We start from the raw sequence: 42,444 nt of genomic DNA, 5'->3' as shown, positions 1-42,444 counted from the left end.
GTAATGACTTAAGTCATCAATTATTCCTGACTCTTTAATATTCTTGTAACTTGCGTTACTTGTGTCGTTTTGTCTTCACCATTTCAATGAACTTTTTCTCTATTTATTAGAGAATGTTGAGGGCTTTTCCTCAAAAGCGAGTGCAAATATCGGATTTAATTTTTAAGAAGCAAAACTGAAAATGAAAAAAATATTTTTTTTTATTTTATCAACTTCTCTTTCTTTATCCTTGTCAATTTTTCGACCATCTTTCTGAAATCGGATTGCAAACTTATGCCACTTTGCTGTATTTACCAAACAACATTGATAAAAAAAGAAGAAATATTTTAACCACCAATTTTGAGATTATTTCACTGCTTTGTACAAGGGGACAGTACTGCAAGGTTCACCGTACATCACTGACTTAGCAACTGGCTGAATAAGAGATAAAACTCTTCCATATGCATAAAGAGGGACTGAAAACTTACTACAGCCCTTTATCACAATGGGCTTATCGACAAACCGTAAAGGATCTATTTTCGACAATTCTTGTTCAAATAGATATTGCTCTAAAGCCTCAAGGTCACCAATAATATATTCAGTCCCTGACTTTGTCAAGTAGGTACCTACAAGCATAAATGCCCAATTGGGAACAATAGCGTCTTCAGAACAGGTAACAGCTACAAGCTTACCTTTATATAATTCCCAATCAATAGACTTGAGAGACTCTCTGAAATCTTTTTCTTTTAACACCAAACCCTGAAAAAGATGGTCCTTTATATCAAAACACAACCTTTCCTCTTTCCTGTAAAAATCTTCAAGGTCTATGGTTATAATCGGGCTCTTTGCTACCCTGTTAACTATTTCGTTCATTGCAGCAATAGATTTTTCTTAGATTTAATCACTTTAAATTCTTTCAAGTAGTTAGGTTCAAAATACGCTAAATCTTCAAACTGAGATTTCTTATAGGCTCTAAAAGCTAAGGCGCCTACTCCCCTCGCAGAATTTAGAATTCCAGGAAATTTAGCATTCGGATGGTCAAGCAAATGTCGTAGCTTTTCAACTCCGTCCCCAACAAAAACAACCTTGCCCTTTTCAAGCTTATCTAAAAAGACATTTTGTTCAACTACTAAGGGGCGAAGCGAATCAATCAAATTCATTTCAGAATCAAATGAGGCTGTGTACACCTCCATCCTTCTGGCGTCCATCAATGGGATTATAACGCCATTATCTTCTACATATTGAAGCGCTTGAAAAGCCAGCGCTTTAATAGTACTAATACCAACCAGCGGAATTCCCAGCCCAAAACAAAGGCCTTTGGCAACTGAAACTCCAATCCTAAGTCCTGTATAAGAGCCAGGCCCTGCAGAAACCGCTATACCTTTCAAATCTGATTTCTTGTATTTTGAAGCTTCAATAATTTTATCAACCATACCCATAATCATTTCTCCATGGGTATTTTCAAGCATAACCTCTGAAAAATCGATCAGACTCCCATCATTATGCAAGGCCACGGAACATATAGGCGTTGCTGTTTCAATTGATAGAATTAAGGCCATTTTTACTTTTTGCTAACCGCTGATGCTACCAGAATACTTTTAACCTCATTCGGGTCAGACAGTACCTTTAATGATTTTTCAATTTCCGAATCATCATGAAGAGATGATTCAATTACCCCTTCTTGGTAATAATACCTAGAGATAATCTCCTCTTTCAATGCAGACTTGATTTCATCTTTATAAGTTATAAGGTCTTGCTCCTTATTGTGACTTACTTTCTTCTTCAACTCCTTTATGGTAGGCTGAATTTCTTCGAAATACTTTTCCTTTTCCGCATATTTCAATAAATCTTCCAAGGATTTCTCAACATAGGTAGTGTAATCGTATTCTTTATCTTCGAGCCAATCAATGAAATTTTGATAAACATCTTCTTCTATCCGGAATTCCGATGGTGCCGGAATCTCCTCATTTTCCCTAAAAAATTCATTCCCAAAATCAAAGATCAAACTTCTGGCTACAAGACTATAAGTAATCGGTGCGTATGACTTCGAATCAATTTTCAAATCAGGTTCAATACCGGCTCCGTCCAAAACAATTCTACCACTTTTGGTTCTAAACTCGTTCCTAAGGGAATCAGGAACTGAGTTCGAGTTTCCATTTTCATCCTTTTTGCTGTAATCAATTGCCTGAATACATCTTCCGCTTGGTATATAATATTTGGCTGTAGTGACCTTAACCTGAGAATTGTAAGACAAAGGCACCGTAGTCTGAACGAGGCCTTTGCCAAATGTTTTTCTTCCGATCAAAACCGCTCTATCATAATCCTGTAAAGCACCTGCTACAATTTCAGCAGCTGATGCACTTCTTTCATTGATCAAAACAACCAAAGGGATCTCCTTATCCAAAGGTGATTTTGTTGTCTTGTAGACTGCATTCACACTTTCGAGCTTGCCTTGTGTACGAACAACCTCTTTTCCTTTGGGAATAAACAAGTTAACAACTTCCACAGCTTCTTTCAGAATTCCCCCGGGATTATCGCGCACATCAAGAACCAGTCTAGTCACGCCTTGGGACTTAAGATCTACTAAAGCCTTTCTCACATCAGCCGCAGCATTGGTAGTAAAATCGGACAGTTTAATGTAGCCGGTTTGGTGATCAATTTTTCCGTAATAAGGCACATTACTAATGACAATTTTTCTCCTGGTAAGATTAACAGACAATGTATCTTCACCTCTCTTTACTTGAACAAAAACTTCAGTATTGGCAGGACCTTTCAATAGCTTCGAAATATCTGCTGTTGTCTTATCGACTACATTGACAGTATCAACCTTGAGAATTTCATCACCAATGCGAAGACCTCCTGCCTGTGCCGGAAAACCTTTATAAGGCATTAGGATCATGTTAGCACCTGTTCTGTTACCTATAAGTGCCCCTACACCTCCATATTCTCCTGTAGTCATTAGCCTGAAATCATCCGAGTTTTCCTCAGGAATGAATTCAGTGTAGGGATCAAGCTCCTCAAGCATAGCATTGATGCCTACTGTGACAAGGCTTTCCGCATCAATTTCATCCACATAATAGGAGTCTAATTCCCTTACAAGCGAAGCAAAAATATCTAGGTTCTTTGCTATGGCAAATAGCTTATCATTTCTGTTTACAAATGAAAAAAGTAATAATGCTGTCATTGCAGCACCCAAGATGAGATATATCCTGTTCTTATTTTTTGAAATCATTCCTTTGGTATTTGTGAATCTGATATTTCTTTGATTTTAGTTATCACTTTCACCATTCTTCCCTGAATGTACTGAAAACTGACAACTTCTGAAGAAACGTATATAAAACCTATAAGTTTTCTACGTTGAGGCCCTACGGATAGTAGATGTTTGTTTAGCCTGTAAGCCTCTTTTACACGTCTTTTTACGAAGTTTCTGAGTACGGCTTTTTTAATCTTCTTCTTAGGAACTGAAAAAAGCACCTGAACAGTTCCATCTTGATTGGAAGGTAAATCCAATAAAACTACCTTAAAGGGATATAAAAAAAAAGAGGAACCTTTATCAAAAAGTTCCTTTATTGACTTTTCAGAATGTAATCTTTCACTCTTTCCAAGTTTGAAATTCATTGCATTTTTATTTCGTATCAAGATACCGAAATTAAATGCCAGAAATTACTTCTTCAGTGTTTTTTCAGAAGAAACAGTAAGTTTGTGTCTTCCTTTAGCTCTTCTTGACTTCAAAACTCTTCTGCCATTAGCAGTTGACATCCTAAGTCTGAAACCGTGCTTGTTTCTTCTTTTTCTACGAGAAGGTTGAAATGTTCTTTTCATGACGCTATCTTTTTAATATTTTCTTTCCTAATCCTATCTTTCTGTGGGTTCTCCTACAAAAGGACTGCAAAGATAGATAGCTTTTTTTTATTTACAAATCAGGGGTTTACTTTTGTTTGAAGACAATCTATCAAATCAATGAAATATTTTATATCACGGGACTCAGTTTGCTCCCAGTTCATCCAAGTGACTTTGAGTATTTTTTGTGAAGAAAATGAGTGGATTAGCTTGCAAGTTGCTGCATGGAGACCTGGTCGTTATGAATTGGCAAATTTTGCCAAAAACATCAGAAAGGTCAAAGTCTACAAGGATAACGTTGATGTAGGATGTTATAAATCCTCCAAGGACTGCTGGAAATTTACAGCCAAGGAGAAAGGTTCCTATCAGGTGGAATATGAATATTACTGCGCTCAAATGGATGCAGGAGGGTGCTGGTCAGATGATCAACAGCTTTATCTTAATTTCAGTAATTTTATTTTTGAGGTCATTGGCAGAGATCGGGAAGAAATCCAGATTGAGGTAGATTTTCCCGAAAGTTATCAAGTGGCCACACCGTTAAAAAGTATACCTCCAAAAATATGGATAGCAAAGGGATATCAGGAAGCTATGGACTCACCTTGGATAGCTTCAAACAAAATGACACACACTCTTTATGATTGTCTTGGTTGTCGTTTTCAACTTTGGTTTATAGGTGACATTCATTTTTCTATTTCAGACCTTAAAAAGGTCTTTTATGAATTTACGAAAAAAATGATTACGGACTTTGGAAGCTTTCCAGCTGAGGATTATCATTTCATTTTTCAATTACTTCCCTACAGACATTACCACGGTGTCGAGCATAAATTTTCAACAGTGATTACGATAGGGCAAGCCATTAATTTGGCTTTTAAGAAAAATCTAGATGAATTGATAGGCGTAAGTTCCCATGAATTATACCATTTCTGGAATGTTTGCAGGATCAGGCCTCATGAATTACTTAAATATGATCTTTCAAAAGAAGTCTATCTAGACAGTGGCTTTATCCTTGAGGGTATCACTTCCTACATGGGAGATATTTACCTGTTGAGGTCAGGTTATTTCACTATCTTGGATTATTTGAGAGTATTGGAAAAACAAATTCAAAAGGAATCTGATAATTTAGGCTGGAAAAATGAAACAATTGTTGACTCTAGCCTCAACCTTTGGCTGGATGGATATATTAAAGGTATTCCTGAAGACAAAGTCAACATTTATAATAGAGGTTCATTGATTTCACTGTGCTTGGATTTGAAATTGATTCATGAAGGCTCGGGGCTACATTTGGTTATGAAGGCTCTTTGGGAAAAGTTCGGAATAAATTCACGTGGGTATTTGCTGAATGACTTTTTAGAAATAGTAAAATCAGAGTCGCAAGAAGCTTACAAATTGATCAATACTCTCCTTTTTAAAAAGTTAGATATGGTTCCAATTCTTGCTCAAATCTTGAAGGAATTTGGCATCAGCCTAACATTTGAAATGAAAGAAAATTCACTTCTTCACCGGTTTGGTATCCGTATTGATGAGGCAAATGTAGTTACCCAAATACACCCTGAATCCAAAGCATTTCATCATTTAATGATTGGAGATGTTGTCGAAATTGAACGCAGGAACGAAGCACTGTATAAAAATCACATAGCAGGGGCTATTTTAAAAATTAACAGATTCAACCGCAAGCTCCAGGTTTCGATTCCTGAAGAAACGGGACAATACTTTCCAAAAATCAAACTTAGTTTTGAAAACATTAGCCCTCAATTGGACAAATGGATTAAATAGCTGAATATCATTTATTTACTTTATTATGAAGTTGTTTTTTAGTAAATTCATATATCGTAAACAAAACCCCACAGCTATGAATTTAACAACGAAAATTGAAGATTGGGCGGATTCGCATCATCCTGCTTGGATTGATTATATCCGCATAGCGCTAGGTTTATTTATCCTTTACAAGGGTATCTTATTTATTTCTAATACGGAAGCCTTACTTCAGACAGCCAATAATGTCGATCTTGCTTTTTTCAATATGGCTCTTGCTCATTATGTGGCCTTTGCCCATTTGGTCGGTGGTATATTGATAGCATTTGGATTACTGACTAGGTTTGCTGTTTTGTTTCAATTACCAATACTCTTTTTTGCTGTATTTTTTGTCAACATCAATCAGGGTTTTCTTTCTGTAAGCAACAACCTTGAATTTGAAATTTCCATTTTAGTATTGGCATTGCTTATTACATTCCTGGTATATGGTTCAGGGAAATTTTCCGTTGACCACTGGATGAAAGAACATCCAAATGCATAAAAAAAAGGGAGCCTTTTGACTCCCTTTTTCAAAATTAAGCTTAAATGATCATTTAAAATCCTCTACAGATAGTTCTTGGTTGAATTTCAGAGAAGTGACCTTCGCCTCCATTTCAACTGGCATCATAGGACTCTTGATAGTCAGCTTCATTGGGAACCTAACCCCATCAACCTCCTCATAATCACTATAAGTTATGTCTCCTGTCGCCTCTGAACTGGTTCGGAGTTTCAAGCCTGAACTCAAGGAATAATACTCAACAGTTTTTTGATTATTCCCTGTTGTAATAATTAATTTATGGGCTTCTTCACCGTCTATTTCCTCGGTACCTTGAAGTTCCAAACTGTATCCCAATTCTTCATAGTGCTGCTCAGGAAAAACATAAATTTGGGCTTTCAACAGTTGCACCATTTCTTCCGAAAGATCTTCTTCCTGACCCATTCCCATTACTTTCCCTTTCCCGTCAATAAGAGTGGTTTTCTGCGCTACATTTCCCATAAAAGAAGTTTCCTGAACCATTCTTTCATTTTCACTGTCAGAAATCTGCTTCATTTCGATTTTAGCACCTTGAAACTCAGCTTCCATATTGACAACTGCATTTTTGATCTTACTGACTTTATCTTTACCTCCAATAGCATTGATATAGTTGGAGATAATGGTACTAGGATCATTTAATGAGGGGTTAATCTCCACCTCTGAAGAGCTAACATACGCAAAGCTTGAACTCATTGGAAAGCTCATCGCTAATGCTATTGCTAAAATTTTTATTTTTTTCATTGTATAGAATATTTTTGTTGAAGAAGGGGGAAGTTTCCTCCCCACTTTAAATAAAACCTATTTCATATCATCTTCTGATATTGGAACATTAAATTCCACTTTTTCCACTTTTGCTTCCAAAGGCATTGGAATCATAGGAGATTTAAGTACAGTCAGCATTGGATATTTGACCCCTTCGACCTCTTGGTATTCTGAAAAAAGCATTTCTCCTGTTTCAGCACTTTCTGATTTCAATTTCAAACCAGAGTCAACACTGTAGTAGTTAATAGTTTTCGCACCAGTCGGATTAGAAATCACCAATTTAAAGGCCTGCTCACCATCAACATCATGAATTCCATCAATATCCATGGTGTAGCCCATCAGGTCATAATGAAGTTCAGGGAAAATAAACATGCTCATTTTTGCCGCCTCATACTGCTCATCAGTCAACTCTTGGGATTGGCCCATTGCTGTAACTTTAGCTTTTCCATCCTTTATCACGGTATGCGAAGCAACATTTCCCATCATAGAGACCTTATTGGAAAATGCCTGATTTTCTTCGTCATATACATAAGACATTCCTAATTTCATCCCTTGGATTTCTGCTGAAGATTCTATTTTTGAGGTTTTTATACTTTTTGCTTTTTCTGCTCCACCAATAGCTGCCAAATAGGACTTGATTACAGCTTCAGGGGTTACACTTTCATCCACAGCTACGCTTACCTCTGGATCTCCTGTATTGGTAAACCTTTGAACTTCACCAAAAGCCAAAAGCCCTTCTTGTACTTCTGAGCCGTTGCCCACAACGGTTATGTACATGTTCTCAGGCTTCAGGACTCGTTTTGCAGCTGCGTTGACTTGATCTATTGTCAAAGCATTGAGACGCTGAAGGTAGGTGGTGTAGTAATCCTGAGGTAAATTATACCTTTCAATATTCAAAAAGAAGTTCGCAATCGTAGAGGGACTCTCTAGGGATCTTCCAAAGGATCCACTGAGATTGGCTTTAGCAGATGCCAACTCTTCCTCTGTGATACCATTATCTCTAAGATTTCGGATTTCATAAATAAATTCGTTTACCGCAGAATCCGTAGCAGAACCTCTTACACTTGAAAAAGCAGAAAAGGTGGCCACTAACTCATCTTGGCCTATTGAAGCATTTGCCCCATAAGTCCAGCTTTTGTCTTCCCTAAGGTTCATAAACAACCTGGAAGAAGCTCCTCCACCCAACACAAATCCTACAATTCTATTGGCCAGATAATCTTCTGATGCCAAACTGTTTTCTATAGGATATGTAACGTTGATAACAGACTGTTGGGAAGTTGACCTGTCCACCAAAGCAACTACATTTTCAGATGGAGGCTGAGGCATGTCATACTCAAAAGTAGGTACTTCAGCTTTTTCCCATTTGGAAAAATGCTTGTCTACCAAAGATTTAGCAGTTGCCAAATCTACATCTCCAACAATAGCTAAATAAGCGATATTAGGTCTGAAGAAAGTATTCACATATTGCTTGATATCCTCTACTGTAACATTATCTACTGTCTTTTCGGTACTCACCTCACCGTAAGGATGATCGGTTCCATAGGCCAATTTCGTAGTCAAAGTATTGGAAATTCCATTGGGATCGTTCTTTTGTAAAGCCAAAGATGACTTTACCATTGTCTTTAGTTTTTCCAATTCTTCCTCAGGAAAAACGGCATTGTAAAGTACATCAGCCATCAATTCCAATACCTTTTCCTGGTTTTTGGTCAAGGTAGATGCACTTAGAGAAGTAGAAGATCCTGATATTCTTGCACCAAGAAAATCTATTTCCTCATTGAATTCGTCCTTAGGCCTATTGGTAGTACCTGCAGTAAGCATATCGCCTACAAATCCAAGCATCCCTGCCTTGTCACCTTCCAAAACAGGATCTCTGTCAATAATAAGAGTATAAGAAACCCTAGGTAATTTTGAGTTTTGGACCACAAATACTTTCAAACCGTTGTCCAAAGTGAAGCTTTCAGCATTCCCTAGTTTGATTTCCGGTGCTGGGCCCGGTTCCGGCATTTTACTTCTATCTACCTGTGCTACTGCTGAAGTAGCGAACAGGGCCATTATAAAATATATGAATAACTTTTTCATTTCTCGTTTTGATTAAAGAGTGATCATTCTGTAGTCTGAGCCGATTTTGGAAGGTAGTTTAACACTACTCTGCTGTCCTTGGTAAGGTATTGATTGGCTACCCTCTTGATATCTTCGGGCTTTACAGCTCTATATTTTTCCAACTTTTTATTGATATAGTCAGCTTCTCCGTAGAAGACATGCGCCTGTGCCAATTCCATGGCTATGTTAGCTACTGACCCAAGGCTATTGACATATTGGGTCTCTTTAATATTCAATAGTTTGGTGAAATCATTTTCGCTGATACCGTTTTCTTTGACTTCTGTCAAAATCTCATCGACGGCGGTGTGGAGATCTTCTACTTCAATACCCATATTGGCAATGGCAAGGATAATAAACATGCCCCCATCTTCCAGGTTATTAGGGATGGCTGCCGCCTGAACAGCTTTCTGCGATTCATCTACCAGCTTTCTGTACATTAAGGAGCTCTTACCGGAAAGAAGGTAGGTACTCAACAGATCCAAAGCATAGTAGTCTTCGTGGTTTTTGGCCGGCATGATATACCCTTGAAAAACTGCTGGAAGCTGGATATTATCATAAACATTGTCTTTGATCTCCTCTGCCAACCTTTCAATTTCAACATTTGGCCTTCTCATTTCTTTGGTTCCCTTCGGAATCTCTGAGAAATATTTCTTGACCATTTCTTCTGCCTCATCGTATTCAAAATCACCAACCAAAGTCAAGGTGGCATTATTTGGCACATAAAATGTCTTATAGAAATCCACAAACTCCTCTAAAGAGGCTGCATCCAAATGTTCAGCAGCACCAATAATCGGCCATCTGTAAGGGTGGTTGGTGTACAATCTTATCGGCAATTCCCTCTGGAAGTTGCCATAAGGACGTTCTTCCATCACCTGCTTCATTTCCTGTTTGATCACTTCTCTTTGAGTGTCTACCCCGATCTGATCTACTTTGGCGTGAAGCATTCTTTCAGACTCCAAGTACAAGGCCAATTCTAATTGATTGGAAGGCAAAATTTCATAGTAAACAGTGTAATCCTGGCTTGTACCCGCATTGAGCGTACCACCAGCTGATTCCACTATTTCAAAATACTTGCCTCTAGGGATATTTTCTGTCCCTTCAAACATCAAGTGTTCAAAAAAATGGGCAAACCCAGTTCTTTCGGGATCCTCATTTTTTGAACCTACATGATAGAAAACAGTAGTAGCTACAATCGGAGTACTTCTGTCCTGGTGCAGGATTACATGCAATCCATTATCCAAGGTAAATTCCCTGAATTCAATTTTAGATTGGGCCAGTGCTGTAAGTGCCAAACATGCACTCAAAATCAGCGTAAAGCTTAACTTTCTCATACGAATTGGTTTAATTTTTCTTTAAGTACTTCTTATTGTCGAAACTTTACTCATTAATTTATTTAATAGCATAAATTCAATGATGATCGCAATGTTTTAAAAATTTGATGGGAAAATATAATTATATTTTTTCCTATGCAAATTAAATCTTAATTTTTTAGGCAGTACAAATGGTAAATTGATGATTTTAAGCTTCAAATAGCTGGATAAATGGGCTCAGCAGATCTGATTACGGATTAAGCTTATTTAATATTTCTTTTGCCTGATGCCATTTTAGCCTAGGTCCAAATTGGCTGACTATTTTAGAACTCGCCATAGAGGCCAACTTACCACTACTTGCATAACTATGTCCATTGGTAATTCCATAAAGAAATGCTCCTGCAAACATATCTCCTGCTCCATTACTATCTATTGCAGTAGTTTTGTAAGGCTCAATATCGATAAAGGTATCACCATCAAAGATCATGGCTCCGTTTTTCCCCTGAGTAATCACAAAATGCTTGGCAGCCTTTTTCATTTCTTCGCGGGCCTCTTCTAAACTGTCTTTCCCTGTGTAAAGCATGGCTTCTTCTTCGTTTGCAAAAAGCAAATCCACACTGGGTCCGATCACATCGTCAAACCCTTCTTTGAAGTATTTGACCATGGCAGGATCCGAGAAAGTAAGTGCCACCTTAGTTCCAGCTTCTTCAGCGGTTTTTTTTGCATGCATCATGGCTTCTTTTCCATTCGGTGAGGTTACAAGGTATCCCTCAATGAATAGGTATTTAGAATCCTTGATTGCAGATTCATTGATTTCTTTAACAGAAAAGTTTTGAGTGATCCCCAAAAAAGTATTCATAGTCCTCTCCGAGTCTTCGGTCACCATTACCAAACATTTTCCGGTAATTCCGTCTTCCAGCTTATCCGGGTCTAGGTTATTATCTACACCTGATTCTTTCATGTCTTCTACAAAAAAGCGACCCAATTCGTCATTGGCCACTTTACAACAATAATAGGATTTACCTCCAAACTGGCTTACGGCAATCACAGAGTTCGCTGCTGATCCACCACACTGCTTTTTGGCCTCTTCGGTATTGATGACTCCCATCAACTCATTTTGACGGTCTTCATCCACCAATGTCATCAGGCCCTTTTCTACCTGATTATTTTCAAAAAACTTATCTGTGACTTTAAATTCTATATCAACCAATGCATTTCCAATACCCGTAACGTCGTATTTTTTCATCATATTTTTTATAAATTTTCAACTTTTATAATTATTCAAATATTTTATGCCTTTCAAAAGGTTTTGATCTATCAAAAAGATACCTGTAGGTATGGTGTGTTTTATAAATGGTCGCATTGAGTTGCTCACATACGCGCATCATTTTCGGATTAAAGTCCCCGATCCAATTCATTTCTATGGTCTTGTATGGAAAAGAGTTCCTGCTGGCAAATTGTTCATTGTAACTCATAATCATTGCAGATTCCACACCCTTTCCCTGAAACTCTGGCACAACTCCAAACACCAACCCAAGCATTTTGTTGGGTGGGTTAAACTTTTGGTTCCAAAGAAACTTCAATTTTCCGATGAGATCCATTTTGCCATTGACATGCTTAAAAATCTGGTTGATTTCAGGGATATTGATAAAAAAAGAAATTGGCTCTCCATTATGGAACCCAAAATAAATCAGCCTCGGGTCCATAATGGGTTTCATTTTTTTGAACATCAGCTGGGTCTCTTTCAATGCAAGACTTTTGCCCATGTGTCTCGCCCAAGCCTTGTTGTAAACATCCATGAAATACTGAGGGGCTTTTTCCTGAAGTTCCTTGCCGAAAATATGCCGAAACTCAAATTCCGGATCACCCAGAATTTTATTTGCCCGATCAATCATTTTCTCATCGAAGCCAACTCCCTTTACAGGCCTCATATAGGTAAACTGCCTGAAGTACAACTGAAACCCATACTCCTCAAAAAAAGCCCTGTAATAATCAAAATTCCAAGGCATGTTGTAATTGGGCGGTGAAAACCCATCTACCAAAAGCCCCCACCATTTATCTCTTTCGCCAAAATTTACCGGACCGTCCATTGCTTCCATTCCCTCAGACTCCAGCCATTCTTTTGCGGTATCAAATAACAAAAAGGCTGCTTCCTTTTCAGGAATGCATTCAAAAAAGCCTACACCTCCAGTTGCTTGTTTTTCTTTCCACTTGGGATTAATAAACGCTGCTATACGCCCTAAGGTATCGCCATGCTCATTTTTCAACAGCCATCTTTTGGCCTTTCCGCCTAGCTTAAAAAGCTTGTTGGTCTCGGGATGAAAAAGGCCCTGAATATCTTTATCCAAAGGCCTGATCCAATTTGCTTCATTTTTATAGAGCCTAACAGCGAACTCCAAAAACTCCCTTTCCTCTTCTGGATTCTTGACTTCCAGTGCAATCATACATGATACTTTTTGTATAAGAATTGCTAAAAATAGACAGAAAGGAACTCTTGACAAAAAAAGAAGAACAATACCTATTTTTTAGGAGCTTTATCAGGGTAATCCGTGATAATTCCATCTACACCCATTTCCAAAAGTTGCTGCATTTGCTCAGTCGTATTTACTGTCCAGGGTATCACTTTCATACCTTTCCCGTGAAGGGCTTCTACAGTTTCTTTCTTGATGGCAATAAAATACGGGGAATAAATTTCAGGCTGAAAACCAAGATCGTCCAATTGCTCCTCATATTTGCTAGAATCCGTGACCAACATGGCCAATTGCACATCTGGATATTTTTCATGCATGTATTTCAAAACCCTAAAATCGAAAGACTGAATATTAACCCTTTCCCAATCCAGCTTTGAGTCCAAAAGGCCAAACACTAAGTCGGAAAACTCTGAAGGTGATGGGTGATACTCTCCATCTCCGTCAGGGAGACTTTTGATTTCAATGTTATAATTTGGTTTTTCCAGGCCAAAATCAGACACGTATTTTTCTACTACATCTATCAAATCGACCAACCTTGGTTTTGCCGAATGAAATAGCACCTGTTCAGGAAATGTAGACTGCGCTTTAGATCCACAATCATATCCCTGTACTTGCTCCCAAGTCATTTTGTAAATATTGTGTGACCTGTCTCCATTTGGAATTTCTTTCCTATCGGGAGTAAGACAGATAGCCGGATTCATCCATGGTTCATGGGAAACAATGACTTCACCATCTGCTGTGACGGCAAGGTCAAGTTCTAAAGTAGTAGCTCCAAGATCAAGAGCCTTGATCATGGCAGGAATGGTATTTTCAGGCATCAAGCCTCTACTTCCTCTGTGCCCTTGTAAATCATAGGAAAATTGAGCTTGTAATCCCATACTAATACAAATGAGAAGGGCAGTGAAAATCATCTTTACCATAAGTGTATATTTCCTCATAGAATTTATTGAACAATATTTTGTGGAAAAGTATACAGAATAGTAAAGCGATTCAATCTTTCTGTTTTAACAAATAGTTATGATTTGAGTTTTGAAATGGGTAGGTTATCTCAATCCCCGAGATGCACCATTGAACCTATGCCAAGCATCTGGCCTGAAAAGCTGCATACCATTTTGTCTCATTGCCGTATCAGAGTTTGCATTAGGAAAAAGATCCATAGGCCCCAGCATTCCTGAACTTCCTTCCAAAACATTATCATCGGACAGAGCCACTCCGTTCATGAAAGATTCCTCTCTGAGTAAGGAACCTTTGATAGTATAAAATTTCCAATCGCCCTCTTCCAGTCCTTGATCAAATCTACCCACTTTGGCGACCTGTTCTGAGTTTGGATGAAAATACTGCCAAACGCCCTGCTGAAGCCCATCCTGAAGCTGACCCCAAGCGATCTTATATCCAATCGGGTGATAATAGACACGTGAACCGCTGCCGTTCTCAAAATTTCCCGCTTCAAGTCTTTCTCCGTTCAATGCCCTAAATGGACTGAAGGCAACCAAACGTCCATTCTCATACATTTCTTCCTGTAATACGTCTCCTGCTTTGGTTATCAGCTTCCAGCTACCAGACTTAAGATTCTCATCATAATGTCCTCTCCTCAAAATTTCAGGATGAATCTCTGTGATTTCGGTCCAAGCTCCCACTTTTTCACCTTCCGAGTATGCTCCCATAGTCAATACTCTTCCTTCAGGATCATAAACCTCCCACATCCCTTCTTCCATTCCGTTTTCGAAATTCCCTATGGTAGCCAAATTCCCATTTTCAAAATACTCTTTCCATTCTCCTACCTGAACTCCATGCTCAAACTCCCCTTTTACTTTAACTTTTCCGTTGGGGAAAAAAAGTTTGTACTCACCATGTGGCTTGTGCTGGATGTATGTGATTAATTCCTGCAACTGACCGTTGAGATGATACTTTTTCCATTCTCCAATCCTAACTCCCATGAAGTAATTTTCCTCCGACTTCAACCTTCCATCCGGGTAGTAGTTTTTCCAATGACGGTGCATTTTCCCATCCAAAAACCTTCCGGTTTTTAAAGGCTTGCCAAATTCTGACAACTCCTGAAACTCTCCATCCAATACTCCTTCATTAAATATCGCGAATGATTCAAGTTTTCCAGTGAGGTAAAATGACTCAAATGGACCATGTGGCACATCGTTCTTAAAAGTAATAACCCTGATGGGTGGATGCGTAATAAAGTTTTTCAAAAAATCCTTTTCATGTGCCAATTCAAACGTTTCCTCCTCTTTGAAAAACGGACTGTCTAAGTTTTTGCGCAAGTAAATTTTCCACTTACCTTCCTTCTTTCCATCCATTAGAGTTCCCTCGCCGACCAACTTATTGGTACCATAATACATTCTTACGAATCCATCACCATGCTGCTGAGCAGCCAAAGAAAAGGAAATAAAAAAGGCAATTATCAGGAGTAGATTTTTCATAACAGTTATCACGTAAAAATTAAATAAAGGTTAAAATAAAAAAATCCATCGGTAATTCCGATGGATTAATGAAAATGTTTTATGAGGTGAAATCTAAACAACCATACCATAAAGATCAAATTCAGTGGCATCTGTAATTTCAGCTTGCACAAAGTCTCCAATCCTACAGTAGTGTTGGGAAGCATCTATCAGTACCTCATTGTCGACTTCTACAGAGTCGAATTCAGTACGGCCTACAAAGTATCCGTTTTCCTTTTTATCGATCAGGACTTTAAAAGTTTCCCCCACTTTCTCTTGGTTCAGATCAAAGCTGATTTGCTCCTGCACTTCCATCAGGGTATTGGCTCTTTGCTGTTTGACTTCTTCCGGAATATTATCTTCCATAGAATGTGCGTGTGTATTTTCCTCATGGGAATAAGTAAATACACCCAATCTTTCAAACTTCATCCTCTCTACAAAATCCACCATTTCCTCATATTCCTTTTCCCCTTCTCCTGGATGTCCGGTAATCAAAGTAGTCCTGATGGCAATTTCAGGAATCAGATCTCTTATTGAATGAATCAAGGCTTCCTGCTTTTCGCGGGTGGTACCCCTTCTCATGGTTTTCAAAACTGAAGTGGAGCCATGTTGTAAAGGAATATCCAGGTAATTGCAGATATTGTCTCTTTCCTTCATCACCTCAATCACATCCATAGGGAATCCAGTAGGATAAGCATAGTGCAGCCTTATCCAATCTATTCCTTCCACATCCGAAAGTCTTCTCATCAATTCTGCGAGATTCCTTTTCTTATACAGGTCAAGACCATAATATGTCGAGTCTTGTGCGATGAGAAGCAGTTCTTTGGTTCCATTAGCTGCTTTATGCTCGGCTTCCTTCACCAAATCTTCTATCGGTCTGGATACATGACCTCCTCTCATAAGCGGAATTGCGCAGAATGAACAAGGCCGGTCACAACCTTCGGAAATCTTCATATAAGCATAGTGGGCATTATGGGTAAGCAACCTTTCCCCTACCAGCTCATGTTTATAGTCTGCTTTGAATTTTTTCAATAGAGCAGGCAAATCCCTGGTTCCGAAATACGCATCTACCTGTGGAATTTCTTTTTCTAAGTCGTCCTTGTATCTCTGGGAAAGGCATCCTGTCACATATACTTTATCGACCAAGCCTTTATCCTTGGCCTCTACATATTGCAAAATGGTGTCAATAGACTCTTGCTTGGCATTGTCAATGAAACCACATGTATTGATAATGACGATATTATTGTCTTGGGATCCTGATTCATGGCTCGCTTCAATTCCATTCCCCTTGAGCTGGGTAAGTAATACTTCCGAATCAACAAGATTCTTGGAGCATCCCATCGTAATGATGTTGACTTTATCTTTTTTTAATGTTCTCGCTTTCACTATTTTCCTTCTTTGGCTGCAAAGGTAGACAAATTCAAAGAATAGAATATGCATCCTTCTTAAAATCCCATTTGCCAGCATTCAATGATGCCGCTTGAAAGGTTAGCGAGAAATAAAATTAGTGAAACCCTGAAATAATTTCCCGAAGTATTATTCAGCTTTGAAAACAAAAAAATCCAAATATTATTAAATCGTTAAAAAATTATCTCAATTCAACGTTTTATTTAAAACTTACTTAATGATTAATTTGCAAAGAGGGAAATGATAATTTCTACATTTGATGACGTACAGCAAACGAACATTTTTTCATAATCCTTGCAATTTTTAGGCGTCGATGTGAATCGACGCCTTTGCTGTTTTAAATAAAACCCATTCAACTCCTCCTACCTGTTTTTCTTAAAGAAATATCCGTGAGGTCTTTAATCTTGACTGGCTTTCCTGACTCAATGCTATTACGTGCAGCTACTCCAACCAGTATTGACATGGCACCATCTCTTGTTCCCGCAGATTGCCTGTATGGGTCATCCATTTGAGGATCTTTAAAGAGCTTGTCCTTCAATCTTTTATCTCCACCTCCGTGCCCACCGCCTCCATGAGGAATAACAGTTACTTCTGATTCACCAAAATTTTTTGTCACTCTGATTTCATCTTGACTAGGCTCTTCCCAAGGTTGGGATTCCTTGATCCAAGCATCCATCCTACCTTTTGTTCCATTGAAAGCAATTCGATAACCTTCATAAGGAGAATAGGTAGTGAGGGAGTAGCTTACTTGGACTCCATTCATATATCTGATCTGCACAGCCATTTTATCATAAATATCTATATCCTCTCTATATACACAACCATCTCTGAGGTAGCCATCATGCTCTTCATTCTCCACATATAAATTGACCAAGTGTTGGCTTTTGTTTATGTCCCAGTAAAAATCACAATTTCTTTTGTGTGGACAGGGCCGGCAATGTGTATGTCGAAATTTTCCGTTTTTACCATAAAACTCTAATGCTCCATAGGCAAAAACCTCCTCTGGGTCAGAATCCAACCACCAATTTAAAAGGTCAAAATGATGGGTTGATTTATGTACCAAAAGTGTACCCCCTTTTTCCTTGTAACCATGCCACCTCCTAAAATAATCTGCTCCATGAGAGGTATCCAAATACCAATGAAAATCAACGGAAGTAATGTCACCCAATTCACCACTTCTAAGGATTTCATACATCCTCTGCCTATGTGGAGAATAGCGATAATTAAATGTTACAATCACTTTTTTATCTGATTTCCGTTCGGCATTTAAAATTTCCTGACATTTAACCTCATCTGTAGTCATAGGCTTTTCTGTAATTACATGACATCCGAAATCAAGTGCCTTTACAATAAAAGTATGATGTGTATTATCTACAGTAGTTACAATCACAACATCTGGCTTTGTCTCTAAGAGCATTTTATCAAAATCCTCATACAAAGGACAATCAACTCCAATATATTGCTTGCCAAAGTCCAATCTACCTTTATTATTGTCACAAAGCCCTACAAATTCGATTTGACTACTGTAAGTGCTTTGAACATCTCTGCCAAACATATTCACACCACGAATTCCAAGACCAACAAGGGCCAACTTCATTTTCTCTCCCGGTCTGTCATGTAAGGCCAATGCTTGGGCTATTCCAGACAAAAACACCGAGCCCACCGACACCATAGCGGCCTTAGCAAAAAACTCCCTTCTCGAAGAATTAAAATTCAAATCTTTCATTTCCTTAGGTTTAATGGGTATGTTTAAAAGTATCAATTATTGATTGAAATTCAAGAACATAATCTTTCTAATTCAGGTAAAAGACTAAGCCTACAACTTAATTGAATGACCTGCAAGCCCCTAAAATCTGATTTTTAAATTTGTTTTCGTCTTTCAGAATATCAAAGAATCCTTCTAGAAACTTTCTAGAGTTATTTACTTCTTTGGGGTTTAGAAACTTAGTATTCTTATTGAAAATTTCCCAAACCTCTGGTTCCTTTTCCAGATAATCCTCTCTAACCATTTCAAAAATCCCTGAATCAAAGCATACCCCTCTATACAACCTTTGTCTAACCGTCGATATTGAGAGCTTCTCGCTGACAACTGAATAAGGCGCATCTACCAAGCCTGCCATATCGAAGTCGTAGGGAAGAGGAATATATTTCCTGTCAATCATCATTAATGTACTATTGTGCTGTGCTACGGTTGACCAGTCTGTATTTGCAATCATAAACTGAAAGAAATCATGTCGCACTGATGTGGTATCATGAAGCCTAAATGGATTGATCTGAACATCTTTAGCTAATTTACCCTCAAACCTTTCAGCTACATTTTTATCATCTTCGATAAAAATCCCTTTGACAAAAAATGATTTAGGCTGTCTCCCTGAAAGATCCGTTATTTCAAGGTCAACAAGCCGGGTTTTGAAATGGTAGGGATTTAAGGCTTCGTAAATTTTATAGGCTAGATATTCTTTAATCAGAAGATCATCTTTACCCTGGTAATCATTGCAAGGCAAAACTAGCTTGAGGTTTTTATGATTCTCAAAAATCCCACCTTTCCTGTTTTTTTTCATAATCCTGACTTTAAGTGGTGGGAAAAAGCATTTGTCTCTCCTGAAATTCCCCCTAGCTCTCAACTCTACGTCTAATGAGTCCCACGCTTCCGGTTCTTCACTGAAATACATCAAAGTCGGGGCACGCTCTTTTTTGTCTTTGGCTTTCTTCAATTCCTTAAAAGAAGTAGAAAACTTAATTTGCATCACCTCATCACTCCCAAAAAGATCAGCTACTTCACCCTTTTGGGCAACAGAAAATCCCACAAAAAAAAAGCAGAAAACAACCAAACTGACTAGCGACTTGGCATGCATGAAGAATAGAGCTGGTTTGAACTTATTTTGAAAAAGTGTCATCGGATAAAATCTAATAAAGAAATTACATTCCTCAATATACTGAAAATCAATAAAATGTAAGAGATATCTCAAAAAATCATAAACAAAACAAACGCAAGGGTTCCTAACCCAACACCTACAATAAAAAGAGTGTAAGCAAAACCCAGAAGCCTGTACTTCCGATCCAACACAACTCCTTGCTGATAAAGTGCAATCGCCATCTGATCGTTAATCTCAGTTTTAGAAGTGAGGATTTTTGTAATCTCTTTCAAGTATTTGTTGAGCGTTAGTCTGGCACTCTCTCCAAAAAAAATAATACTACCTTTTTCAGGTTGAAAAGGCTTTTCATCCCGCAAAATGATTTTTGGCTTTGCGGCTTGTACAGCTAGAGCAGTAGAGATAAGGCAAAAAACCAATATTAAACTAATTGGAAGTACTATTTTCAATCCCATTTGCTCAAACTGGTTGGCTATAGCACCATAACCCGAAATCGCAATAATTGCAGAAATCACCAAGGTATTGATACTGATCAGCATATTGGCTTTATTATCTGCTATGTGAAGAAGTCCAATATTATTTTTAAAGGTGACCCTGAAAAAAGTCTGGGCCTCTCTTGATGTTTTAGTTTCTTTAGATTTTTTATCTTCAATCATACTTTTAATAAAAGTCATTTCTAAGATAAAAATTTTATCCCTAAGTCTCAGGTGTAAGCCCAAATAAAATGTTTTGATTGGAAGGAACAGGGGCTTTTGTTACTTTAATATGCAGGCTCTCATAAGATCATTTTTATTTCTTCTTGAAAATCAGGGTGTATTGATAAAATTTGGATAGGTGAATATTATGTTTTTTCCCTCAGATTCGCAAGAGTTTCATTGACGCTGTAAAACTTGGTTACGGTAGGTATTCACCGACCTCCTCTTTTCAGCTTTTTGTTTCAAATTGGAAATAATTAACACATATTGTCTTAAAAAGAACTTTTACGGTACCAGCCACTTTCCCTCCCAAACACTGTTTACCCGTTCAAAATAAATCCTCAAATGTTCCAAACCATTGAGCTGTAAAGCTTCGATTTGCTCAGGGTGAATTTGGATGACACAAAAATTTTCCGAATCTGATAAATCCTCCTGCCAATAAAAGGCATCATGTGGATCGCTGATTTCAGCTCCGGGCGCCAATTTAGAATTGTAGGATTTCTGAGCTTCATTTTGGACTTTTCTCCAAAGATTTTTTGCAAGATCATTTTGATGATGGAGTAAGGCGTGCCCATTGATTCTGATTTGAGTTCTTTTCTGAGGGTGATAAAATAATAGGGATACGTTCGGGTTTTTTCTCAGCTGATTTATTTTAGTGCTTCTCACATCTGTGAAAAAGAAAAATTGCAAATCCTTTTCTACTTTTCTTACGACGACATACCTGCTATCAACACCAGCCCCAGCAGAAGAACTTAAAACAACAAAACGAAAAGGGTGCTTTCGGTCCAAGGCCCCTCTTTGTAACTCATGGCAAAGGTCAGCAAATATTTCTTTTTTGGAATTCTCAATTTCAAATAGCATTACTGTTCTATTGAATTAGCCTCAAAATAAAACAACTCACCCTCTTCGAATTCAAAATTGACTTCAATGGGATTACAACAGACTTCACAATCTTCAATATACTTTTGCTTATACACTGAAGAATCCAAGAGCATGGAAATCTCTTCAAAGCAAAGAGGACACTGAAAAAAATGCTCTATCATAAAATTTAAACTTTTTTTAGAAACCTTGGCAACTAGAATATGTTTTCCAAAAAATAAAAAAGCGCAGATTCACAACCTGCGCTTTTGAATAGAATTTGGTATTACGACACCTCTACTGCTTCTACATTTTTGAAATAAACCTGATTTTCAGCATCAAGGTCCACCAATACAGCAGAGTCGTTTTTGATATACCCTGATAGAATTTGTTTGGAGAGTTCATTGAGAATCAAACGTTGCATGGTTCTTTTCAATGGTCTCGCTCCAAATTGGGGATCAAAGCCCACCTCTCCCAAGTAATCTAATACCTCGGGAGTAGCTTCTATTTCTATATTGGACTCTTCAAGCCTTTTCTGAATCTCCTTCCATTGAATATCTACGATTTTTCTAATCACCTGCTTATTCAAAGGCTCAAACATGATCGTTTCATCTATTCTATTGAGAAATTCAGGTCTAACTGATTTTTTTAGAAGGTCAAATACCTGCTCCTTTGTCTGTTCCATTACTTGATCCTTATTCCACTCTTCCATATCGGCAAACCTTTCTTGAATAAGCTGCGAGCCAATATTGGTAGTCATTATAATAATGGTGTTTTTGAAATTGGCAATTCTACCTTTATTATCAGTTAATCTACCGTCGTCCAATACCTGTAAGAGAATATTGAACACATCAGGATGTGCTTTCTCAATTTCATCCAGTAAAACCACTGAGTAAGGTTTTCTTCTTACTGCTTCGGTGAGCTGCCCTCCTTCATCATATCCTACATATCCTGGAGGTGCTCCAACCAATCGGCTAACAGCATGCCTTTCCTGATATTCTGACATATCAATTCTGACCATGGCGTTTTCATCGTTGAAAAGATATTCAGCCAATGCCTTGGCTAACTCAGTCTTTCCAACACCCGTAGTTCCCATAAAGATAAATGAGCCGATGGGTCTTTTAGGGTCTTGTAACCCTGCTCTACTTCTTCGAACAGCATCTGACAGCGCTAATATAGCCTCTTTTTGACCTGCTACCCTTTGGCCTAGCTCATCCTCCAAATGCAAAAGCTTTTCGCGTTCGCTTTGGATCATTTTGGAAAGTGGAATTCCGGTCCACTTGGAGACTACAGAGGCAATGTCTTCACTATCTACTTCCTCCTTCAGCAAAGGGGAGCCCTGCTGCATTTCTTCGAGTTGATTTTTAAAACTGTCAAGTTTCTTTTCAGACTCTACAATTTTGCCATACCTGATTTCGGCCACTTTCCCAAATTCTCCAGCTCTTTCAGCCTGTTCGGCCTCCAACTTGAATTTATCTATATTTTCCTTCTCTCTTCTAATACCTAAAATGACTGCCTTTTCGGACTCCCATTTTGCCTTGACCGATTGCCTTTTTTCGGAAAGTTCTGCAATTTCTTTGCTCAGAACAGTTTCTTTATCTTTATTATTTTCCCTGCGAATCGCTTCCCTTTCAATCTCGAGCTGCATGATTCTCCTATTGAGTTCATCAAGCTCCTGTGGCAGAGAATCAATTTCCATTCTCAGTTTGGCCGCTGCCTCATCCATCAAATCGATTGCCTTATCAGGAAGGAATCTATCAGAAATATATCGCTGTGAAAGTTCCACAGCTGCAATTACAGCATCATCCTTCACTCTTACCCCGTGGTGCAGTTCATATTTATCCTTGATACCTCTAAGGATGGAAATAGCATCTGCGGCATCAGGCTCATCTACCATTACGGCTTGAAACCTTCTTTCAAGAGCCTTATCCTTTTCAATATATTTTTGATATTCTTTGAGTGTGGTAGCACCAATCGCATGCAATTCTCCCCTTGCCAACGCAGGTTTAAGTAAGTTAGCGGCATCCATAGCCCCTTCTCCACCACCTCCGGCACCGATCAGAGTATGAATTTCATCTATAAATAAGATAATTTCCCCGTCAGAGTCTGTCACTTCTTTGATTACAGCTTTCAGTCTTTCCTCAAATTCCCCTTTATATTTTGCTCCTGCTACCAATAAACCCATATCCAAAGAAATCAATGTTTTGGATTTCAGATTTTCAGGAACATCACCACTTACAATTCTTTGCGCAAGCCCTTCTACAATCGCTGTCTTGCCTACTCCAGGCTCCCCTAGAAGAATGGGATTGTTTTTGGTTCTTCTGGCCAAAATCTGTAAAACCCTTCTGATTTCTTCATCTCTACCGATTACTGGATCAATCTTACCTTTCTTGGCCAGCTCATTTAGATTTTTGGAATATTTTTCCAAAGCTCTGTATTTGGATTCTGCATTTTGGTCGGTCACTTTATTTCCTTTTCGTAATTCTTTGATAGACTCAATTAGTGTTTTCTCGTTCAGTCCCTGATCCTTTAATAGCTGGGCTGTTTTATCAGTACCTGAAAATATCCCTAGAAGCAAGTGTTCAATTGCTACGAATTCATCCCCAAAGGTCTTCAGATATTCCTTTGCCTTTGCTAAAGCCTGATTAGAAGCGTTAGATAGGTATGGTTGCTGTCCACTTACTTTTGGGAATCCATTGATGATTTCATCTGTTTTTTGAAGGATAAGACTTTTGTTTAAACCTGCCTTCTTAAAGAGAAAATCAATGACATTCTCATCTTCAGTCAGTATCCCTTTTAGCAAATGCGCAGGTTCAATGCCTTGATGCTGCGCAGCTACAGCTAATTCCGCTGCTTTTTGAATAGCTTCCTGGGACTTCAGTGTAAATTGTTTAAAATCCATGGTTATAGTCGGTTCTAGTAATGGGTTGTATTTTTTATTCGATGCTTTTTACCCATTTATCAAATTAATAACCAATTTATTTTTTGGAACAAAACCTGAAATTTTGTCTCAAAATTGATTAAAACCAAAGAGAAACAAGTCATTTTGACATAAAAAAGCCGTCAATTATCTATTAACGGCTTCCAATCCATAAGTAATGTGCCTTATTCAATTTTGATCTTCTGATTCTGATTCAAAATCCCGAGGACTATTAGAATAGCGAGAAATTTCTCTTTGATATTTGTCAATGTTTGCCTTTTCTTGCTGAACTTTGATCTCTGTTTTTTTCAATTTCAGTTCCATTTTAGCTATATCCGCATCAGTAGCCTTACCTTTCTGCTTAGCCTTTTCAATGGCCAAATTTTGCTTTGCAAATTTGATTTCTGCTTTCTGCATAGCATTTAAAGACTTATCATAATTCTTTTGGGCTTTTTGAAGATTTTTAATTCTTTTTTCTTCTGCTTTGACTGCCGCTTCAGATAGTCTTTGTTCCTTTTTGGCTGCTTTAAGTTCCGCTTTTTCCTGAGCCAAAGCCTTCTTGTCTTCTTTTAATCGCCTCTTCGCCTCAGCATGTTCTTCTTTGGTCAGTTCACCCTCTTGCTGGGCTAATAGATCACCAGACCCCAACAAAAACAAGAGAAAGATAGGGATCAACATTATTTTTTTCATAATCTGACTTTTAAACTAACATGAAAGTAACTAAATCATCAAAGAAGTCCTATTAATACGCTGGATTTGTTAAAAAAGAAATGTAAAACTGATAAACTAAAAATTTTACCGAAGTCAAAAGAAGATGTAAGAAAATATTTTGATAAATTAAGCTCCGATACAGCAACGACACCTATGAATTTAGAATTCACCCAAAATCTGTTAGCAATACCTGTTTTTATCACAAGCCTAATTTTTGTTATATTAATAGGTGCTTCCTACAGAAAAAAAAATGACTTAGGTGAAAAGTACTTTTCTGCTCTATTATTTTTTTGTTTTACTTACGCCTTTTTTTATGGTTTTGAATTGTTGGGCGCAGATACTTATACCATTACTTTCTTTTTCAAACTAGAGTATTTGGGTGGAGCCTATATTACCCCTTTCCTTCTCACGTTCGTTTTAAAATATTCGGGAAACAAAAAATTCATTACTGCACCATGGATGTTGTTGGTATTTGGGATCAGTACTTTTTTCTTGAGCATGCTGTATACCAATTCAATTCATGGCCTATTTTTCAGGAATATTGATAGCCATCATAATGGTATGTATAACGCTATTCTTTACGATAGAGGTATTTTTGATATTCTTTACGAGGTATACAATAATATCTTGATTCTGATTTCAGCACTTATTTTGGTGAAAATGTATCTCACTATACCAAAATCTTACCGCTCGCAAGTAGCTGTATTATTGGCCGGGGTGATTTTCCCTTGGATTGCCCACAGCGTCGCTTTATTAGGATTGAATTTTCATGAAATAGACCTTGTCCCATTCACACTTTTAGTTAGTGGAGCATTAATATACTGGTCCTTATTTAGGCATGGTTTATTCAAAAATAATCCAGTAGCATTTAAGACAATATTTGAAAACCTATCTGATGGCATTATAATACTGGATAAACATCAAAATGTGATTGCAGTCAATAAAAAAGCTGAATCCATCTTATCAAGAACCCGCATGGAATTTCGAAATAAGAAAATCATTGATTTTTATGATTCAAGACCTGAACTCAGTGCATTGTTCCATCCGATCTCTCCCAAGGCTGAGGTAGAATTTTTTTTCAAAGAAAGTAGCAAAACTTATTCAGCATTTTTGATCAATACAGATCAAAAGGATTTACAGTATTTATTTTTCAGAGAAATTACGAAGCAAAAACATGCAGAAGAAAAAATCAAGGCAAACGAAATAAAACTACAAAGCATAAACACCACTTTACTTCGAAATGAAAAAATGCTGACTTCTATAGCATTTGCAACAAAAGAACTTCTTTCTAATGCTGATTTTTTCAAGGCTACTCAAAAAGCAATCACTATTTTGGGGGATGGGGCCAGTGCAGACAGAGCATATCTCTTTGAAAACAAACTGGATAATGAAGGAAATTACTATAGCTCCCAAAGATTTGAATGGAGTGCGCTAGGTGTGGAATCTGAAATCAACAACCCTGATTTACAAGATTTACCAATCGGACTTTTTGGTGAATCTATGGATTACCTCATCAAGAATCAGGTTTACACCAATATTGTAAGCAATATTGAGGATCCAGGTCTAAAAGGATTACTAGAAAGCCAAGGAATTATTTCCATACTATTGATACCGATATTTGTTGAAAAAAACTTTTGGGGATTTGTGGGTTTTGATGATTGCCAAAAAGAAAAAGTCTGGAGTGAGGGAGAAACGGCTCTGTTGATAAGTTTTGCAGAAAGTATTTCAAATGCCATCGAAAGGCGGAATATGGAGGAAAATTTACGCCAGTCCATGGAAAATGCCAAAGATGCCAGCATAGCAAAGTCAGAGTTTTTGGCAAACATGAGTCATGAAATCAGAACACCACTCAACGGCATTATCGGTTTTTCAGATTTACTTTTAAAAACAAGTCTCAATCAGACACAAAAAGAATTTTTAAAATCAATCATAGATTCAGGGCACCTGCTGTTGGACCTTGTAAATGATGTGCTCGATTTTTCTAAAATAGAGGCCGGCAAGTTAGAGTTAAGTCTTACGGAGGTCAATTTGGCCGAATTGGCCGAAGAATCAATGAATTTAGTCCAGCCAATGGCTGAGGAAAAGCATTTGATACTTAAAATTTCAACTCCCGAAAATCTACCTGAGTACCTGATTGCAGACTCCACTCGGTTAAAACAGGTACTCATCAATTTACTCAGCAATGCTGCAAAGTTCACTCCCAAGGGAGAAATTGAACTGAGAATAAAATTGCTTGAAAATATCAGTGATGATAAGGTGCTATTGAATATAGCTGTCAGAGACACAGGGATTGGAATTTCAGAAGAGAAAAAAGAAATTATTTTTGAAGCTTTTGCCCAAGAAGACAATTCTACTACCCGAGAATATGGCGGCACAGGACTTGGGCTTACAATTAGCAATAAAATATTGGAGTTGATGAATAGTAAGCTCGAACTGAAAACCGAGCTCGGGAAAGGCAGTACCTTTAGCTTTACAATAGCATTAGAAATTGCCTCTGCCCTGCCAAAAACAAAAGTTAAAGAGGAGAAAAAATCAAATAGGCCCAGTGAAACGCCAATTGAAACCATAAAATCCATCAAACCCAAAGTATTATTGGTAGATGACAATCCGGTAAACATGCTTTTGGCCAAAACAATAGTTAAAAATATCATTCCAAATGCTGAAGTATTCGAAGCAAAAAATGGTCAAGAAGCAGTAGACTCATTTTTAAAGAATAATCCCAAAATAATTTTCATGGACATCCAAATGCCCATCATGAGCGGTTATGAAGCTACCAAGGAAATAAGAAAATTAGAAAAAAATGACATAAAAGTACCAATAATCGCACTCACAGCAGGAACTGTCAAAGGTGAATATGAAAGATGCCTGGAAGCAGGGATGGATGATTATTTATCAAAACCAGTAGTGGTAGCTGATATACAAGAAAAAATCCAACAATATCTACCTCAAAAAATTAAAGAAGAAGATAAACCCATTTTTTCCAATCTTGAAGAATTTCGTGTATCGGACCCGGTTTTTTTCAAAGAACTCCTTGAAGTGAGTAGCCTCAATCTTTCAAAATTAAAAAATGATCTGGATCAAAACACCTTGGATAATGATATCAAAGCCATAAAGCAAACATGTCATGCTATTAAAGGAGTGGCGCTAAATTTAAATTTCAAAGATCTGATAAATGATGTTACGGCTGCAGAAAATTTTGCGGAAATCAACGAAACAGAAAGAGAGCGTTTACTTTTTTCAATTCACCATCAAATTGACCTTATCTTGAAAAATTTACAGTCTGAAATAGAAAAGGCCTAATTATAATTTCACAATTTACAGCATCTCAAAAAAAGGACAAATTACGAATGTGGTCAGTTTCAGACCTTTCCTACCCCCCTGAATATTATACGCTTTGACTTTGGCCTTCGGAGTTTTGCAAAACTCAAAGATCACCATCACCCCATCTCGATTATTGCTTTATTCTCTTAATTCTCGTCTCTCTTTTCACACATCCAATCTCTAGCATCTCCTCTCTTTCTACTCCACATCCGGCGAATACAAAAGCTGTCCTGACTGGAAGTCATACAACGTCAACTGCCTCAACTCATAATAGGCTGTCCAATAATCCCTCAAAGACTGTATATAAGCCCTTCTGTTCTGGTCCTTTTCCTGTTGGGCGATATTGAGATCCGTAATGGTAACATTACCGTTCTGATACCTCCTCAGGGAAATATCATAACGCTTATCAGCTACCTCATCAGACATTTTGGTGATTTCAAGCCTTTCCTTGAGCATACTGAAGTTTTTTACTTTCGTAAAAATCTCTTGCTCAAAATTAATTACATCCTGCTCCACGGTATATTCTACCAGTTTTTTATTGGCTTCAGCCTGCCCCATTCGGGCTTTGTTACGACCCCAATCCAAGATCGGAACCAAGAAAGATAAATTGACCAAGGTCTGTCTGTTGGGATCAAAGTATATGTCCTGCCAGTTTAAGGCAGCATTGTTCAATCCATAACTTGCATTCAAAAACATGTTGAACCGCTGTCCTCTGGCTTGGGCCACACCGGATTCCGCTTCAAGGATTCTTCTGTCAAAGCCCAGTGCCTCTGCTCTGTTCTGAAAAGCAAAATCTATGGCCTGTTCCACATTGACAGAAAAGTCAGGAACCTCCTGGGGTGGTATAAGATTAATTTCGGCTGTCTCATTCAACCCAACATAAGACTTTAATCTTAGAGAATTGGCTTCAAGATCCAACCTGGCCTGGGCAAGATCCTGCCTTGCCTGCAATACTTGAAGCTCCACCTGCAACAGTTTATCTTCATAAGTAGTCCCTATATTGTACCTGCCTTGTTCGATTTTTAGAATCTCTTGGGTATTGGTCAGATTTTTACTGGCAATTTCAAAATTGACTTGGGAAATAAGAAAATCAAAGAAAAGCTGGGTAACCGTCTGACTGATCTGCTCCATTTCTTCTACAAATTCCCGCTTGCTTTCTTCATAAACCAATGGTTCTATTTTTTTATCCCATTTCAGTGGATTGAATGCAAAAATAGGCTGACTCAATCTCACATTGATAGGCACTCCTGACCATTGGGTCTGAGGAATTCCCTGGGGCGCCAGAAAGTTATCAAACCTATTGGTGGAGGAGTTGATAGAAATATTTCCGCCTGTGGCTGCTATGGTTTGCTCCATACCCAGCTCCAAGTCCATCAGATTCTGGCGAACCTCTCTAAAACCTACACTTCCATCTGGCTGGATTACATTATTGACCGATTGGGAAAATCCAGGCACTGTCCCGCCCAACCTCAATTGAGGGTTATAGTTGGATCTAAAAAACCTGTAATTCCAGTACCTGTTTTCCCTTCGGGTCTCGGCTCTTAAAGCCGCTGGAGAACGTCCTTTTGCTCTGGCAACAATTTCATCAAGTGTAAATTCAACCCTTTGCTGTGCTGTGGATACCAAGGGAAACATTAGGATCGCAAAGAGTGTCAATCCTGAAAACAATTTTTTATTCATACCTTAAAGAAGTTATCGGGTCCTGACTTGCTGCTTTTCTGGCCGGAGCAATTCCGAATATCAAGCCTACGGTAGCAGCCACACCAAATGACAATACAATAGATGGAATGGTGACCACAGTTGGAAAATCACCAAATTCCGCTACCAGAAAGGCCAATACAATTCCCAAAATCACCCCTATGATTCCCCCGGAAACTGAAATCATAATCGCTTCGAAAAGAAACTGATTGACAATATCGGATTTTTTTGCACCTAACGAAAGTCTTAGGCCTATTTCTTTTATTCTTTCTAATACAGAAGCCAGCATAATGTTCATAATGCCTATTCCACCAACCAAAAGTGAGATTCCCGCAATAGCACCCAACACAATATTGAAAATATTCTGCGTGCGTTGTTGCTGCTTGAGCAATAGTTCAGGAATGGTGATTTCAAAATCTACCACATTAAAATGCCTTCTTTCTAAAAGTTTGGAAATTACTTCAGCAGTGGGATTCAGTGCTTCACTCTCAGCAACCTGTATCGTCAACTTATCAATCTGATGATAATTGGAGGAAGCCCTTTCCTCTTGCCTTAAGTTGGAAGGCACTAATAAATCCCTGTTTTTGAACCTCACCAGCATAGTCTGAATTGGAACATATACATCCATATTGAAATCTCGAATCCCAAGCTTAGAAATACTTTGTTCGGACACATAGCGCTCCTCCATCACTCCAATGACTTCAAGCCATTGGTTGCCGCTTTTGATCTTTTTCCCTATGGGATTTTCTTTTGAAAAAAATTTACTGACTACCGATCGCCCTATTATACATACCGGGTCTCCATTGGTCATGTGCTTTTCGGTAAACATATTCCCTTCTGCCAATCTAAAATCCAACACATCAAAATAAGATGGAGTCACCCCAACCAATTTTGCAGACCTTCGGATTCCTGCATTGACCAAGAAAGTTTCTACCTCAATTTCGGGACTGATATTGATAATTCCAGGAACAGTATTTTTGATGGCCTCCACATCTAGTAATTTGAGTCCAGGAGAAAACTTCCCTCTTTCATCTTCCACATCTGCATCTTCGTCTAAGTTCTCTTCTCTCTGCTCAGACACAGGTTCGATGACAATATTATTGACCCCTACCAAACGTATCTGCTCCAAAATCTCCTGCTGAGCACCATTGCCAATAGCCAACATGGCAATCACAGCCGCCACCCCGAAGATAATCCCCAAAGCTGTCAGCAAAGACCTGAGTTTATTGGCAATTACGGCTTCTAAGGCTATATAAAAATTAGCCAGCAACCTGGTTTTATCATCTACTTTCATGCTCAGTCTTCTGTGTCTAGCTGTGTTAGATTTTCAGGACTGGCAGAAATCTCTTCAAAGTCAGGATTTCTCTTTCCGTTGAGTTCTTCTAGAAGATTGACCGCAACATTTTCTGCCCAATTGGGGGTGGATAAGTAAAGCACTTCCCCGGATTGCAATCCAGATTCCACGATGACGAAGTTGGAATTGGACAAGCCGAGTTTGACTTCCTGCTTTTTACCTGATTTGAGATGAACATAGTTGATGCTGTCATTTTCGGTATAAAGTGCTTCCAAAGGGATAAAAGTAGCATCCTCAATCTCTTCAGCCACAATTGTATTGGAAGTGGTCATGGCTGGACGTAACAATGGGTCAGACTCATTGATTACAATGGTGACCTCAAAAACCTTGGCATCAGAATTGGGTCTTTGTTGACCTACATTGGCGACTTTGGTTACTTCACCGGTAAGCTTTTTCTCTGGAAAAGCATCGAGACCAAGGTCTACCCTTTGTCCCATTTTGATCTTGCGTATATCTACTTCATTGACATAAGTTATACTTTGCATGGAAGTCAGGTCTGGAAGTGTTGCTACGACAGGGTTCCAAGATGACACCTGAGAACCTTCTTTAATTTTACCCCCTCTGCCCCATACGTAGATGACCATTCCATTTTGGGGTGCTGTCACCGTGAATTTTTCCAATACCTCCTCTATTTGGTTCACCTCAGTCTGCACATCCCTAAGTTTTGCGGATACCTCGACCATTCTGGCCCTTTCCTGCATCAACTTGATTCTATAGCGATCTTTGGCCTGTTGTAGGTCTCTTTTGGCTCTCTCCACACTATTTTCATTCTGCTTGATGATGGCCGGAGGTTCAAATTGCGATTGTTCCAAAACCAACTCTCTTTCCTCTACATCATATTCAAGATTGAGAATATTATCCCTCTCCTGCCTGAGCACAAGTGCAGTATCCAACTGAGTTTGTTCAAATAAGGCTTGCGTCTGTTCCAGGTCTAAGCGCTTATCTTCCAGCCTTCCGAAAAGCTCCGTTCTGTCAAGCTCGGCAATTACCTCCCCTTTCTTGACCACAGTTCCTTCATCTACCATCTCTTCTATTGTGAAATTCCCAACTCTGAATCTACGGGCTTCTGTAGGACCCAAAACCTGTACAGAATTAAGCGCCTGAAGCTCTCCTGAGGTAGTAATCTCAACTTTAAATTTACCACTTTTCACTTCCCCTAAGATCTCATTATTGTCTCCCGAAGACTTTGGCCTAAAAATCAAAAAAGCGACTATCAGTAAAAAAAATATTGAAATCGTGATATAAATGTTCTTTTTCTTCATCATACTATTAAGGTTAAATAGGGTAATTCAAAATTACGGAAAATAGAACTGCTCTTTTGTCCAATAAGCATCTAATAAAGCCACTAACATAATTATCAGTATTACAGCACTATTTGAGTTCACAGTAGTGTGAATTTTAAGAAAGCCGGACTTTTTCAAGCCAAGATTTCAGGAATTATTACCTTTGGTATCTAATCAAATCTTCATGAAGTCCATTATCAGCTTTGTCATCCGGTATGTTCCCAGAAAATACCTCCAGTTGGTTTCTCATTTTTTCCTGAAAGTTTTAGCTGTGTTTTACAAAGGTAAAAATGTGGAATGCAATGTCTGTGGGCATACTTTCAGGAAATTCCTACCTTATGGAAGAAAGGCCAGGGAAAATGCCCTTTGTCCCAATTGTCTGGCTCTGGAAAGACACCGTTTGATGTGGCTTTTTCTACAAAAGGAAACAACATTTTTCAGCAAAAAATTAAAAGTACTTCATATTGCTCCTGAGCTGTGCTTCATTGAAAGTATGGATGCTCTGCCAAATCTTGAGTACATCACAGCTGACCTGGAATCTCCTTTGGCCAATGTCAAAATGGATGTACACGACATACCCTTCGAGGCTGAAAGCTTTGATGTGATTTTTTGCAACCACGTCATGGAGCACGTAGAGGATGACCTCCTTGCCTGTAAAGAAATCAACCGTGTCCTCAAAAAGGATGGTTGGGGCATTATCCAATCCCCTGTATATGATCTGGAACAAACCTTGGAAGATAAATCCATTACCGATCCTGCAGAGAGGGAAAGACGCTTTGGTCAAAGGGATCATGTGAGAAAATATGGGAAAGATTACGCCTCAAGATTGAGTAAATCAGGACTTATTGTCCAAGAGAACCTATTTGTCAAAAACCTGGATAGAGACTTGATAATAAGACACGCCCTTCCTGAAAATGAAATCATCTTTTATTGCAAAAAGGGAGACTAACCTTTTGTTACTTTGACCAAGTATTCAGATAAAAGCCCAAAGCCGTAGGCTGCTAATTGTGATATGGAGTAAACCAAAGCAAAAAAGCCTACGATCAAACTTTCGTGTTTCATTGTAGCGTGGATCAGGACTGCTAAGCCCCAAAATCCCAAGCCCAATATTTGCATTCTGAACAGGCCTTGGTTAAGAATGGCTGTAAATGGCAATGCAAGCAAAAAGAGCAAAAACAAACTTGGCAAAAGGTGTATAGCCTTAATTGCACGGGGGTGAAAACGGGAGACATTCACCCTATTTTTTCCAAAATTGAAACCTTGCCGTACAAAGCTTTGGAAGCTATTTTTCCTCTTGTGATAAACATAGGCTTCTTGAACCAGCTCTAATTTGAAGCCTGCATCTTTAATTCTGATACTGATTTCTATATCCTCAGCACGGTTAGGATCAAAAAAGCCTCCAACCTGTTGATAAACTTGAGCAGAAAACCCCATATTAAAACCTCTTGCCTGAAATTTTGCAGGATCGTTTAATCTACCACGGATACCTCCTGTAGTCCAGAGTGATGTCATGGCAAAATCCATTGCTTTTTGCTGCAAAGAAAAGTCATCCGATGCTGCATCCGGGCCTCCATGTGCATCCAAGCCCCTTTCTTCTATTGCCTTTTTTAATATTGAAAAATAAGATGGGGGAATGACGCAATCGGAGTCAAAAAAGACAAAGTATTGGCCTTGAGCCTTTTCAATGCCAAAGTTTCTGGCAAAGCCCTGACCTATGTTGTTGATATGAAAATAGCTGATTGGCAGTTTGTCCAAAAAAAAATCAACCTGACTTTGGCAAGGGGGATCAGACCCATCGTCCACTACAATCACTTCAAAATCTGAACAATCCTGAAGACACAAACTATGAAGTAGCTCTACTATCTCTTCGGAACGGTTGAAGACCGGTATGATGACAGAGAAAAACATCAACTACCAAAGTTGAATTCATCGTCGATATTATAGTCCGCTTTTCTACTGTTGTTGGAAGTCATCATCTCAGCCAAAAAGCCCGTCAGAAATAGCTGAACCCCAACGATCAAAGCTACCAATGCCAAGAAAAACAAAGGCTGGGCGGTAATATCCCTGACCATGAGCCCTTTATAAATCCCATATATTTTTTCAAAAATCAGCCAGGAAGTGATAAAGAAACCAGCTAGAAACGAAATGGTACCCAATGAGCCGAAAAAATGCATAGGGCGCTTCTTATACCTGTTGACAAAGGATACAGAAATCAGATCCAAAAATCCATTGAGAAACCTTTCAATACCAAATTTAGTCTCTCCGTACTTTCTGGGACGGTGCTCAACGACTTTTTCTCCGATATTCGAAAACCCATTCCACTTGGCTATCAATGGGATATACCTGTGCATTTCCCCATAGATATGAATATTTTTGACCACCTTTTTTTTGTAAGCTTTCAGCCCACAGTTAAAATCATGCAACTTTATACCTGAAATGATTCTGGTCACCCAATTAAAAAATCTAGAGGGTACTGTTTTGGTAATGGGGTCATGCCTTTTCTTTTTCCAACCTGAAACAACCTCATACCCTCCACCCACAACCATTTCATACAATTCCGGAATTTCATCAGGACTGTCCTGCATATCAGCATCCATGGTGATGACGACTTGCCCTTGTGCTTTGCCAAAGCCCACATCCAAAGCCGCAGACTTGCCGTAATTTCTGACAAAATCAACTCCTTTTACGAAGGGGTTGATTTTGCCCAATTTTATAATTTCTTCCCAAGACCCATCCGTACTCCCATCATTGACAAAAATAATCTCGTAAGAAAATGCATTTTCTTCCATTACACGCTGAATCCAATTATGTAATTCAGGCAATGATTCTTGCTCATTAAAAACGGGAACAATAACGGATATCTGTATCATCAATAAGAGTGATCTTCTTTTTTCTGTACCATTGCAGCTACTATCAAGCCAATGATCAATGCTCCAATCATGACATTGAAAAAGGTTGCTATGCCTAAAAACTCTTCTGTTTGGAAAAATTTCACAAAAGCTGGTAAATCATCAGTATCTACCTCAGGAGCACCAAACCTGGACCTCATTTCTTCCTGCGCCTCCTGAACTCTTGCCATATACCCGGTGTCTATAAACTTGATATAAGCATAAATACCTATAGCCCTGATCACCCCACCAATCACCGCCACCAATGCAATAATGCCGAAGGCTCTTCCAAAGGATATTTGTCCTTCATTGCTATCTCTATATTCTTTACAGGCCAAGAAATAAATCGTGAAGGCTATCCCAACCAAAACCAAAAAGGAAATGACCTGGACCATCATTCCCATTGTAGCAAAATCCAACATCGTGGAAAGCAACATATAAATCAGGCCTACAATCCCGTAGATCAAGCCCCATTTTTTGACTGTATCGGAAACTGTCAACTTTTCTTCCATAGATTTACTGGTTAGTTTTTCTTAAAATTATAGAAATAATTATTGTAAAAAATAAACCAAAGACGATTTTCCAGATAAAGTCATTGAGCGAAATCTGAAAAACACTGAGCTCCATAATACTTTCATAGGTTTGCTGAAAGGTTTCTTCTCCATATTGCCCTATGGTAAAATCTTTTTTCTCCAAGGTAATATTGATTTTATTCGCTCTGATTCTCTCGAATAACTCAGGCCAAACCTGTAAACCAATAAATGTCCCAAAAAAGGAAATCACAGCATTCAACATATAAATCACAAAGCCTATGGTCATGCCTTCTGCAAAGCTGATGTGGTTTTGATGCACTTTAAACCTGATAAAATACACCCCAGCTCCTATAAAAAAAGGAGTGATCGCAAAGCTGAAAATAATACTCATCAGGGTAGGGTCATCTCCCAGATATCCATAAATGAAAAATGCCATCAAGGAAAGTGCAGCTGCGAGGCATCCGATTTTAGCAGCATAACTGAAATATACCTTCATTTAAAATTTGGCTAATTTTCCTTTATTAAATATCATTTTTACTTTTCCCTGCAATTGACTCCCTATCCAGGGATGATTAGCAGAAAGTGACAGGTTTGATTTTTTATTATATGCCCATTGCTCTTTAGGATCAAATATAGTTAGGGAGCCGAATGAAGCAGTAGGCTCCAATCCCAAAACCGACTTTGGCCCGGAGGTGATTTTGGAAATCAACAAAGGCCAACCCAATTCTTCACTCAATTTGACCATTCCAGGTAAAAACGTCTGTAAACCAATCATTCCAGGTTGTGCCAAGTCAAACTCCATGTGCTTGGCATCAAACTCCATCGGCTGATGATTGGACACAATGGCATCAATGGTTCCATCTTTTAGTCCCTCAATCAAGGCTGTTCTATCTTCTTTAGACCGAAATGGAGGAACCACCTTATAATTGGTGTCGAAACTGACCAAATCTTCATCTGTAAACAAAAGCTGATACAATGATACATCTGCGGTGACTGACAGACCTTCGGATTTTGCTTTCCGGATGCTGTTGATGGAAGCGGCTGAACTGAGGGTCTGAAAGTGAAGCCTTCCACCTGTGTATTTACAGATTTCCACATTCCGCTGTACACAAACATCCTCAGCAAGATTAGGGATTCCTTTCATTCCCAATCTGGTGGACACAATGCCTTCATGCATCTGACCAAAAATCGCCAGCATGGGATCATAGGATTGATCAAAAAGAATTCCGTCAAACTTTTTGAGATATTGAAGCGCTTTCATCAGCCGATCGGGATTAGAAAGGGGGCTGACCCCGTCACCAAACACATTGATGCCTTGCTGATTCAAATCCAAAATATCTGTAAAATCCTCACCAAGTGCATCCTTGGTCAAAGCTGCCTGTAAAATCGGTTCTGTGAGCCAATTTGCTGTTTTTGACAAAAAAAACTGCACATCATTTTTGTTCTGAAAGACAGGCTTTGCATTAGGCATCACTACAGCTTTTGCGAATCCTGAATTGGCCAGCAATTCTCCCAGACTTTCTATCGTTTCTCTTTGTTCTTCCCCCGGTTCTCCTGAAGCACACCTAAGATCCACCCATCCTTCCGAAGCTAAAAAATTGCTGCAATCGATTTCCTCATCAAACGAATCAATGTTTGAATTTTCTCTGGGGAGAACCTGATGATCAACGATTACATAATCTTTTGGGGAGTGAGTTTTTTCAGAATCTATAAATCTCAGCGATCGGAGCAGTATAGGCATGTTTTTCTTGTTTGTGCAAAACTGCAACATAATTCAATAAAATGGAAATAAAACCCATACGATTGAATCCAAACCCAGACAAGGACTCCAATTCCTCATTTACACATCCACCTTCCCACAAAAAATAAATGCTTGATGAAACCTTCAACGCATTACAACCACTCTTATTCTGGTTTGATTTTAAGCTTTCTTTTCCAGGATGTGCTTCACAATCTGCTCAGCATGCACTATGGAATTCTCTATAAAAAATTCTCTGGTATTTAATCCACCACAGACTACCCCAGCCAAATAAACACCAGGCACATTGGACTCCTGATTGGTCTGATCGTAGCAGGGCTGACGCTTTTCATCCAGACTTAACTCTACACCCAACTGATCCAAAAGGGCAAAATTGGGCACATAACCAGTCATTGCCAGAACAAAGTCATTTTCAATTGTAATATCACCATCCGGGGTATTAATTACCACTTCATTTTCCCTGATTTCTTTGACCAAAGAATTGGTAAAAGCCTTGATTGAGCCTTCTTTGATACGGTTTTCTATATCAGGCTTGACCCAGTACTTAACTTTGGGATCCACACCTTCATCCTTCAATACCATGGTTACATCTGCACCCTTTCGCCAAGTTTCCAAAGCTACATCTACACCTGAGTTGGCTCCACCCACAACAAGTATTTTCTGGCCAATGTAGGGCCAGGGCTCTTTGTAATAATGAGTGACTTTTGGCAGATCTTCCCCTGGTACATTCATCAGGTTGGGAAGGTCATAAAACCCCGTAGATAAGATCACATTCTTGGTCTGATAAGTATTTTTGGAGGTTTTGATTTCAAAAATCCCATTGGACTTCTCCAAGGTTTTCACTTCTTCGTACAGGTTTACTTTAAGTTTCCATATTTTGGCCACCCTTCTATAATATTCCAGGGCCTCTGTTCGGGTGGGCTTATGAGAAACAGACATAAAAGGTATGCCTCCCATTTCAAGTTTTTCGGAGGTCGAGAAAAAAGTCATATTAAGCGGATAATTGTAAAGTGAGTTGGTGAGCACACCTTTTTCTACAATGACATAGTTCAGGCCTGCTTTTTCACATTCAATACCGCAAGCCAAACCAATGGGGCCTGCACCCACAATAAAAACATCCAAAAGATTTTGATTTTCCATGTTAAGCTAACAGGCTTAGCGGACATTCTGTTCCAGTTTGGAATTGATTTTAAAATCTACTTTGGTATCCTCGTGTGTACCTTTCACTTGGTCAAAAACCCGCTCCATCATTTCCACTTGGCCCTTTTCATCCCACAGAAGAACAGTGCTATTTACTGTGCCATAATAATTGCCCACATTGATAAATTGTGCCGAAAGCAGGATTTCCTGCTCGGGAGTAGCACCTGTATCCGGGAGCAACTCGGGAGATTCAGTTTCTTTGGAATGCTGTCCCTTCATCAGGGATTCCATTTGGAAATTCCCTTCAGCTAAATGTTCCTCCAGATTTTCCTTTGCTTTCACCAGCTTTCTCCAAGGGGTTTCCAGCACTGCATTGCTCAGTCCATAAATTCCTGGACTGAGTTGCTTTATACCACCCGATGACTTATTGGAAAGGTAATAGAGATTATTTTGATCGCCGACCAGAAGATTGAACCCCTCATATTCCTGCATCTCTGCTGCTATTTCCTTCAGGTATTCATAAGGGTTTTTATCACCTTCCAAAAAATTCTTAACCAGATCGCCTCTGGACTTTTCGTATTTTTTGGGATTTTTCAGGTCCCGATAGTTGGTAAGTGCTGCAAACCTCCCACTTGGGTGCATGCCCAGCCAGGTTCCTCCAGCGCGAAGGTCTTTGCCTGCATAAATGCCGGATTCCCATTGATGAAGGGACTGCGAAGGCCTTTCAAAAAACTCGTCTCTATTGGCTACAAGGATCAACTTGTATTTCGGATGATTATTCCAGTTAAAAGCTAGTAAACACATGTTGCAAAATAGTGAAAAGGCCGAAATATTTCGGCCTTAATCATTTAATTTCAAACTTTCTCTTCTTGATAGGTGGGGTAGTCCGTGTAGCCTTTTTCACCTTGGGTGTAAAAAGTATCCTGATCCCACTCGGCTAGTTCTGCGCCGGCTTCAAACCTCTCCACCAGATCCGGATTGGATATATATGGCTTACCAAATGCGACAGCATCTGCCAATCCTTCCAAAACATATCTATTGCCTTCTTCCTGATCAAAATTTGCATTGATAATCAGAGTCCCTTTATAGACAGGTCTATATCTTTTGGCAATTTCCGGTTCGGCAAAAGGCACTTCCGATACATCATTGAATGGCTCGGACAAATGAAGATAAGCCAGATCATACTCATTGAGCTTTTCAATGATATAATCGAATGTTGGTATGCTTTCCTCGTCCATTGTCATACCAAAAATACCATGAAGAGAGGGGTTCAACCTCAGCCCAATTCTGTTTTCGGGTATTTCCTGCTTGATGGCATCAATGATTTCAAATAATATCTTTGCCCTATTTTCTATGCTGCCCCCGTAGGCATCAGTTCTCACATTGGATGTCCTGCTAAAAAATTGATGCAACAAATAGCCATTGGACGAATGGATCTCTACCCCATCAAAACCTGCTGCCCATGCATTTTTCGCGGCATTTCTGAAATCTAAAATGGTTTGCTGTATGTCTTCCAAAGTCATTTCCTTAGGAGTGACTGTTTCCTTGAATCCCTTGGGAGTATATGACTTTGCATTTGGGTTGATAGCAGATGGCGCATGGGGCAGATCACCACCATGGAAATCCGGATGGGAAATTCTGCCTACATGCCACAGCTGTATAAAAATCTTTCCACCTTCATCGTGTACTGCCTGAGTTACTTTCTTCCAGCCTTCTACTTGGGCTTCTGAGTAGATACCCGGAGTATTGATATAGCCTACGGCTTTTTTCGAAATCTGTGAACCTTCGGTGATGATCAAGCCTGCTGAGGCACGCTGACGATAATATTCCGCATGGATTGCTGTAGGTGCATTTTCGGGGTTATCAGCGCGGCTCCGTGTCATAGGCGCCATCACTACTCTGTTGTTCAATAAAAGATCCCCAAGATTCAGGGATTGTAACAAGGGTTGTTTACTCATAATAGTTGGTCTATTTAAAATTATATGTATGGACAACTAATGAAAAAAGAGGATGGTTCAAAGAAACTATTTTAATACCTAATAGTATCAGTATTCCTTGAATAAATTAAAAACCATCCCAGTCTTCCGGTGCTTCTGTAGGTAAAAAAGGCATTGGAAAGCCCGAGGCTTGTTGTAAGTAATCCCTACAATCATCAGGCACTGTTGTTTGAGGGCGGAGAAAAAACTCTAGGTTATCCCTTCTGATATAAACCCTTAACAATTGGATATCAGTAGCGAAAAAATACCCCAAAACCTGCTCTTCCGGCCTATTGAGATTGATGACATTTCCTCTAATATTAGCAGGAGGGGGATCAAATACTGAGCCTGTCAATCGAAGTTGCTGATCTGATAGTTTAAGAAACCTGTGAGCCTCAGCACTGACAGACATGTGCTGTATATCTAGTCTGTATGTTTCTTTAAAGCGAAGCCCATTATCCCTAACATAAGCTATAACCCTGCTTTGGTAATTTCCATTGAACTCCAAATCATCAATGGTATTGATATTGGCAGGACGAGGGGTGTCTTTATGAAAACACCTTGAGCAACAATCCTTTGGTACAGGACATCTGGGGCATGTAGGATGGGTTGGTGGTAGGGTATAAAGTTCTGGTTCAGTAATTAACACAAAATCTGATTCAAGCATTTTCCAATAATAAAAATTCTGTTGGTCTGCTGGGTCTTGAAAATGCCCTAATACCTGAACTCCGATTTCATCATTCATCGGGTCGGTAGACGCCGTCCTCACTGCTCTGTAGGTGACTGAATCCATCTTTGGGACCGGGTTCACCAATTCAGGTAAGGAAACCAAGCGCTCTCCGTTTGGCAATTCGATATCTAAATTGTAGGATCGGCCCACTTTGGTAGAAAATTCTGAAGAGCTCAGATAAGTACCTGACACCCCACTCTCCAAAAACCTCTCAATATTACCTAAGTCGTCTTTTACCAAAATCACAGCTCCTCTGACCGGTAGATTTCTACCGACATTGTCCAGACCATAAATTCCTGCTCTGGATAAGCGAATTTGCTGAACATGCGGTTCACTGGTCAGGAAGGCTTCAATATTCAACAAGCCTTCAGGCTCCAAACTGGAAACCCCAAATGGATCAATGCAACTTACAAAGACAATCAAAAATGCTATTCCTGCTTTACTGGCTTTCATCCTGAATGAATCAAAAAAGATTTATGATTAAAAAGCCTCCGGATCAAACTCCCAAAACTCTGTTCTGGGATTAACTAGGTAAGACCTTAGGAAATACAATATACCATCCTTGCTGTAAGCTCCAGTAATCCTTCCCCTGGCATCACCTGTAAAGTTTTGTTTTCTCCCCCAATCCAAAATCTCCATATCCAGCTCCCAAATTTCCCGGGCATTGTTATATAAGCCAATGAATACTTTATCACCCATCACCAAGGCAAAACCGCCGGAATCAGTCGTATTCTCTATCATAGGCGAAGGATACCTGGATACAGTTTGCGATTGTGCTGTAAAGGGATTGTATTGAATGAGGTTGTTGTCTCGATCAATCCAATAAAGATGGTCATTATATACAAAATGAACCATTCCCTTATCTACATTAGAAGGTAGATTGGGTCGAATTTCCCAGGCATTCGAAGCGGGGTCGTAGCGGTATACTTGTGAGCCCACTCCTATAGTCCCTCCTGCGATGTAAAATTGGCCCTGAATTTCGTAGCCAAAGCCATCTGAGATATTGATAGGTGCCGGTGGCAGTTCTTTGTATTCCAACCCATCAAAATGCCAATAATTA

At 38.9% G+C, this 42,444-nt stretch carries 37 protein-coding genes (1 of these 37 only partly in view); 4 read left to right on the top strand and 33 right to left on the bottom strand.

What is annotated here, in order from left to right:
- Positions 1-345: 345 nt before the first annotated feature.
- Genes A33Q_RS20790 through rpmH form a run of 5 tightly spaced genes read right to left on the bottom strand, consistent with a single transcriptional unit; the run spans position 346 to position 3,801 of the window.
- Complete coding sequence (locus tag A33Q_RS20790; protein WP_009032737.1) at positions 346-852, bottom strand: DUF2480 family protein; 507 nt, start codon at positions 850-852, stop codon at positions 346-348.
- The gene (gene tsaB, locus A33Q_RS20785) at positions 849-1,538 is read right to left on the bottom strand and encodes a tRNA (adenosine(37)-N6)-threonylcarbamoyltransferase complex dimerization subunit type 1 TsaB (protein WP_009032738.1); all 690 of its coding nucleotides are present in this window, start codon (positions 1,536-1,538) and stop codon (positions 849-851) included. The genes A33Q_RS20790 and tsaB overlap by 4 nt, the downstream gene beginning before the upstream one ends.
- Before the next feature lie 2 nt (positions 1,539-1,540).
- Positions 1,541-3,211, bottom strand: a complete 1,671-nt coding sequence (locus A33Q_RS20780) for a S41 family peptidase (RefSeq protein WP_009032739.1) — start codon at positions 3,209-3,211, stop codon at positions 1,541-1,543.
- Entirely contained in the window at positions 3,208-3,618 is a 411-nt protein-coding gene (gene rnpA / locus A33Q_RS20775; RefSeq protein WP_316929423.1) for a ribonuclease P protein component, read from the bottom strand. Before rnpA ends, A33Q_RS20780 begins: the two co-directional genes overlap by 4 nt.
- Before the next feature lie 24 nt (positions 3,619-3,642).
- Positions 3,643-3,801 (bottom strand): 50S ribosomal protein L34, encoded by a 159-nt coding sequence (gene rpmH, locus A33Q_RS21910; protein ID WP_009032742.1) that lies wholly within the window; start codon positions 3,799-3,801, stop codon positions 3,643-3,645.
- Between the two features lie 138 nt (positions 3,802-3,939).
- On the opposite strand from rpmH, the gene A33Q_RS20770 reads away from it, so the two are divergent.
- Both A33Q_RS20770 and A33Q_RS20765 read left to right on the top strand, forming a co-directional pair.
- On the top strand, positions 3,940-5,592 hold the full coding sequence (locus A33Q_RS20770; protein ID WP_009032743.1) for a M61 family metallopeptidase: 1,653 nt from the start codon (positions 3,940-3,942) through the stop codon (positions 5,590-5,592).
- A gap of 76 nt (positions 5,593-5,668) precedes the next feature.
- Positions 5,669-6,112: a DoxX family protein gene (locus A33Q_RS20765; protein WP_009032744.1), complete on the top strand. Its 444-nt coding sequence runs from the start codon at positions 5,669-5,671 to the stop codon at positions 6,110-6,112.
- 48 nt (positions 6,113-6,160) lie between these two features.
- Here the strand turns inward: A33Q_RS20765 and A33Q_RS20760 are convergent, their stop codons facing one another.
- The 15 genes from A33Q_RS20760 to A33Q_RS20690 all read right to left on the bottom strand — a co-directional run bounded on the left by A33Q_RS20760 (position 6,161) and on the right by A33Q_RS20690 (position 24,681).
- Positions 6,161-6,886, bottom strand: coding sequence for a LolA-like protein (locus A33Q_RS20760; protein ID WP_009032745.1), 726 nt, complete (start codon positions 6,884-6,886; stop codon positions 6,161-6,163).
- Between the two features lie 57 nt (positions 6,887-6,943).
- Positions 6,944-8,986 (bottom strand): M16 family metallopeptidase, encoded by a 2,043-nt coding sequence (locus A33Q_RS20755; protein ID WP_009032746.1) that lies wholly within the window; start codon positions 8,984-8,986, stop codon positions 6,944-6,946.
- Between the two features lie 23 nt (positions 8,987-9,009).
- Positions 9,010-10,338: a M16 family metallopeptidase gene (locus A33Q_RS20750; protein ID WP_009032747.1), complete on the bottom strand. Its 1,329-nt coding sequence runs from the start codon at positions 10,336-10,338 to the stop codon at positions 9,010-9,012.
- A gap of 229 nt (positions 10,339-10,567) precedes the next feature.
- Positions 10,568-11,563, bottom strand: a complete 996-nt coding sequence (locus tag A33Q_RS20745; protein ID WP_016255671.1) for an adenosine kinase — start codon at positions 11,561-11,563, stop codon at positions 10,568-10,570.
- Positions 11,564-11,594: 31 nt separating this feature from the next.
- Positions 11,595-12,761, bottom strand: coding sequence for a hypothetical protein (locus A33Q_RS20740; RefSeq protein WP_009032749.1), 1,167 nt, complete (start codon positions 12,759-12,761; stop codon positions 11,595-11,597).
- 74 nt (positions 12,762-12,835) lie between these two features.
- Positions 12,836-13,726 carry a glycerophosphodiester phosphodiesterase family protein gene (locus tag A33Q_RS20735; protein WP_009032750.1) on the bottom strand — a complete coding sequence of 297 codons (891 nt, stop codon included), beginning with the start codon at positions 13,724-13,726 and terminating at the stop codon, positions 12,836-12,838.
- A 105-nt stretch (positions 13,727-13,831) separates the two neighbouring features.
- On the bottom strand, positions 13,832-15,220 hold the full coding sequence (locus A33Q_RS20730) for a toxin-antitoxin system YwqK family antitoxin (RefSeq protein WP_009032751.1): 1,389 nt from the start codon (positions 15,218-15,220) through the stop codon (positions 13,832-13,834).
- 93 nt (positions 15,221-15,313) lie between these two features.
- Positions 15,314-16,624: a 30S ribosomal protein S12 methylthiotransferase RimO gene (gene rimO, locus A33Q_RS20725; protein WP_009032752.1), complete on the bottom strand. Its 1,311-nt coding sequence runs from the start codon at positions 16,622-16,624 to the stop codon at positions 15,314-15,316.
- A 373-nt stretch (positions 16,625-16,997) separates the two neighbouring features.
- Entirely contained in the window at positions 16,998-18,371 is a 1,374-nt protein-coding gene (locus A33Q_RS20720; RefSeq protein ID WP_009032753.1) for a Gfo/Idh/MocA family protein, read from the bottom strand.
- 97 nt (positions 18,372-18,468) lie between these two features.
- Positions 18,469-19,500 (bottom strand): hypothetical protein, encoded by a 1,032-nt coding sequence (locus tag A33Q_RS20715; RefSeq protein WP_009032754.1) that lies wholly within the window; start codon positions 19,498-19,500, stop codon positions 18,469-18,471.
- 110 nt (positions 19,501-19,610) lie between these two features.
- Positions 19,611-20,174 (bottom strand): Pycsar system effector family protein, encoded by a 564-nt coding sequence (locus tag A33Q_RS20710; RefSeq protein WP_040490750.1) that lies wholly within the window; start codon positions 20,172-20,174, stop codon positions 19,611-19,613.
- Positions 20,175-20,498: 324 nt separating this feature from the next.
- A complete protein-coding gene (locus A33Q_RS20705; protein ID WP_009032756.1) occupies positions 20,499-21,074 on the bottom strand; it encodes a pyridoxamine 5'-phosphate oxidase family protein in 576 nt (191 codons plus the stop codon).
- Positions 21,074-21,256, bottom strand: coding sequence for a CPXCG motif-containing cysteine-rich protein (locus A33Q_RS20700; RefSeq protein ID WP_009032757.1), 183 nt, complete (start codon positions 21,254-21,256; stop codon positions 21,074-21,076). The genes A33Q_RS20705 and A33Q_RS20700 overlap by 1 nt, the downstream gene beginning before the upstream one ends.
- Before the next feature lie 101 nt (positions 21,257-21,357).
- On the bottom strand, positions 21,358-23,973 hold the full coding sequence (clpB, locus tag A33Q_RS20695; protein WP_009032758.1) for an ATP-dependent chaperone ClpB: 2,616 nt from the start codon (positions 23,971-23,973) through the stop codon (positions 21,358-21,360).
- 207 nt (positions 23,974-24,180) lie between these two features.
- A complete protein-coding gene (locus A33Q_RS20690) occupies positions 24,181-24,681 on the bottom strand; it encodes an HlyD family secretion protein (protein WP_040490749.1) in 501 nt (166 codons plus the stop codon).
- A 174-nt stretch (positions 24,682-24,855) separates the two neighbouring features.
- Between A33Q_RS20690 and A33Q_RS20685 the strand changes: the two genes are divergently transcribed.
- Positions 24,856-28,002, top strand: coding sequence for a histidine kinase N-terminal 7TM domain-containing protein (locus tag A33Q_RS20685; RefSeq protein ID WP_009032760.1), 3,147 nt, complete (start codon positions 24,856-24,858; stop codon positions 28,000-28,002).
- Positions 28,003-28,221: 219 nt separating this feature from the next.
- On the opposite strand, the gene A33Q_RS20680 is transcribed toward A33Q_RS20685, so the two are convergent.
- From A33Q_RS20680 to A33Q_RS20670, 3 genes are read right to left on the bottom strand one after another with little or no spacing between them, the layout of a single operon-like run.
- Positions 28,222-29,703, bottom strand: coding sequence for a TolC family protein (locus tag A33Q_RS20680; protein ID WP_009032761.1), 1,482 nt, complete (start codon positions 29,701-29,703; stop codon positions 28,222-28,224).
- On the bottom strand, positions 29,696-31,015 hold the full coding sequence (locus tag A33Q_RS20675; protein WP_009032762.1) for an ABC transporter permease: 1,320 nt from the start codon (positions 31,013-31,015) through the stop codon (positions 29,696-29,698). The genes A33Q_RS20680 and A33Q_RS20675 overlap by 8 nt, the downstream gene beginning before the upstream one ends.
- A gap of 2 nt (positions 31,016-31,017) precedes the next feature.
- Entirely contained in the window at positions 31,018-32,337 is a 1,320-nt protein-coding gene (locus A33Q_RS20670; protein WP_009032763.1) for an efflux RND transporter periplasmic adaptor subunit, read from the bottom strand.
- A 205-nt stretch (positions 32,338-32,542) separates the two neighbouring features.
- On the opposite strand from A33Q_RS20670, the gene A33Q_RS20665 reads away from it, so the two are divergent.
- Entirely contained in the window at positions 32,543-33,307 is a 765-nt protein-coding gene (locus A33Q_RS20665) for a class I SAM-dependent methyltransferase (protein WP_009032764.1), read from the top strand.
- On the opposite strand, the gene A33Q_RS20660 is transcribed toward A33Q_RS20665, so the two are convergent.
- The 10 genes from A33Q_RS20660 to A33Q_RS20615 all read right to left on the bottom strand — a co-directional run.
- Complete coding sequence (locus A33Q_RS20660) at positions 33,304-34,266, bottom strand: glycosyltransferase (protein WP_040490748.1); 963 nt, start codon at positions 34,264-34,266, stop codon at positions 33,304-33,306. The two genes, A33Q_RS20665 and A33Q_RS20660, sit on opposite strands and share 4 nt — an antisense overlap.
- Positions 34,266-35,228, bottom strand: a complete 963-nt coding sequence (locus tag A33Q_RS20655) for a glycosyltransferase family 2 protein (protein WP_009032766.1) — start codon at positions 35,226-35,228, stop codon at positions 34,266-34,268. The genes A33Q_RS20660 and A33Q_RS20655 overlap by 1 nt, the downstream gene beginning before the upstream one ends.
- Positions 35,228-35,758 (bottom strand): DUF4199 domain-containing protein, encoded by a 531-nt coding sequence (locus A33Q_RS20650; protein ID WP_009032767.1) that lies wholly within the window; start codon positions 35,756-35,758, stop codon positions 35,228-35,230. The genes A33Q_RS20655 and A33Q_RS20650 overlap by 1 nt, the downstream gene beginning before the upstream one ends.
- A 4-nt stretch (positions 35,759-35,762) precedes the next feature.
- The gene (locus tag A33Q_RS20645) at positions 35,763-36,275 is read right to left on the bottom strand and encodes a DUF4199 domain-containing protein (RefSeq protein ID WP_009032768.1); all 513 of its coding nucleotides are present in this window, start codon (positions 36,273-36,275) and stop codon (positions 35,763-35,765) included.
- Entirely contained in the window at positions 36,276-37,520 is a 1,245-nt protein-coding gene (locus A33Q_RS20640; RefSeq protein WP_009032769.1) for a dihydroorotase, read from the bottom strand.
- 180 nt (positions 37,521-37,700) lie between these two features.
- Positions 37,701-38,678 carry a YpdA family putative bacillithiol disulfide reductase gene (locus A33Q_RS20635; RefSeq protein ID WP_009032770.1) on the bottom strand — a complete coding sequence of 326 codons (978 nt, stop codon included), beginning with the start codon at positions 38,676-38,678 and terminating at the stop codon, positions 37,701-37,703.
- A gap of 15 nt (positions 38,679-38,693) precedes the next feature.
- Positions 38,694-39,482: an NRDE family protein gene (locus A33Q_RS20630; RefSeq protein WP_040490746.1), complete on the bottom strand. Its 789-nt coding sequence runs from the start codon at positions 39,480-39,482 to the stop codon at positions 38,694-38,696.
- 50 nt (positions 39,483-39,532) lie between these two features.
- On the bottom strand, positions 39,533-40,636 hold the full coding sequence (locus A33Q_RS20625) for an alkene reductase (RefSeq protein WP_009032772.1): 1,104 nt from the start codon (positions 40,634-40,636) through the stop codon (positions 39,533-39,535).
- Between the two features lie 106 nt (positions 40,637-40,742).
- Positions 40,743-41,837, bottom strand: a complete 1,095-nt coding sequence (locus A33Q_RS20620) for a DUF4249 domain-containing protein (protein WP_009032773.1) — start codon at positions 41,835-41,837, stop codon at positions 40,743-40,745.
- 27 nt (positions 41,838-41,864) lie between these two features.
- Positions 41,865-42,444, bottom strand: the final stretch of a protein-coding gene (locus A33Q_RS20615; protein WP_009032774.1) for an IPT/TIG domain-containing protein. 893 nt of this gene lie beyond the right edge of the window; the window shows 580 of its 1,473 coding nt (coding positions 894-1,473); its start codon lies beyond the right edge, outside the window — the gene reads right to left on this strand; its stop codon occupies positions 41,865-41,867.

The organism is Indibacter alkaliphilus LW1, assembly GCF_000295935.2.
Lineage (GTDB): Bacteria > Bacteroidota > Bacteroidia > Cytophagales > Cyclobacteriaceae > Indibacter > Indibacter alkaliphilus.
The sequence above is the reverse complement of the archived record's forward strand: the minus strand, read 5'-3'. Positions and strand labels throughout refer to the sequence as shown.

What these genes read in the sequence shown, in the direction of transcription:
- A33Q_RS20790 (WP_009032737.1), bottom strand. Translation starts at nt 852, where the DNA reads ATGAACGAAATAGTTAACAGGGTAGCAAAGAGCCCGATTATAACCATA.
- tsaB (WP_009032738.1), bottom strand. Translation starts at nt 1,538, where the DNA reads ATGGCCTTAATTCTATCAATTGAAACAGCAACGCCTATATGTTCCGTG.
- A33Q_RS20780 (WP_009032739.1), bottom strand. Translation starts at nt 3,211, where the DNA reads ATGATTTCAAAAAATAAGAACAGGATATATCTCATCTTGGGTGCTGCA.
- rpmH (WP_009032742.1), bottom strand. Translation starts at nt 3,801, where the DNA reads ATGAAAAGAACATTTCAACCTTCTCGTAGAAAAAGAAGAAACAAGCAC.
- A33Q_RS20770 (WP_009032743.1), top strand. Translation starts at nt 3,940, where the DNA reads ATGAAATATTTTATATCACGGGACTCAGTTTGCTCCCAGTTCATCCAA.
- A33Q_RS20765 (WP_009032744.1), top strand. Translation starts at nt 5,669, where the DNA reads ATGAATTTAACAACGAAAATTGAAGATTGGGCGGATTCGCATCATCCT.
- A33Q_RS20760 (WP_009032745.1), bottom strand. Translation starts at nt 6,886, where the DNA reads ATGAAAAAAATAAAAATTTTAGCAATAGCATTAGCGATGAGCTTTCCA.
- A33Q_RS20755 (WP_009032746.1), bottom strand. Translation starts at nt 8,986, where the DNA reads ATGAAAAAGTTATTCATATATTTTATAATGGCCCTGTTCGCTACTTCA.
- A33Q_RS20750 (WP_009032747.1), bottom strand. Translation starts at nt 10,338, where the DNA reads ATGAGAAAGTTAAGCTTTACGCTGATTTTGAGTGCATGTTTGGCACTT.
- A33Q_RS20745 (WP_016255671.1), bottom strand. Translation starts at nt 11,563, where the DNA reads ATGAAAAAATACGACGTTACGGGTATTGGAAATGCATTGGTTGATATA.
- A33Q_RS20740 (WP_009032749.1), bottom strand. Translation starts at nt 12,761, where the DNA reads ATGATTGCACTGGAAGTCAAGAATCCAGAAGAGGAAAGGGAGTTTTTG.
- A33Q_RS20735 (WP_009032750.1), bottom strand. Translation starts at nt 13,726, where the DNA reads ATGAGGAAATATACACTTATGGTAAAGATGATTTTCACTGCCCTTCTC.
- A33Q_RS20730 (WP_009032751.1), bottom strand. Translation starts at nt 15,220, where the DNA reads ATGAAAAATCTACTCCTGATAATTGCCTTTTTTATTTCCTTTTCTTTG.
- A33Q_RS20720 (WP_009032753.1), bottom strand. Translation starts at nt 18,371, where the DNA reads ATGAAAGATTTGAATTTTAATTCTTCGAGAAGGGAGTTTTTTGCTAAG.
- A33Q_RS20715 (WP_009032754.1), bottom strand. Translation starts at nt 19,500, where the DNA reads ATGCATGCCAAGTCGCTAGTCAGTTTGGTTGTTTTCTGCTTTTTTTTT.
- A33Q_RS20710 (WP_040490750.1), bottom strand. Translation starts at nt 20,174, where the DNA reads ATGATTGAAGATAAAAAATCTAAAGAAACTAAAACATCAAGAGAGGCC.
- A33Q_RS20705 (WP_009032756.1), bottom strand. Translation starts at nt 21,074, where the DNA reads ATGCTATTTGAAATTGAGAATTCCAAAAAAGAAATATTTGCTGACCTT.
- A33Q_RS20700 (WP_009032757.1), bottom strand. Translation starts at nt 21,256, where the DNA reads ATGATAGAGCATTTTTTTCAGTGTCCTCTTTGCTTTGAAGAGATTTCC.
- clpB (WP_009032758.1), bottom strand. Translation starts at nt 23,973, where the DNA reads ATGGATTTTAAACAATTTACACTGAAGTCCCAGGAAGCTATTCAAAAA.
- A33Q_RS20690 (WP_040490749.1), bottom strand. Translation starts at nt 24,681, where the DNA reads ATGAAAAAAATAATGTTGATCCCTATCTTTCTCTTGTTTTTGTTGGGG.
- A33Q_RS20685 (WP_009032760.1), top strand. Translation starts at nt 24,856, where the DNA reads ATGAATTTAGAATTCACCCAAAATCTGTTAGCAATACCTGTTTTTATC.
- A33Q_RS20680 (WP_009032761.1), bottom strand. Translation starts at nt 29,703, where the DNA reads ATGAATAAAAAATTGTTTTCAGGATTGACACTCTTTGCGATCCTAATG.
- A33Q_RS20675 (WP_009032762.1), bottom strand. Translation starts at nt 31,015, where the DNA reads ATGAAAGTAGATGATAAAACCAGGTTGCTGGCTAATTTTTATATAGCC.
- A33Q_RS20670 (WP_009032763.1), bottom strand. Translation starts at nt 32,337, where the DNA reads ATGAAGAAAAAGAACATTTATATCACGATTTCAATATTTTTTTTACTG.
- A33Q_RS20665 (WP_009032764.1), top strand. Translation starts at nt 32,543, where the DNA reads ATGAAGTCCATTATCAGCTTTGTCATCCGGTATGTTCCCAGAAAATAC.
- A33Q_RS20660 (WP_040490748.1), bottom strand. Translation starts at nt 34,266, where the DNA reads ATGTTTTTCTCTGTCATCATACCGGTCTTCAACCGTTCCGAAGAGATA.
- A33Q_RS20655 (WP_009032766.1), bottom strand. Translation starts at nt 35,228, where the DNA reads ATGATACAGATATCCGTTATTGTTCCCGTTTTTAATGAGCAAGAATCA.
- A33Q_RS20650 (WP_009032767.1), bottom strand. Translation starts at nt 35,758, where the DNA reads ATGGAAGAAAAGTTGACAGTTTCCGATACAGTCAAAAAATGGGGCTTG.
- A33Q_RS20645 (WP_009032768.1), bottom strand. Translation starts at nt 36,275, where the DNA reads ATGAAGGTATATTTCAGTTATGCTGCTAAAATCGGATGCCTCGCAGCT.
- A33Q_RS20640 (WP_009032769.1), bottom strand. Translation starts at nt 37,520, where the DNA reads ATGCCTATACTGCTCCGATCGCTGAGATTTATAGATTCTGAAAAAACT.
- A33Q_RS20635 (WP_009032770.1), bottom strand. Translation starts at nt 38,678, where the DNA reads ATGGAAAATCAAAATCTTTTGGATGTTTTTATTGTGGGTGCAGGCCCC.
- A33Q_RS20630 (WP_040490746.1), bottom strand. Translation starts at nt 39,482, where the DNA reads ATGTGTTTACTAGCTTTTAACTGGAATAATCATCCGAAATACAAGTTG.
- A33Q_RS20625 (WP_009032772.1), bottom strand. Translation starts at nt 40,636, where the DNA reads ATGAGTAAACAACCCTTGTTACAATCCCTGAATCTTGGGGATCTTTTA.
- A33Q_RS20620 (WP_009032773.1), bottom strand. Translation starts at nt 41,837, where the DNA reads ATGAAAGCCAGTAAAGCAGGAATAGCATTTTTGATTGTCTTTGTAAGT.